This window comes from Rhodovastum atsumiense (assembly GCF_937425535.1).
Lineage (GTDB): Bacteria > Pseudomonadota > Alphaproteobacteria > Acetobacterales > Acetobacteraceae > Rhodovastum > Rhodovastum atsumiense.
This window is the reverse complement of record NZ_OW485602.1, coordinates 1-57,671: the sequence shown is the minus strand read 5'-3', so window position 1 is coordinate 57,671 and position 57,671 is coordinate 1. Positions and strand designations below refer to the sequence as shown.

Sequence of the window (57,671 nt, the reverse complement as noted above, 5' to 3'; positions counted from 1 at the left end):
TCTTCCTCATGCACCTCGAAGCCCGCATCACGCAGCGCCTGCAACAGCAGCAGGCGCACCGTGGTCTTGCGCCGCACCGCCTCGAGACGCACGGCCTGCTGCACATATTCGGGCAGGCGGACGGTGAAATTCGGCTCCTCGCTGCGCAGTCGACGCGGTGGCACAGGGGGGGCGGCGGCCGGGGCCAGGCCCGGATCCGGGCGAACCACCTTGACCAGACCACTGCCGGCGCTGCGGGCGATGAAATCGCGGCTTTCGAGGCTGCTGGCAAAGGCGCGACGGCGTTCGACCTCGGCGGGGTCAGGCTGCGGCAGCGCGGCAGCGGGAAGATCACTCAGGTCGACATCGCCGAGCGCGGGTCGCTCCCGCCCCTTCCCCGTCGTCATGCCACGGCCTCCGCCCCGACAGGCGCCGGCAGCAACGCCATGATCTCCTCGAAGATGGCGATCACGTTGCGTGCAGCATTCCCTGTACGGTCCGCCAGGTTCGGCGCAAGACCGGTGAAAGTCATTTCCTTGAAGGCGGTTCGTTCCATGAACTCGGTGCGCAGTACCGGGATGGCAAGCTTTTCATACTGTCGCCGGGCGTGTTCCTGCGCACGGGTGCGCAAGGCCGGGCTGGTGCGGGTGAACAGGACCGCCTTGGGGATTTCCCGCCGGCCAAGACGTTCAACTTCACGAATCATCTGCCAGGTCTCAATGCCGCAGCGCACGTCCGGCTCGGAGAGTTGGGATGGAATGACGACAGCGTCCGAGAAGCCGATCGCCACCATCATGTCTGGCGTGGCGGCCCCCATCAGATCGATGATCACGACCTCAACGCGCGTGGAGAGGTCGGCGATCAGATCGGAGACGCGGTGTTCGGGGCCAGGCACGGCCACATGGACGCCGCCAAGGTCGGCACTGCGGGCGACGAAGCGGCCAAGCGGACGGTTGGGATCAAGATCAAGGGCCGCGACCGACCGGCCACGATGAGCGAATTCGGCGATCAACACCTCGGCGGTAGTGGTCTTGCCCGAGCCGCCCTTGGTCTGCGCCAGTGTGATGATCGCCATGGTGTCTCCTGCATCATCCGCCTGTCCGGGCCCGGTCCGGAACGACGCGAGCAATGCCATCATGCCTTGCCGATGTCTTTTTGTCATGCTGGCATCATTGGTCGTCAATCCAGCATAAGCATTTGTTTAAAATAGCTTTATACAATGGCAGCATGATTCGCCATCATGCCATCATGAAGGCATGACATCGTGATGAAATGCCGATTGACTCCACCGGGTCGCTGGTGAACCCGGCTCAGGTGCGAGAGTTGGAAGGGGAAGCCGCTTTTCCCGCTGCCGGAAGGGAAGTGGACGGGCAGATCCAATCCACCTTCCTGGGCCAGGATCATATGCCATCATGCCATCATTCTTTCACGACAGAATGACGGCTTATATGAATAAGCGATGCGACGTCGCCCCCTTCCATCCGGCGCAGGATCTGAATCGTAGTACTTTATCTTAAACTGCCACGACCCTCTGGATCGCTTTATTCAAATATGCCTTCATGCTGGAATGATGGCATGCTTGAATGACAGCGTCCCCATGGCTCTATCTTCACCCGCTCGCCGCATGGCATCGATGGCAACAAGTCCGGGTCTTCACCCAACGACATCAAGGTCAGCCAATCGCGCGCCCCGAAGCAGCTTCCCAAAACCAATGGAAAAACAGGTGCAACCGGGGCCCTCACCTCTCCTGTGTCCGATCGAACAGGCCCCCGGCGCGGTCCTTTGCCGCCGCTCCGGGGAAGCCATGCTGCCATCATACCGGCTTGTTGTCATGCCAGCACGACAACATGACGAAATGACAACACTCGCGGCGACTCGTCTGCCCCGGTAGAATTTCTTCATGACAGCCGCAAGGAAGCCCGCCCGGGCACGGCGCGCCGCTTCCCCGGCCGCCACCCCTGACCTGCCATTCTCTCCCGCCCCCGAGGCGCAGGCGCCCTCACCCGTCGCCCCGGCCAGGCCGGCCGCGGATGTCGAGCCCCGCTCACTCGTGGGCCGGCCGCAGGTCGACCTGTTCCTGGAAAGCCTGGTGAACGCGCCCATGCGCGACGACCGGGCGCTGATGGAATTCCCGTTCTTCTCCCTCTCGAAGGGACCGCGCATGGATCCCATCGTCTATGGCGACGGGCGCGTTTCCATCGAGATCAGCCCGGGCAAGCGCGGCATCGCCACGATCTGGGACAAGGACGTGCTGATCTACGTCGCCACCCTGATCAACGCCCGCATCGACCAGGGCCTGCCCGTCGAACGCACCGTCCGCATCGCCGCCTATGATCTCCTGCGCGCCACCCACCGCTCGACCGGCAAGGACCATTACGACCTGCTGTACGACGCGCTGTTCCGGCTGCGCTCGACCACCATCACCACCGACATCCTCTCAGGCGGCGAGCGCGAACGCCGTGGCTTCGGCTGGATCGACAATTTTCGCATCGTCGAGCGCAGCACCCGGGGCGGGCGCAAGGTCATGGCGGCACTTGAGGTCACGCTCAACGACTGGATGTATCGGGCCATCGTGCGCGACCGCCGCGTGCTCAAGATCGACAGTCGCTATTTCGATCTCACGCGCGGGTTGGAACGCCGCCTCTACGAACTCGCCCGCAAGCATTGCGGCCGGCAATCCGAATGGCGCATCAGCCTGCCCAGGCTGGCGTTGAAATGCGGCACATCGACCGACCGCCTGCGCGATTTCCTGCGTGAGCTGCGGACCATCGTCGCCGCCAACCGCCTGCCCGAATACGAGCTGTCCCTGGCCAGCGACGAGAGCGCCCCGCCCAGCCAGACGCCAGGCGAGGGCGGCACTGCGGGCAGAGGTGGAACAGGCCGCAGCAAGGCGGCCCGTGCCATCCTGATCGCGCGCCCCCGTGACCACGAGACGACCGACGTGATCGATGAGGATGTCATCGCCGCTGCGGATAACCCCGACGGCCCCTGTGGATAACTGGTCGGGATCTGTGGATAATCTGTGGATAAAACCCCGAGATCTGTGGATAAACCTGTGTATTGCTGGCGCCGGATTTGGCGGATCACTCGTGCAGACTCGGCAGATCGTTCGCGCTTTGACTCGGCAGATCACTCGCGCTTGACTCGGCAGATCACTCGCGCAAAACGCCAATAAACCATTGAAAAGATTGACGAATTCAGCCCTATAACTTAACTAACTTAAGAATCTAACTTCTTAAGTCTTAAGAAGAGGGGGATCCTGCCCGCGGCAAGGCCGCGGATATCGCTCCGTCCCTTAGAGGACACATCCCGACCCCCAAACCATGGCAGGCTCGGGAAGCGATCCGCCCATACCGGACTCGGCAGATCACTCGCGCCTGATGCTGGGATCACCGGAGATAACCGGACCTTCCGGCGGACTCGACTCGGCAGATCACTCGCGCAACATGGCACGACGCCTATCCATTGCGTCCATTCATGCGTCGTCAAACCGCAACCAGTCGGCAAATGAACGCAATCGAGCCCCCCTCCGCAGACTCGCGGCGAGCCGGGAAGGGCGCGGCAAGGCATAAATCCTGGCTCGGCAGATCACTCGCGCTTTGATCCTGGTCGGGAATAGATCGCGTCCCGGGACTCGGCAGATCACTCGCGCTTCGTACCAGACCCCTCAGATGTGCATCAGCAGGCGCAGACGGATCGGCCGGCGTGCCAGCCGGCGCTGCCGGCAGCGATCCCGCCAGGCATCGAAGGCAAGCCGGTAGCCCGCCACACAGGCCGGCACGGCAAAGGTCACCAGGGCCACCACAGCGGCCGCGAAGGGGCCACTGCCGGTGGGGGTCTGGGTGAGCGCCCAGCCGCTCGCTCCGGCCAGCAGCAACGCAAGCGTGCCGATGCAGCGCAGTCCACGATTGGGATCGGTCATCGCAACCCTCCGTTCACAGGGAGGCCAGATCATCGGCCGAGGACAGCGACACCGTATCGCATACCGCGAACTTGGCACCGGCGTGCAGCAATGCCGCCTGAACCTTTACGATCGTACGCATGGTCACACGGCCATCATCCTCGAAGCGTCGTAACGTGTTCACCGACACCTGCGCGTTGCAGGCGAGCTCGCACAGCGTCAACCCAAGCCCGGCGCGCGCCATGCGGCACTGTCGCGGGGTGATGATCATGACGGCCTCAGCGACGCGCCCGTGGACGCAAATCGATGTCGATCTCCAGCATCTGCAGCCGGTTCGACAAGCCCTGACGGACACACACGCGTCCACCCCGCAGCGTACGGCGGATCACCGCCACGAACTCGGCCTGCAGACGCTCCAGCACGTCCGGACCTGCCACTGCCGCACGGTCATCAGCCACCAGGTCGATCAGCCGACGCCGCGCGACGCCGGCCGAAGACGAGCGGAAGAAGGACATCACCTCGTCTCCTCACCGCCACGCCATCAGGCGGCGCAGGAAGCCGCCATTGCGCCCACGTGCGGCCTGCGTATCCTCCTCACCGAGGAAGTGCGCCACCATCGCCTGATAGGCACGGCCAGCATCCGTGCTGTCGTCAAGGCTCGCGGGAGTGCCGCTGTTGGAGCAGCGCAGCACCGACTGGCTTTCGGGAATGACGCCGAGCAACTCGATGCCGAGGATGTCGCGGACGGACTGCACGTCCAGCATTTCGCCTCGCTGCACGCGCTGCGGATCATAGCGCGTCAGCAGCAGGTGCTCGCGCACCGGTGGCAGATCCAGTTCGGCCCGGCGCGAGCGGGCGGCGATCACGCCGAGAATGCGATCGGAATCGCGCACCGAAGAGATCTCCGGATTGGTCACGATGATCGCGTGGTCCGCGTGATAGAGCGCCATCAACGCGCCGTGCTCGATACCAGCGGGGCTGTCGCACACAATGTAGTCGAAATCCGTACGCAGTTCATCAATCACCGATGTGACCCCCTCGGGGGAAAGGGTGTCTTTGTCACGGTTCTGCGAAGCAGCAAGCAAATACAAGGTATCCAGCCGTCGGTCTTTGATCAGGGCCTGATTGAGTTTCGCATCACCGTTGATGACATGAACGAAATCATAGACCACACGACGTTCACATCCCATGATGAGGTCGAGATTGCGCAGACCGACATCGAAATCGATGGCGACGGTGCGATGGCCACGGGCAGCCAGGCCGGCGGCAAAGGCGGCAGATGTGGTCGTCTTGCCGACGCCTCCCTTGCCAGAAGTTACGACGATGACAGTCGCCTCGCGCTTTTCGGTCACGACGGGGTTCTCCTCGCGTGCGAACAGGAAAGAGGAAATCAGGGCAAAGAGCCGAAACGCAGGCAGCCTTCTTCGAGATAGACCTGCGCACGAACATCGCGAAATTCGGATGGGATATCGTCTGCCGAGAGGTAGAGTCCGGCAATGGAAACCAACTCGGCAGAAAGTTGCGAAGCGAAGATACGCGCCCGCTCGTCACCGCTGACCCCTGCAAGTACACGTCCTCGCAAAGGACCGTGGACATGGATGCTGCCCTCGGCGATCAACTCGGCCGCTCCTGAGACGGGACCAAGCACCACCAGGTCACCGCCCGCGGCAGCATAGATCGACTGACCCGACCGTATGGGGCCTTGCACGATCAGACTGCCGCGTCGGGATGAAACCGAGGAGGAGACAGGTGTGACATCCAGGACCGGGGCTGCTGTGATTTTCGCAAGGCCAGCTTCTGTCGCCTGGGCGTCGATGGTCGCTTCGAAGGCACGAAAACCCACCGGCATCAATCCCAGCGAACGGGCTGCCGCAACCACGGTCGCCGCATCGGTCACGGCTGGGCGGCAGGCCGGACTGAACTCGATCACGACAGGTGTTCCGCGAAAGAACTCCGGAGCGACACGAATTTTGGCTTCAAGCGCGGCAACAAAGGCTTCGGGATCAGGATCATTCACTTGAAGCGTCGCCAGTGCGAAAGTCTCGCCACGCAACTCTATCGGCTGACTTTCCGATTGCAACCGCACGGAAACCGTGGGCGCAAAGGCATGGGACATGGTCTCGTCTCGCTTTCTGCGATCCATCCGGTCCGGACACCCTTGCGGTATGTCACTCCAGCTCCACGTTTTGCGGAGCATGAATCACATAGCCGTGAGGCGTATTTTTCGCAAGAATTTTGATGTTTCGCACCGTCGGTGCATTGGCCACAGCCGGACAGGGGCGATTATATGCGTCTGCCGGAAACGTTTTTCCTGCAGTCAGCCCGTCTGCTGGCTGCGGCTGTGTCCTGGGATTTGCCGGGAGAATGCCTGAACGTAGTGCGCGAAAGACTGGCGCATATGATCCGTAAAGGCGCATTCTCTCTGTCGTGGCTTCAGACTGCGTGTCGTGACTTTCCTCCATCGACCGGGCTGGAGGTTTCACCCCCCATGGGGCGAGGGGCAATCAGTTGCGACGCCGGGCACGTTCCTCGCCGCGGGCGATTGCGGTCGCGGTGGCATGTGGATCCCCCATCACCTCACGCCGCCGCAGCGTAACTTCTGGTTCGTCGAACGGGTCTTCTTCGATCAGTACTACTTCGCAGGAAATATCGGCATGCACTGCCTCGATCAGGCCCTCGCGATAGCCAACGGCGATGCGTGGCAGGCTTGTGAGGCCGAGCGCCATCTCGATCCGTGTCAGCAGCACCGTCAGTTCTTCGCCTGTCACGCCAAGTGGCACCAGATCGAGCAATTCCCTTCCATCGGTCTCGTCGATCAGGGTCACTTCGCCGGTTTCGGCACGAACGATGCGTAGGGTCATGACACCGAACGCCAATGCTGCAGGTGCTGATGGATAGTAATGTTACCTCACAGCATTAGCCCTTGATTTGGTACTTTGATTCATATGACGGCGCGAATGCATCCATCATGATCGGAACACTAGCGAGGCATGACAGGCGTCGCGTTGACGTTGCCGTGAAACGACGTGAGAAGCTGTGCATGCTCCGGTGTGGTTTCCGATGATGGCCGTGCCGGGCCTTCTGGACCTCGGCGATCCCGCTGCCCTGGCGCTGCTGCGGCGGCTTGACCTGTACTGGGGCGGGATGGATGCGCCGACCCAGGCCGCGACCCTTGCTGCGCTGGAAGTGACGGTTCCGCCACCGGCCATGCCAGCCCTCGACGGATCCGAGGACGAGACGACAGGGCCTCCGCTGCGGCAGTACCTGTTACCCGGCGGATCGCTCGCGCTCGGTGATCCCAGGGGCGGATTCATGGTCTGCGACCCGGCCGATGCGCTGGCTTTTGATGGCGCCACGGCACGCCGTCTGCACATCATGCTGTCGCGCCGTCATGCTGGCATTACGGTCCTTCATGGTTCGACCGGCGCTGAAAGCAGGCCCGGTCCACCCCCGGTATCCGGGGCCAGTTCCCCATATCCCCAGGCCGTGACAGTGCTTCCCGCGAAATTGCTGCAGCGTCGTACGGGATGGACCGGCCCCTCTGCTATTCAGTGGCATGTGGGCGGTGCTGTTGCATGGCCGTTTGCGCCAGCCCCGGCCTTGTTGGCATTGGCCACCGTTCTGACCGGGGTACGGCTTGTGCCGGATGCTTCAGCGATCTTTCCCGAGAGATGGGGCGCCGGCGGAGCAGATGAGGCTTTCGCCCTGGTTTCTCCTGCACTGGCGGCGCATCTCGATGACCTGCTGACGCTCGATGTGTCCGATGCGCTGCGGTGGGCGCTGATCAGGACCTGCACCGATGGTCCCGCCAGCCTGGCCAGCCGCATGGCCGAGGCGCTGTTCGCCGTGCCTTCGTTCCTGTTGCCCGATCCCGCGCTGCTTCCGGGGGCACCGGATGGTGCCTGGGAAGAGACATTGGCGGTTCTGCAGCATCCACACCACCCCCAGGTCCTGCTGGGACTGACCCAGCCACACCGTGCAGTATCCGGGCTACGGGCCGCATTGAAGGACCAACAGGCGCATATTCTTGTCGCCGGGACACGGGTGGCGGTGGAGACGGACGCGGCACTGTTCGCGCTGCGGCAAGCACAGGTAAATGGGCGCCTCGCGATATTGCTGTGCCCGCCTGCCGATGGGCCGGTCGCGCTTTATGGAATGGCACGAGATGTGGCCCTGCGAACCGGCGGGACGGTGCTGGCGGCGGCCCCTTGCTGGGGGTTCCGACATCGCATCGAACCGGATGGGCGAGAGGCTGGCAATGCCGCCTGGTTCGGCATGGGGGCGGCGCTCGATGAGATCGACCTGCTCTGCGCAGATGCGTTCTGATGCCGGCAGCCCGAAGGGTTGACCGGCATATGCGCGGGGATGGTGGGGCGGCCGCGTGCGGAAACAAAGACATATCAGCCGGCCGCCCACACCCGAATGGGTCAATACTTCGGCCGGTGGGTATGAGGCCGGAGAGCATCGAACGTGCCGGCAAAAGGCATCTGCTCTGGTCATAAACCCAAATTCCGAAAGAGGTCGGGTCCATGCTTCGCTCTACGCGCGGTGGCCGGAAGCAGGCCTTCCATCGGCAGCGGTCAGGCGACCCGCTTGCTCGTCAGCGCCGGCGGCAAGGAAATTTCATCAGCAAATGCCAGCCGCAAATTGGAGGCCTCGCAGGCAATCACCTTACAGGGGATCCGCAATCCATAGGTGGCCACGATCAGTTCCCCCTTCGTCTCAGTTCGCTCGTTGAAGGCTCCGGTCACTCGCGCGCCACCTGCGGAAATATCTACCAATCGTCCCATCCGTGAGTTGCCATTAAGCAACACTTCGCAGGGAAGATCGACGACCATGCGTTGATGCATGCGACGATTTGCATCGGCGATCGAGTTACGTACCACCCGGACCAATGACGTATGCAATTCGCCCGTGCTGCGAGCGATGCCCTCGGCTTCCTGGCAAAGCCGGGCGGCCTGCTCGCCACTGCCCGATGCAATCCGCACCACTTCGTTCATGAGCCGTGAGACCGTCTGCGCCGCTTCGGCGGTCTGGTTGACAGTGCGGCTGATCTCCTGCGTGGCGGCGCTCTGTTCTTCCACTGCGGCGGCAATCGCAGTCGATACATCGTCGATCTCGGCGACGCGCCCGCCGATCCGTGCCACGGCATCCCCCGTTTCGGTGGTGACGTTCTGGATCTGGGCGATCTGAGTACTGATCTCCTGCGTGGCCCGCGCGGTCTGGCCGGCCAGCTTCTTCACCTCGGCGGCCACCACTGCAAAGCCACGCCCCGCCTCACCTGCGCGTGCTGCTTCGATGGTCGCATTCAAGGCAAGCAGATTGGTCTGTCCGGCAATGTCGGCGATGAGTGCGGCGATCTGGTCGATACGCGCGACTTCGGTGCGCAGGCGCGTCATCGTTTCCTGGGTGTCGTTGCTTTCCCGCACTGCTTCGCGGGTGATGCCGCTGGCATGGCTGACGCGGCTGGCGATCTCACGGATCGAAGCCGCGAGTTCTTCGGTGGCGGCGGCAACCGTCTGGGCATTGGTGAGCGTTTCCGCGGAGGCATGCGCGACTTCATTGGCATGTCCGTTGACCGAGGCTGCTGCCGCGGCCATTGCGTTCGCCTCGTTGGCCATGGCTTCGGTGGTCGCAGCCACGCTGGCCACCGCCTGGTTCGTCTCTATCTCGATGCGGTCGGCCATGTCACGCACCGCATTGACCCGCAAGGTGGTGGCGTCGCGTTCCTGTTGCGCCTGCACCTCTGCAGAGTAGGCCAGTTTGGCACGCAAGCCTCTCAGGAAGCCGCCAAAGCGTTGCAATTCCGGTACGTCAGCATTATCGATCTGGGCCATCAGGTCGCCGCGGGCAAGTGTGGCAACCTGCTTGTCGATCTGTCGCAGCGCCCGGCGTGTGCGCTGGATGGTCATCATGGTGGTGGCTCCCACCCCCAACCCCACACACAAGAGACCGATCCCGCGTGTCCAGGCACTGATACCCAGGTTGCCGGCGATCAGGCTCGTGAGGATTGCCGCATAGACAATTCCCAGGTTCAGTACGGTGCTGCTTGCGATACCCTTCCAGAGACAACCAAGGCGGGCCAAAAGTCCGGTATGAATGACTTCTCCGCCCTGGACGCGCACCCCACGGGCACGACCTTCACGAATGGCCGCGTACAACGCATCGGCGGCGGCCACTTCCGCGCGGCCCGGTTTGGTACGGATCGAGATGTAACCGCAGATCTGTCCGTTCTCGACCACCGGAGTCACGTTGGCGCGCACCCAGTAGAAATTCCCGTTCCTGGCGCGGTTCTTGACCAGCCCTTCCCAGGGCCGGCCCGCCTTCACCGTTGTCCAGAGATCGCGGAACGCCCCTTTCGGCATGTGCGGGTGGCGTACCAGATTGTGGGGGGCCCCAATCAGCTCCTCGCGCGAGTAACCGCTGATTGCAACGAATGTGTCATTGGCGAAAGTGATCCGGCCACCAGTGTCGGTCTGGGAGACCAGCAGTGCGTCGTCAGGCAGCACAATTTCCGTCGTAGTGACGGGGCCGTTGTCGCGCATTTCTGGGAGATCCTGTTCGCTTCTGCGGTCTGGGTATCTTCCGTTTATATTGACGCACAGAGAATGATTTGGCTATTTATTTATGGCGAGGATTTTAATCCGACATAAAAACATATTCTGGTCGTCTGATGCTCTAGACCCGGCGATAGAGACCAGTTATTCCCGGTACGGCGGTGAAGGCAGTGGTCAGCCCCATGGTGGTCTCGGCACCACCCAGGAACAGCCAGCCTCCCGGCCGCACCCGGGCCGCGATCGCCGCCAGTACCCGTGCCTTCACGTCAACTTCAAAATATATCAATACATTGCGGCAGAATACCACGTCGAATGGCCCGAGCCCGGCCGGCAGCTCCAGTAGATTCATAACCCGGAACGAAACGTTGGTGCGCAATTCGGGGCGTATCCGCCAGCCATCGCCATCGGCCAGGAAGTGGCGCGAGAGCATTGCGGGAGAAAGGCCTCGCTGGACTTCAAAGGCGGTATAGGTGCCTGCACGGGCACGCACGAGCGCCGGTTCGCAGATATCCGATCCCAGGATCGAACTGCGGCAGCCACGCAGTCGCGCCTCTTCCTCGCGCAGCGTGATGGCGATCGAATAGACTTCCTGCCCCGTCGAGCATGCGGCAGACCAGATCGAGATCGACCCGTCCTTCGCGACATCCGGCAGCACCACATTGCGGAACGCCTCGAACGGGCGACCGTCGCGGAACCACAGCGTCTCGTTGGTGGTCAGGGCAGCCACCACTTTCTCGGCCAATGCGCCCGATGGCTGCCGGCGCACCGCCTCGGCAAGCGAGTCGAGGCTGTGCAATCCCCAACTGGCGAGTTGTGGTTCCAGTCGGGAGGTAACGAGGTAGTCCTTGTCCGGCCCCATGCTGATGCCGGCGCGGCTGCGCACGAAGCTGCGAAGCGACTCTGCGGCGGCGCTCATGGTGTCCCCTGCGCAATGGCGGCGATGCTGTCCGCCAGTTTGTCGAGTGGTAATACGGCCTGGCACAATCCGGCCATGGCGACCGCCCCGGGCATCCCCCAGACGACGCTGGTCGCTTCATCCTGTGCCAGCACGGCACCACCGGCTTCCACCAGGCCACGACAGCCCAGCAGGCCATCCTGCCCCATCCCGGTCAGGATCACCGCCAATGCCCGCCCGCCATGCACCCGCACCACCGCACGCAGCATCGGATCAACGGCGGGACGACAGAAGTTTTCGGGGGCGCCGTCATCGAGCTTGCACACCACGACGTCGCGTTCACGCGCAAGCAGCAGGTGGCGCCCGCCCGGGGCAAGATGAACACGTCCTGGCTCCAATCGCATGCCGTCGCACGCCTCCACGGTCGGGATGCCAGTCCGCCGGCCGAGGTGTTCGGCAAGCATGGCCGTGAAGGAAGCAGGCATGTGCTGGGTTACCACGATCGGCTGATGAACGCGTCCGCCCAGGCGCCCAAGCACTTCGGGCAAGGCCTGCGGACCACCGGTCGAACTGCCGATGGCAATGATCTCAGGCCGTACCAGCGTCCGTGCGCGCAATGGCGGTATGGCCTGGCGCGCCCGTGCCGCTGCCTGCGGGACAGATGACGGCGGTACGGAGAGAGAGGCCGGGGCCGGAGTGCCGATCGTGGCGGGCGCACCGAGCAGGGCATTGGCAAGCGCCCGGGCGAAGGGTGACCGCGGAGGTTCTTCCTCCATCGCGCCTGGCCGGGGCAATTGCGAGGAACCCGGCATGTCAGCGCATGGGCGCGCACCGGTGAGCACCACGCAGCGCAGGCTGCTTTGCCGCACGGCCGCGAGCGCCTCGGCAACGCCTTCACCATCCCCTGCGGCATCGACCAGCAGCACGCCTGCGGTGGTGCGCGCGGCTGCTTCATCAAGCGAGGTTCCGGGCCGGATATGGCCCGCCACTTCGATCTCGGGGAAATCGGCCAGCAACCGGCGCAGGTTCAGCCGCATGCGCGCATCGGCCCCTGCCAGCAGGACCCGTGCCCGCCGCGTCATGGCGGTCATCCCCGGCCGGCGGCCGGCGTATCGGTGATGCCAGGCAGCAGACGATCAAGCAGCAGGATCAGCACCAGCCGATCCTGCAGCTTCACCACACCATCGCTGACCGCACGCCAGGCGGGTTCGAGCGTGGGCGGCGGCGGCTCGATGGCGGCACCTTCAAGCGGAAGCACGTCACCGACCTGATCGACCAGGAGTGAATACGGCTCCTCGCCCTGTTCGGTTACCACGTTCATGGCCTTCGCGGGATCGGTGGTGCGGCCGAGACCGAGCGCCACGCGCATGTCGAGCACGGTGACGATGCGTCCGCGCAGGTTGAGCGAGCCTGCCACCGCCGCGGGAGCCAGCGGGATACGGGTGATGCTCTGCGGCCCGAGCACGTCGCGGACCTGCTCGACCGGGATGCCGAAGGGCTGGCCTGCCACTTCCATGGTGACGAGTTCGTGTGATGTGCGGCTCACGATACAGCCTCCACGGCGAGGATGTTGCTGATCGTGGCCATGAGCTGGTCACGGTCGAGCTTGGGCAGATGGCGGGTGAAGCCGGCCTGCATGCCACGCTCGACGTCGCGCGGGCTGGCATGGCCCGACAGGCCGATGATGGGAATGTTGGCCAGCCGTGGGTCATTGCGCACGCGACGGGCAAGCTCGTAGCCGGAGAGACCGGGCATGTCGATGTCCGTCACCAGAAGATCGATCGGCGGACCTTCCGAGATCATGGTGAGCGCTTCCTCGGCGTTGCTTGCGGCGATCGCCTCGATCCCATTGGCGCGCAGGGTGGCGACGATCAGGTTGCGGAAGAACCCGCTGTCGTCGACCATCAGCACGCGGCGTGCGACCTTGGTGTTCTCCGGCAGGCTGAACCAGTCTGCACTCGCCCGGGTCAGGTGGTGACCGGTGTCCACCACCTCGGTGGGCTCGCCGCCGACCAGGGCGCTGCCGACGATATCGGGGCGACCGGCGCGGATCTCGACGGTCAGCGTGCTCTCGACGATGTCCTCGATGGCATCGACGATCAGCCCCATCTGCCGTGGGTTGCTCTCGTTGCGACGGGCATCACCCGGGTCGGTTTCGGTGAAGACCAGCACCGGCTTGCGCATGCCCGGCGCCATCGTGACATCGTCGGCGGCAAGCACCAGCGGCATCAGGCGCTCGCGGTAGGGGACCAGCAGGCGCCCATCGGAGCTGCGCACATCATCCACCGCGATTTCTTCGAGCCGTGCCACGAGATCGAGCGGGATCGCCTTGCGCATGCCTCCCCCCGCACGCACCAACAGCAGGCGCATGCGTTCGCCAACGCCTCCCGGGCCCGTGTCGCGGCGCTCGGTCTCGGCCGGTGGCGCCCCCGCGTCGGCGCGGCCGATGCGCGAGAGGATGCCGTTGGGATCGAGGATCATGCAGACCGAACCATCGCCGAGGATAGTGTTGCCAGAGAACACACCGATGCTTTTCAGCAACGGTGCGACCGGCTTCACCACGATTTCCTCGGTGTCGTAGATACGGTCGACGACGATGCCGAAGCGGTGTGGCCCGACCTGGGTCACCACGACCAGTTCCTCGGCTTCCTCGGCGGGCTCGCCAAGCTCGAGCAGGTGGCGCAGGTCCACCAGCGGCAGCAGCCGCTCGCGCAGGCGCAGCACGGCGCTGTCCTTGATGCGCTCGATGCGATGGTCGCCGCCGCCCGCCCGCACCAGCTCGATCACGCTGATCTGCGGGACGGCGAAGCGCTCGATGCCGCAGCCAACGATCAATGCCGAGACGATGGCAAGCGTCAGCGGGATCTTGATGGTGAAGACTGCACCGCGGCCTGGCGTGGAGGCAAGATCGATGGTGCCACCGATCTTCTCGATGTTGGTCTTCACCACATCCATGCCGACGCCGCGGCCGGAGACGGCGGTGATCACTTCGGCCGTCGAGAAGCCGGCGCGGAAGATGAACTGCAGGATCTGCGCATCCGACATCGTCAGCAGCTCGGCCTCGGAGGTGAGGCCGTTCTCCACCGCCTTGCGGCGGATGCGCCCGATGTCCATGCCGCGCCCGTCATCGGCGATGCGGACGATGATGTGCCCACCCTCGTGGAACGCCTGCAGATGGACGCGCCCGGTTTCTTCCTTGCCGGCGGCGACGCGCTGCTGCGGGTTCTCGAGCCCATGGTCGGCGCAGTTGCGCACCATGTGGGTCAGCGGATCCTTGATCAGCTCCAGGATCTGCCGGTCCACCTCGGTGTCGGCGCCGTCCATCACCAGCTCGATCTTCTTGCCGAGCTCGCGGGCAAGATCACGAACGATGCGTGGCAGCTTCGACCAGGCATTACCGATCGGCTGCATGCGCGTCTTCATCACCCCTTCCTGCAGCTCGGAAGTGATGAGCGACAGCCGCTGCAGGGGGGCGGCGAATTCACTGTCCCGGGTGTTGCGCAGCAACTGCAGGAGTTGGTTGCGGGTCAGAACCAGTTCGCTGACCGTGGTCATCAGCGTTTCGAGCAGGTCGATGCTGACGCGGATGCTCTGTGCCGCGAGCGCGGAATCCCGTGTTTCGGTTTCTTCCCCGGGCTTGCGCGCGGCGGGGGAGGCTGCCGGCCGGGAGGCAGCGGGAGCAGGAGGCGGAGCCGGGGGGGGAGGGGGGGCCACGCTGGGTGCCGGGGTTGGGGGTGAGGACGAGGCCACGTCATCCGGGCCGGGCGCGGCATCGAACAGCGCCTGCAACTCGTCCGAATCGCTGGCTGGTGCTTCCGCGGCGGGTTCTGGAGGTGGCGGCGGTGGCGGCGGTGGTGGTGGCGCGGACGTTTCCGGGGCAGCGCCATGCAGGCCGTGCTCGGCGATGGCATCTAGCTCGGCGATCAACGTCTCGTCGTCGCGATCACCTTCGGAGCCAGTGGCTTCCAGGTTGGCGACCAGCGCCTTGATGGCATCCACGCAATGCAAAATGGCGGTGACAATCTCGGGGGTTGGCGCCAGCGTGCCGTCACGCAGGCGGCCGAGCACGTTCTCGCCCGCATGGGCAACCCGGCCAAGGCGCTGCAGGCCCAGAAATCCGCAAGTTCCCTTGATGGTGTGGAGGGTGCGGAAGATTCCCGAGATCAGGGTACCATCGTCAGGCGTGGCCTCGAGCCGGACAAGGTCATTGTCCAGAACGGCGAGCGCCTCAACAGTTTCGACAAGGAAATCTTTAACGAAGTCGTCCATGCGGCGCCCCGGATGCGAAATTCTGTCGCAATGGTCTTATCGTCATATACAACCTGCGCGTCAATCTCTTTGCGAAATCCACGCGTAACGCGTATAGACGGCACCGGCCCCCTCCCGTGGAGAATCCCGCCATGAAGATCCTTGTGGTAGATGACTATCCGACCATGCGTCGTATTTTGCGAAACTTGCTCAGCCAGATCGGTCTTACCGAAGTCGAGGAAGCTGGTGATGGCGGCGAGGCGCTGACCAAGCTGCGCGGCACCCGTTTCGATTTGGTCATTTCCGATTGGAACATGGAACCGATGACCGGACTTGATCTGCTGCGCCAGGTCCGTGCCGATGCCAATCTCGGCAAGATGCCGTTCATCATGGTTACCGCCGAGAGCAAGACCGAGAACGTCATCGAGGCCAAGAAGGCAGGCGTGAACAATTATATCGTCAAGCCGTTCACCGCCGAGACGCTGAAGGCAAAGATCGCAGCAGTTATGGGCTGAGGGCGGGGATGGACACCATGCCGGCCAGGACGGCCAACCACGACGCGGCCGCAGAAATGGCGGCGCGGCTCGAGCAAATTGCGAGCGTTCTGCAACGCGAAGTCACACGCCTGGGTGGCGTGAAGCCAGGCAGCGAAGCCGAGCGCAATCTCGAGATGCTCAAGGAAGAGCTGCGCAGCATGGGCCGGCTGATCGCCGAGACCCGCTCGGAAGTTGCTGGTCTTATCCCGGCCGGCGTCGGCAGCACCCGCCTTGCGAGCGCCTCGGGCGAGCTGGATTCGGTGGTGGGTGCCACCGAACGTGCCGCTGTCGAGATCATGGGAGCTGCCGAACGCTCGCAAGAGGCCGTGCAGCGCCTGCGCCGCGCCTCCGATCTCAAACCGGAGGCGGTGCGAGATCTCGATGTGATCGAGGCCGCGGCAACCGATATTTTCATGGCCTGCTCGTTCCAGGACCTGACCGGGCAGCGTATCCGTAAAGTCGTGCAGGCACTGACCTATATCGAGCAGCGGGTAACATCCCTCGGCGTGCTGTGGCAGGCGAAAGTGGACATGGATGGCGTGGATGCGCCTGCCCACGATAACCGTGTGGATGCGCATCTGCTGAACGGCCCGGTCGATAATGGACTTGGCCAGAACGATATCGATGCTTTGCTTGGCCATGCGGCTGCGGCCCCGGCCGCGGGACCGGCATCACAGGATGATATCGACGCCCTGTTCGGGTGACGGTCGTCATCTGACCGAGTGCTTGCGAAATCCAGAAGGGATGCGCGATGGCTGCCATTAACGCGACGTCGACGGCTTCACCGCCGGTGGCAAACTCTGCCACTGCAGCGACCCGGCAACAGGCAGGGGGAACTGACTTCGCAGCGCTGATTGCGGCCCTTGCCTCTGCTCCGGCGTCCACTGCTGCTGCGGCATCGACCTCGTCTGCAACTGCGGCAACGGTCCCGGGTACCCCCACCGGAGATGCGGACACTGAACCCGCTCTTTCTCCCCAGGCACGTCCAGGCAGTGCGCCGGACGCCGCCGCCCTGGCTGCGCTGATGGCGGCACAACCGTTGCCTGCTCCTTTGCCCGCCGCAGCCTCTGCAACCGCCCCGCTCACCACCGGCGGTACGGCTGTCCCGCAGACGGGAGATTCCTTCTCCGGCGACACGGTGCTGCCCACAATTTCTTCAGAATCCAACATAATTGCCAGCATGCAAAATGCCGGCTCCATTCCGGCATCCGCCATGTCGGCCATCGCGGGCACACCGCAGCCAGGCACCGGAGACGGTCCGGCCCGGCCCGAAGCAATGCTGGAAAACCAGCATGATGGCATGATGGCAAAAACTGAGGCAGCACTCGTTGCCAATGTTCCCCCCGCACCAGTGCTGCCGGAGGATGGCAAGCAGGCGGCCGTTTCACCGGATCCGGCCACGCCGATTCCGGGACCGGTGACATCCTCCACGCCTGGCCTTGCTCAGGTCATTCCGCCATCAACTGCTTCGTCATCGATCCCGATCCCCTCAACACCCCCGGGGTCAACCGATCCGACCGTGGTGGCTTCGGCCAACCCGCCTTCGGACCCTGGTGCCACCACCGACACACCGCCTGTCAGGACTTCGCCGCTTCCGGCGGGGGCCATCCCGACGGACCCTCAGGTGGCAACACCCTCCCCGGTCGTGACCCCATCCACGGCCGGCAGCACTGACACTGCCACCACGGCAGCCGCCAACCCCGCTACCAACGTGGCATCGCCCACGGCCGCACCAGTCACGGCTGCAACGGCCGCCGCACATCTGGTCGCATCCGCCGTTTCGCGGAGCATGTCCCGTCCGACAGGGACGCCTTCCGTCAGCGCACATGGTGGCGATGCGACTGGCAACGACGATCAGGCTTTCCAGCCGTTCTTTCGCCCTGTAGCCGGTGGACCCGTCGAGGCCGCATCACGCGCGCTGCCCCCGACCGCTTCACCCGCCGATCCTGCCTCGGCGGCCGGATCCGCTTCGTCCGGCAACACCGCGCAGTCCACCATCACGACGCCTTCCGGAGGCAGCACGAGCACAGCTCCTGTCGATGGCTGGCCCACCATGTCGTCTGTCACACAGACAGCCGCACAGGTTATGGCGCATTCACCTGCCCAGCCGGCGACCGTCGCCTCCACCGCGTCTTCGACCATTCCTTCGGCGACCGGCCAGACAGATACGCCGGTGCCCCCCCACCTCGTCACCGGGGCAGGTGAAATGGTTGCGGTGCGCGTGGCACGTGCCCTGCAGGACGGCAGCCACACCGTCACGGTGGCGTTGCATCCCGAGGAACTCGGCCGTGTCGAGGTCCGGCTATCCTTCCGGGACAACGGTGTCGGCGTACAGATGATGCTCGACCGCCGCGAGACCTTCGAAGCGTTCAATCGCGATCGCCCTGCCATCGAGCAGCAACTCGCCCAGGCTGGCATCGATCTTGGTTCGGGGGGACTCGATCTGCGGTTTGGCCGCCAACCCGCGGATTCCGGGACGCCGCTTGCCCAGAGTCACCTTCGCTTCTCCGAGGCCGAACCGGAAACGGTGATTGCGCCACCACCGACCCGGCGCCTCAACGACAGCCTGGTCGACATCCTCGCCTGATCCAATGGAGCTCCTATGAGCACGACGCCTTCCGTTACGGCCGCGAGCACGCTAGCCAACCTTGCTTCCACGCCAAGCACGAATAAAGTTGGCGCACAGGCCGGGGATGCGCAGTTCAACCAGTTCCTCACGCTGCTGACGGCGCAGCTGAAGAACCAGGATCCGATGTCGCCAACCGATCCCACGCAGTTCGTGGCCCAGCTTGCACAGTTCAGCAGTGTCGAGCAGTTGGTGAAGAGTAACACCAAGCTCGATGCCATCTCGCAGGCACTCTCTGGCTATTCGCTCGGCCAGTACGCCGGCATGATCGGACACAATGTCTCGGCGACTGCCACATCGGTTGCAGTGCCAGAGTCAGGCATTCCGACGACAACCACCTTCAAGGTGAACAAGCCGGAGCTAAGCAACATCCGCGTTGAGATCACCGATGCATCGGGCAAGGTTGTGCGCAAGGTCGCACTGGCCGGCACAAGCGGACAGGTCGGGTTCGACGGACGCGATGACAAGGGCAACCGCCTGCCCGCCGGCTCCTATGGCGCGACGGTGGTCGGCACCGACAGCAAGGGCGCGACTGCGACCGCGGGTTCGCTTGGCACCTCGGGCAAGATCGTGCAGGTGCTGCAGGGCAGTGGTGGTACATGGCAGCTACTGCTTGATGACGGGCGCACGGTCGATGGAGCTTCGGTCACCGGCCTGTCCTGATTCTTCCAGGCATGCCCCATGAAAGGGGCGCCCTCCGGGGAACGACGTCTCCATTGCGACGGAGGCGTTTCCCGGGGAGGGAACCATCCGTCGCAGTGCAGACAGCATGACCTGAGGCAATGACATAGACCGACGCGGATACCGGCCTGGTCAAGCTCCTTGGCTTCATTCACGACCAGATGTGTCGAGTTGCTGTAGTACCTGCTCGGATTGCTGCTGCATGGTCCGGGCGTGCTGTCGTGCAGTGACGCCATCTCCCGGGGCGACCACCACCCGTATCGCATGCCCCAGCTCGTGCACGGCCCGCTGCGGTACATCGAGAGCACGGAAGCCCGGCAGTGCCAGAATCGCTGGATCGCTGATACTCCGATACCAACGACTGAGGCGACATTCGCGATGGGTCGAAAGAGGTACAATCGATTGCGATGGGCACCCATCGACGACATCAGGTACCTTCCTGACGAAGGCAACGTGGTCGCCTTTGGCCAGCTTCACCACGTGGGCGGCGGTTTCAAGGCCAAGAGCCTATCTCGGTAGGGCGTGACGCCAGGTGATGACGTCGCATGCGAGGTGGAGCAGGGGCTCCATCTTGGCCCACAGTTCATCCGGCAGCCGCCAACCGTCATCACGGGTTGGCTGCCTCTTGGGACGGGATCCGGAATTCCTTGGCATGCCCCGAATCTGGGAACGCCACCTGCAGATTCAGCTTACCGGGACAGGTTCTTAGCTGAACAGGATACGCGTGATCAGCACGTCGATCACGCCTTCCGGCTGCAATCGCGTGATCAGCGCCACCATTGCATCCTTCAACGTCAGTGGATCGGTTTGGCCCGGACGGATTTCACCTCGGCTCGACATGTCCATTAACCGTTGCAACACTGCCTCGCGTACTCGTGGCGCTGCTGCCTTCAGTGCGGCGACGGCGGCAGATCGGGCTTCGACGGTGATGCCGATTACCACATAACCGCTCCGCTTTCCCTGAAGCGGCAGATTAATGGTGAAGTCGCCAATAGCGAGATATTCTTTTTTGTTTGGATCCGCCGTCTCGCTGGATGCATGCGCCACAGGAGCGGCAAGCAACATGGCGGCACCGGCAATCAGCGAACGGCGGTTCATCAGACTTGTTCCTTCATGAGACGTGGTGTGGGAAGCGTGGTCAGAATGGCTGGAAGCGCTGAAGCAGGTCCTGTCCCCATTTCGGACGCTGCAGATCCGAGGAAACTCCGCGGCCGCCATAGGCGATGCGGGCCTCGGCGATCTTCTCCGAAGGGATGGTATTGTCCGAACGGATGTCCTCGGGGCGGACGATTCCACGGATCTGCAGTTCCCGCAGTTCGTTGTTCAGACGGATCTGCTGGCTGCCCGCGATCTCAAGATTGTTGTTGGGCAGGACGCGCAAAACCGTGGCGGCCACCGCGAGGCGGATGTTTTCGCTGCGTTTGATATCACCCTTGCCTTCGGTTTTTTCCTGACCGGTGGTGGCAATGGTGGGGTCGGTGTTTTTCAGGCCGGGAATGACGCGGCCGATGAAGGTGCCAAGTCCAAACAAGTTGGGAACGGTCATGCCATTGGCGGTATCGCGCTGCAGCGCGGTTTGATTCGCGAATTCCGCCTGCTCCTGCATGTTTACCGAAACCGTCAGGAGGTCGCCGACGCCACGTGCGCGTGGATCACGAAAGAAGGTCTTGGCACCGCGCCGCCATAGCGACCCTTGCTGTGTCGGCCCGGCATCAAAGGAATGCGCCGCGGCAAGCGGAGGCGATATTGGCATCGCATCAGGAATGATGTCGGCATTCCCCGGTGCGCTCATTGACGGTGGCTGCTGGACGTGACCGAAGCTGTCGCAGGCAGCCATGGCCAGAGGCAACACAAGGACAAGCAGGAAACGTGGGCCATTGGATTTCATGGCATGCTGCCTCCGGCCATGACACTGCCGTCTTCGCGCACCGTGCCCTGGACGGTGCGCGAGGTAGCGGTGTTGAGCACGCGGATCGTCTCTCCTGTCGATCCTGCTTCCAGCGCACGTCCGGTCATTTCCAGACGCATTCCCGGACCTTGCCAGACCATGCGAACAACTGCGTTGGCCTGCACAGCAAGGCGCGGTCCGATGTCGCGGTCGGTCAGGGGCGTACCCGCGGCGACGCGGCGGCGCATTTCCAGCCCAACCACAGCCACGCTGCCCGGCAGGCCGTTGCGCATCGCTCTCGCAGGCAGGCGTGCTGTCAGGTCGCCTTCCTGCACGACTTCGCCACGCTGGAGCGCGCGCGCGGCATGCCATATCTCGTCCGCCCTGACCTTGGCCGCCGGCAGCAAGGCGGTGGCGAGGACGAGCAAAGCGACCACCTTGCGCATGGGCTTCACCGTACCTGGGTGGTGGTCTGCATCATCTGGTCTGATGCCTCGATCACCTTGCTGTTCATTTCGTAGGCGCGTTGTGCCTGGATCAGCGAGGTGATTTCCTGCACGACGTTGACGTTGGAGGTCTCCAGGTAACCCTGACGCACAACGCCGAAGCCTGGATCGTTGGGGACTCCCTGGGTGGGGGTGCCGGACGCCTCGGTTTCAAGGAAATTGTTGCCGCCAAGAGCATCGAGACCGGCTTCGTTGGCAAACAGGAAAAGCTGCAGGCGTCCCACCGTCTGCTGCTTGCCATTGGCATCCGTTACGATCACCTCACCAGCCTGGTTGACGGTGACGTCACGTGCTTTCGAATCGATGCTGATGTTGGGATTGACCGAAAAGCCCTGGCTGGTCACGATTTCGCCCGTGGGCGAGAGCTTGAAGCTGCCGTCGCGTGTGTAGGCGGTGTCGCCGTTTGGTAACTGGATGCCGAAATAGCCGCGCCCGTCTACCGCGAGATCAAGCTTGTTGTCGGTTTGTGTCAGCGATCCCTGCGTCAGGATGCGTGTCGTGCCCGAGTTGCGCACACCGAGGCCAACCTGCGTGCCGGTCGGCAGGATTGTGCCTGTCTCGGAACTGTTGGTGCCGACGCGGGCCGCGGACTGGTACAAAAGATCCTGGAATTCGGCCCGGCCGCGCTTGAATCCGGTTGTGCTGACGTTTGCAATGTTGTTGGAAATTACTTCAACATTGGTCTGCTGTGCCTGCATGCCGGTCGCGGCGATGCCGAGGGCGCGCATCATGACATTCTGCTCCTGAAGATAGTGTCAGAGGGCGTTGCCGAGCCGGTCGATCATCTTCCGCTCGCGGTCGTTGTCGTCAGAGACCAGCGTCTGCAGCCGGTCATAGGCACGGGAAAGTTCAGTCATGTTGGCAATCTCCACCACCGGCTGGACGGTTGAGCCTTCAAGCGATCCCTGCACCAGTCGTGAGGTGTTATCAGCAGCTTCGATCCGGGTCATGCCGGGGACAGGACCGATCAGAAGCCCGTTGCCGTCTTTGCGCAGCGTCAGAGGATCGGTGGCGCGATAGGAGGCGAGGCGCCCCACCTCCTGCACCGCTCCCTGTACCACGACACGAATCGAACCGTCGCCGCGAATGACGATGTCGCGGAAGTTTTCGGGCAACGTGATCGGTTGACCATCCTCGCCCTGGAGCGGACGCCCTTCTGCATCCACCAGCGTATTGTCGCCACGCAGATGCAGGCGGCCGTCGCGGGTGTAGCGGATGCCCTGCGGCGTGGTGACGGCCAACAGGCCATCACCCTGTATGGCGACATCGAGCGGGTTGCCTGTGGTCTGGATCGGGCCTGCCGTGCGATCGATATAGGTGGCGCGGTCCTGCACGAAGGCGACTTGTCCACCAGGTACGGCAAGCCGGTTGACGTAGGTCTGGAACAACTGCCGGTCTGCTTTGAAGCCGGTACTGTTGGCGTTGGCGACGTTGTTCGCAACCACTTCCAATTGGTGCTGCAACGCAACCTGCGCGGAGAGGGAGACGTAGGTAGGACCTTCCATCGTGTCGGGACCTTCTGGTCTGAAGGGGCGCGGGAGGGATGTCAGGGTGAGAGGAGCGTCTCGATCCGGCGGGCGCGCTCGAGAGCATCGCGGACCGCTTCAACCGGAGCGCCGAGGGCAGCGGGAGGGATGGCGATGGTGCCGAGCGCGCGTGCGGCCGCGGGTGAGGCCCCTGCCAGGTCGCGTGGCAAGGCGGCGGGCGCACGACCAGCCAGGGCCGAGGCGAGGGCTGCGCGGTCGGTGGCGGTGCGGCGGATCTCGGGTGTCAGAGTGGGGTCGGCCAGCAGCCCGGCATAGGTCGTAGCGGCGCCGGCCCAGTCATTCGCCCGCATCAGCAATTCGGCACGGGTGAGGCGGTCGGCGACTTGGTTCATCCCTTCGAGTTGGGCTGCCGCATCGGCGGCACGCCCGAGCCGGCCGAGGGCAGTGGCGGCAGCGCGGCGCGTGTCATCGGAGGGAGGGGTGTTGGCGAGCAGGGCGAGGGCGCCCTGTGGATTGCCGTTGGCGGCCCGTGCCTCGGCAAGTGCGCGCAGAGTGACCGCTGGCGGGGTCGCGGCAGTGCCGGGGGAAAGCTGGCGCAGCACGTCCAACGCTGATTCAGGCATGCGCTGGTCCAGCATCAGCCGGGCGGCCCCGAGGCGGATGTCATCGCCACGTTCGCCGGGAGTGGCGTAGCCTTCGTAGCGCCAGAACAACGCCATGCGTTCAGCGGGAGGCGGCAAGGCGGCGGCACCGGGATCGACCAGCAGGGTGCGCAGGATGCGCGCGGTCAGTGCCGCGCCGCGGCTTTCACCGCCGCGCAGGCCAAGCGTGCCGTCATCGGCGGCAGAGAGCGCACCGGCATAATCGCCGCGCCGGAGACGGGTTTCAGCCAGTGCTTCCGAGGCATCCTGGCCGATCTGCTCATAGCGATAGGTACGGGCAATGTCGGTCAGCGCTGTCTCGACCCCTGCCGAGACGGGACCTTCGCGGCTGGCGTTGATCGCGACCAGGCGTGCGCGTGCCTGCAACGCCGGTACCGCCCCGCCGGTGATGGCGCCGGCGCGTTCGAGGAAGGTGATTTCGTCACCCGTGCTTCCCTCGGCGCGGGCAAGGCGGGCCTGCACCAGCAGCCGCGCGGCGTCATCTTCCGGGGTGGGAGCGTCGGCGGTGCGCAGTACCGCAGCCATGGCGCGTTGGGTTTCGACGTCGTTAGGGGCGCCGGAGGCGATCAGCAAGGCGATTTGGCCGCGCAGCGGGTCAGGCACGTCACGAAGCAGGGCGCGGGCACGACCAGCATATTTGCGTACCTGTGTGGTATCGCCCGCGACTGCGGCGGCGGCGGCACGCCACATCGGCAGGTCCTCACGCTCGCAGCCCTGGCCCTCTGCGAACAGGGGGGAGGCGGGGTCGGGCGGCTCGTGGCGCAGCAGGTGGGCGAGTGCCGTGACACGGTCGAGGCGGGCACGCTCGGCCGGCAACGGGTCTTCGGCATGCCAGGCGGCAAGAGTGTCGAGTGCTTCGGCGGTGAGGCCATACGCCGTGTAGAATTCAGCCAGCGCTGCCATTTCGGACGCGCCTTCGGTGCCGAGGGCTGCCGCGTTCCGCAGATCACGTAGACGGTCCGGGAAAGAGGCGTTGCCCTTCCAGGCCGCGAGGTCGAAGGCGGGGCGGCAGACCGGCATGGGTGGCGGAGCTACGGGCTGCGCGGGCTCGGCGGTGGGGGCAGCCGGCTGAGTGCCGGCGGGCGCACCGGGGGGAGGCGGGAGAGGGGTGCCGTTGAGAATCGCGAGTTTCGCAGCCAGATCGGCGCGCAGCCGGTCTGCCTCATCCATCGCGAGGGGACCCGTTGCCTTCCCAGGTGCCGCGCTGGTCGGGGGGGGCGGAGCTGCAGCGGTCGGGACCGAGGGCGTGGCGGCGGCCGGAGGGGCCGGATTTACAGTCGTGGCAGGGGCCTGGGGGGCCGGTGTGCGGGGGGGCTGGGCGGCGGCGTGCACCGTCGCGCCCCGTGCCGTGCGGTCGGCTGGTTTTGCCGGCTTTGCACGTGGCGTTCTTGTGGGATGTGTCTCGCGAAAGTCGACAAAAAAGATACCGGCATGGTTGCCTGTCGAAATTTCGCAGGAGCAGGCCGTGCGCAGCAGCGCGACCGTTTCGTTGCCTTCCGTACGCGTCTCGATGGCGGTGAACTGCGGCTTCTGGCGTAGGGTGGAGAGATCGAGTTCGGGGCGGCCGGGAAAGCGCAGTTCCATCCCTTCCGGCTTCCGATGGATGACCGGGGTCACGCTGTCATTGCCCTGGAAAGTGAGCCGGCCGAAATCACCCTCCTGGCCCCCCCGCACCTGCACCGCCGTTTCCGTGGATGGGGTGGCAGGGACCAAAAGGGGCGTTGGTCGCGCGGGGGCGGTTGCAGAGGCAGATTGGGCGAAGACCGCGGGCGACGGCAGGGCAAGGCCACCCAGCAATGTGGCGGCGAGCAGGGCGCGGCGCATCGCGCTACTCCGCTTTCGCCGTTCGGACGCTCTTGGCGGTCTCGTTCATCATCCGGTCCAGCTCGTCAAAGCTTGGTTGATGGCGGCTTGGGACCAGTTTGCGGGCGACCTCGACGGAAAGCTGCGGCGCGAGCCCTTCCAGATGCGACAGGATCACCTGGCGGATCACCGGCAGCATGGTGCCCTCTTCCTCGATCACGCCCTTCATCCGTGCCGCGATCGGGCCGACCAGCGCATAGGCGAGGAACACGCCGAGGAAGGTGCCGACCAGCGCCGAACCGATCATGTGCCCGAGGATCTCGGGTGATTCACTGATCGCACCCATTGCCTTGATGACGCCCAGCACGGCGGCGACGATGCCCAGCGCCGGGAAAGCGTCGGCCACCGTGTTCAGCGCCTTGGCCGCGCGCAGTTCCTCGGTATGGCGCTTGCGGATCTCGCTTTCCATCATCTCGCCCACTGTGTGCGGGTCGGTGACGTTCAGGGTGACGCTGCGCAGCACGTCGGCGATAAACGAGACCAGAGTGGGATCGGCGAGCAGACGGGGATAGCGGCTGAAGATCGGCGAGGCCGAGGGGTTCTCGATGTGCCGCTCCAACGCCACGTTGCCTTCCTGGCGCAACACCCGCACCAGCAGGAACATCAGGCACAGCGCGTCGGCATAGTCGCTGCGACGCCACTGTGGACCGGTGAAGGCCCGCTTCAGGACCTTCATGACATTTCGCACAACGACGATTTCGTTGGCGATCAGCAGCGTCATGATACCCGAGCCGCCAATGATCAGCAGTTCCGGTCCAGCCGCATTGAGGATGACGCCGAATTTGCCGCCGGCAATTGTGTAACCGACGCCAATCGCGGCGAAAACGCCAGCGATCCCGATGATCTGCCACATGGCGAGTTCTTCGCACCTGTCTTAACGGTTGACGCGCGGCGTTTCGCTACGCACTATCTGGATAGCATTTCGCAAAGCGGGTGGCCACGAGGAAATTTCGCTCAACGGGCCACTGCAGGAGAAACCTGTGACATTTCGCGTTCCCGTCACCGAGACCGCGACCCGGGTCGGTCGCTTCACCGCAGGCTCCGACGTGGTCGCGGCCATGCGCACCGCCTCGGCGGAGACCGGGGCGCGTTTTGACGTCCTGCTCGCATCCGCCGCCATCGAGAGCGGGTTGCGTCCCGACGCCAAGGCCGGCACATCCAGCGCGAGCGGCATGTACCAGTTCATCGAGCAGACCTGGCTGGACGCGATCCGCCAGTACGGTCCCTCGCACGGGCTCGGTGCCGAAGCTGCCGCCGTGGTACGGCGCGGTGACCGCCTGACCGTCGAAGACCCCGAACTGCGCCAGCGTATCCTGGACATGCGCCACGATCCGCGCATTTCCTCGTTGCTGGCCGGGGACAGTCTGCGTGCCATCTCTGACAGCCTGGCGACCACACTTGGCCGCGCGCCGGATGTGGCGGAAACCTATCTCGGCCATTTCCTCGGCATTGGTGGAGCCTCGCAGATGCTGCAGGCGGCGAAGGCCACCCCCAATCGCCCGGCCGCGGAACTGCTTCCCGCGGCGGCGCGGGCAAACCACTCGATGTTCTACGCTTCCGACGGACAGCCGCTCACGGTCACGCAGTTCATCGACAAGGTGCGTGGGCGGGTGGAACGTGCCTATGCCGATCTGGGTACGACCATGCCCTCGGGCGGAATCAACCTGCCGGGCCGGACCAGCACCGCGAAGGCTGACGCACCGGAGGCCGGGGCGAGCGGCTGGGGCAGCACGCATCCTGCGCGCGTCGTTTCCGCGCCTGAACGGCTGATGTTGTCCACGCTAGCCGAGATCTTCACCCGGGTCGATCGCAGTGTCGCCCCGGCCGAGGGGCGGCGCGGTCGCCGCCAGGGCCTGCCAGGTAACGTCGTCAGCGGCCTGCGCACCAGTGCAGGTATCTGATCCGACAGAGCTTTGCCCTGCGATGCGCCCACCTCCATACTGGCCGACCGAGGTATTGGCCCATGCCAGATTGAACCGCCCCGGGATTGCCGGAGGCTCCAATCCTTGAGAGGATGGAGCGATGGAGAAGCGCAAGACATCGACGCGGTATTCGGCGGAGGTTCGTGCCCGCGCGGTGCGGATGGTGCTGGAGCATACCGACGAGCACGGCTCACAGTGGAAGGCGATAGCCTCGATTGCGGCCAAGATCGGCTGTACGGGGGAAACGCTGCGAGGCTGGGTACGGCAGGCGGAGCGGGACCAAGGGCTGAAGCCAGGTGCAACCACGGAGGAGCGCGAGCGGATCAAGGCTCTGGAGCGCGAAGTTCGTGAACTGCGGCAGGCGAACGAGATTCTGCGTAAAGCATCTGCATATTTTGCCCTGGCGGAGCTCGACCGCCGGTCCAGGACATGATCGCGTTTATCGACGATCACCGTGACGCCTATGGGGTCGAGCCGATCTGCAGGGTTCTGCCGATCGCCCCATCGACGTATCATGAGCATGCTGCGCGACGCGCCGATCCCGGCCGCGCACCAGTTCGTGTTCGCCAGGACGTGTTTCTGCGTGTGCAGATCCGCCGTGTGTTTGACGAGAACTTCAAAATCTACGGGGTGCGCAAGGTCTGGCGGCAGCTGCAACGAGAAGGGATCGATGTCGCCCGCTGTGCGGTGGCGCGCCTGATGCGTGAGATGGGCCTGCAGGGCGCGGTGCGAGGAAAAACGATCAAGACCACGACACGTGATGCAGCGACGCCATGCCCAGCCGATCGGGTGAACCGGCAGTTCGGGGCACCACGACCAAATGCCCTGTGGCTCTCCGACTTTACCTATGTGGCAACTTGGCAAGGCTTCATCTACGTTGCCTTTGTGATCGATGCGTTTGCCCGTCGTATCGTCGGTTGGCGAGTTTCCCGCACCGCGCGTGCGGATTTCGTTCTCGATGCACTCGAGCAGGCTCTGCACGATCGTCGTCCGGTCCCGAACGGCGGCCTGATCCACCACAGCGACCGTGGCGTCCAGCTTGGGTTCAAGTGGTCGTCGCAACACCCGTGTGCGCCGATCTCAGCAGTTCGTCAAATGCCTCGGCAGGCGTTCTCCATCCAAGTGTCTTGCGCGGCCGGCTGTTGAGCGTCGCGGCCACTGCGGCGAGAGCTGCCGCGCTGTGAGTGCTCAGGTCCGTGCCCTTCGGGAAGTACTGCCTCAGCAGCCCATTGGTGTTCTCGTTCGTTCCGCGCTGCCAGGGGCTGTGCGGATCGCAGAAATAAACCTGCACGCCAGTGTCGATCCGCAGCTGCGCATGCTGGCTCAGCTCGGTACCCTGATCCCAGGTCAAGGATCGCCGCAATTGCTGAGGCAAGCTCGCGATCGTGCGTGTAATGGCGCTGCGTACCGCCTCGGCTCCATGACCGGCGAGCGCAGGCCCGTTCTTCACGCGATCGCCGTCTCCGTGGCCCGGCATGCGAGGCAGGTGAAGCAAGATGGTGAACCGTGTCGTGCGCTCGACCAGCGTACCAATCGCCGAGCTGCCCAGTCCCAGGATAAGGTCCCCCTCCCAGTGTCCCGGCACCGCCCGGTCGGCCACCTCTGCCGGACGTTTGCTGATCATGATCTCGGGGGTGACGTGCGACTGGCCCCGTCCGCGGCTGCGCGCCCGTGGCACGCGGAGCGCCCGCCCCGTTCGCAGGCAAGCGGTCAGCTCGCGCCGCAACGCGCCGCGGCCTTGCACGTAGAGCGCCTGGTAGATGGCCTCGTGGCTGATGCGCATTGTCTCGTCACCAGGAAAGTCGAGCCGCAGCCGTTGGGAAATCTGCTCGGGGCTCCACGCTCTTGCCCAACGGCGGTGCTGCCTGGGCCCGTGCCGACGCCCCTTCCAGGGTACGACCGGCCCGCAAAACGCGGCCCCGACCGGGCCAGCAACTTCGCCTGCCAATCGGTCCTGAACATATTTCCGCAGGACCGGGTTCGCCACCAGCTTCGCACGCTTCGGACGGCGCGCAGCCCGCTCGGCATGCCACTGCGCCGTCGTGGCCCGATACTCCAGACCACCGCCGCGCGTCGCGGCATTGCGGCGCAGTTCACGCGAGATCGTCGATGCATTTCGCCCCAGTCGCCGGGCAGTCTCCCGCACCCCACAGCCCTGAGTCCGCAACAGCGCAATCTCCTCGCGTTCCGCAAATGACAGGTACCGCTCCGACAGCGGCTTCGATGATGGTGCAAGTATTTTCGGTGCCATGCCACCCGCCTCTCGGAACCAGCGGGCACCCACCGCCTGCGACACGCCGACCTCTATCGCCGCTGCCTCACTCGGCCGCCCCAATGCGATCGCCGCCCAGAACCGCCTCCGGTTCTCGCGCTGCGCCACACCCGGCCGGCCAGGTGACCGCTTCAATACGGCACGTAGTGCCCGATCCGAGCGTCGGCGCCTACTCCTCATCGCACCCCCCCCTCAACCATGGTGTTGCAACGACCGCTTGAATTCACCCTGTATGTATCCATCCGCTACACCGAACGGTTGGTCGAGGCGGGGATCGAGCCGTCTGTCGGTAGCGTGGGCGACAGCTTCGACAACGCCTTGGCAGAGACGATCAACGGCCTTTACAAAACCGAGGTGATCCGACGCCGCGGGCCCTGGCGTAGCCTTGAGGCAGTCGAGTTCGCGACCCTCGAGTGGGTCGACTGGTTCAACCACCGCCGCCTGCTTGAGCCGATCGGAAATGTGCCTCCCGCCGAGGCAGAAGCACGTTACTATGCCCAGACGGAGGCACTCGCCCGGGCGGCCTGACTCAAACCCAACAGCCTCCGGCAATCCCGGGGCGGTTCACATTTCAATGCTGCGCGAGGATATTCCTGCAGGCGCTTCCCTTCGGCGTGTCGGCTGCGGATCGGGTGGGGGCGACTTTCCGGTCAGTCCGCTTCCCGGCGCTGACGGACTGCCCGCTTGGCCAGTTCCAGCCGCTTCTGCAGCGCTTCGCCTTTGCGCAGCGCCACGGCTACCGTCAGGATGTCGCCCAGCACCAGATGGGTGATGCGCGAAGCCATCGGCGAATAGACGTCGGCATCCTCCGGCGCATCGGCGAACAGGCAGGCCGAGGCAAGGCGGGCGAGGGGAGAGTCGGCACGGGTCAGCGCCAGCACCGAGGCTCCGACCGAGAGCACGTTCCTGGCGCTTTCCAGAATGTCGCGCGTGCGACCGGAATTGGAGATGACGACTGCCACATCGCCCGGCCCGAGCGTCAGCGCCGACATGTTGAACACATGCGGATCGTTGTAGGCCACCGTCGGAATGCCGAGGCGGAAGAATTTGTGCTGGATGTCCTGGGCGACGATGCCCGAATTGCCTGATCCATAGAATTCGATCCGCCGCGCTGTGGCGAGCAGGTCGGTGGCGCGTTCGATGGCGCTGGGGGAGGTGCCGTTGCGGGCCTGCACCAGCGTCGCGATGGTGCGGTCGAACAGCTTGCCGGCCACATCGGCCGGGGTGTCGCCCGGGTTCACGTCCTGATGGATGAAAGGCACCCCGCCGGCGAGGTTCTGCGCCAGCTTGATCTTGAACTCGCGGAAACCGCTGCAGCCGAGGGCGGTACAGAAGCGTGCGACCGTCGGTTCGCTGACGCCGGCGCGCGCCGCCATCTCGGCCATCGAGAGGGTGATGACCTCGTGTGGTCGGGCAAGCACGTAGTCCCCGAGCCGCGCCTCCGAGGGCCGGATGCGATCACGAATGGCCTCGATCCTGGCGAGCATTCCGTCCCTGCGCATTCATTTCGCCAGCACGAGCATATGTAGCCGAGCTACAAGGGTGGCCAGGGTTCTTTCCGATGTCGATCCCGTGAATTTCGCATGGCTAATATCCTTGAACACGGGTTCGTGATTGATAGTGTAGCAAAACTACACGGCTCAGAGGGGCTCATGGCCGATCTGCATCCTCGCCTTGCCGCGGTGACCGAACGTATCCGGGACCGCAGCCGCGTCAGCCGCGCCGCCTATCTCGATCGCATGCGCCGCGCCGCCGAGGCCTGTCCCCCGCGTGCGGGACTCTCCTGCGCCAACCTCGCCCATGCCTTCGCGGCCGCCCCTGCTGCCGACAAGCTGCGTCTGCGCGGCAACGGCACCGCCAATATCGGCATCGTCACTTCCTACAACGATATGCTCTCGGCACATCAGCCGTTCGAGCGCTTCCCGGCCATCATCAAGGAGGCCGCACGTGCGGCCGGTGCGGTGGCGCAGGTGGCGGGCGGCGTGCCGGCCATGTGCGACGGTGTGACCCAGGGCAACCCGGGCATGGAGCTGTCGCTGTTCAGTCGCGACGCGATCGCCATGGGTACCGCCGTCGCACTTTCCCACAACATGTTCGACGCCGCCTTGCTGCTCGGCGTCTGCGACAAGATCGTGCCGGGCCTGGTCATCGGGGCGCTCGGCTTTGGCCATCTGCCCGTCATCCTGGTGCCCGCCGGCCCGATGCCGAGCGGCATTGCCAACGCCGAGAAATCGCGCATCCGCCAGGACTTCGCCGCTGGTCGCGTCGGGCGGGACGCGCTGCTGGAAGTGGAAACGAAGTCCTATCACGGTGCGGGCACCTGTACCTTCTACGGCACCGCCAATTCCAACCAACTGCTGATGGAGGTGATGGGCCTGCATCTGCCGGGTGCCGCCTTCGTCCCGCCCGGCACGGCCCTGCGCGATGCCCTGACCGCCGAGGCCGCGCGCCGCGCGCTGCAGATCACCTCGGGTGGGCATTCCTACACGCCGGTCGGTGAACTGGTCGACGAGTGCGCCGTGGTCAACGGCATCGTCGGATTGATGGCGACCGGCGGCTCGACCAATCACACGATGCACCTCGTCGCCATCGCGCGTGCCGCCGGGATTGCGGTCACCTGGGACGATTTCGACGACATCTCGGCAATCACGCCGCTGCTGGCTCGTATCTATCCAAACGGCCCGGCAGATGTGAACCATTTCCATGCCGCCGGCGGCATGGCCTTCCTGATCGGCGAATTGCTCGATGCCGGCTTGCTGCATCCGGACGTGACGACCGTGGCCGGGCCGGGCCTCGCGCGCTATCGGCAGGAGCCGGTGCTGCAGGACGGAGGACTGCTCTGGCGCGACGGGCCAGGCAGCAGCGGCGATCCGGCTGTGTTGACCGGCCTCGCCGCGCCCTTCGCGCCGGATGGCGGCCTGCGCCTGATCCGCGGCAATCTCGGGCGCGGGGTGATGAAGATCTCGGCAGTGCGCCCCGAGCACCGGTTGGTGGAAGCGCCTGCCCTGGTGTTCGACAGCCAGGACGCGGTGGTCGCGGCACACAAGGCCGGTGCGCTGCGGCGCGATTTCGTCGCCGTGCTGCGCTTCCAGGGACCACGCGCCAACGGCATGCCGGAGTTGCACCGCCTCACCCCGATCCTGGGCGCGCTGATGGACGAGGGCCACAAGGTGGCGCTGCTGACCGACGGGCGCATGTCCGGCGCCTCGGGCAAAGTGCCGGCGGTGATCCATCTTTCGCCGGAGGCGCTGGGCGGCGGGCCGCTCGGCCTGGTGCGTGACGGCGACATCATCCGGCTCGATGCCGGGCAGGGGCATCTCGAGGCGCTGGTGCCTGAGGCGGAGTGGCAGGCTCGTGCGGTCGCGACGCTTTCGCCCGATCCACTCTCGGGCAGTCTCGGCCGTTCGCTGTTCACCCGCTTCCGCGCCGCCGCCCTGACGGCGGAGGAGGGAGCCGGCATCTTCGATTGACCGCAGGGCCGGCCCGGCGGTCACCGCTGTCCGGGCGGGCCAATCTTGTTCCCAATCAATAACTAACGGCATCCGGGACCGGACGCCAGAAAACAAGAAGGGCAACCTCCATGACACCCGCAGCGGTACCGGCCAACGGCCAGGTACTTCTTCTCTACGCATTGATTGCGATCATCACGCTCATCGTGCTGATCGCGCGCGCCAAGCTCAACCCGTTCATTGCCCTGGCTGTCGTTTCGCTCGGCATGGGTGTCGCGGCGGGAATGCCGTTGACCGGCATCGTCAATTCGTTCCAGGCCGGCGTGGGCGGTGTGCTCGGCTTCATCGCCGTGGTGGTGGCGCTGGGCACCATGCTCGGCAAGCTGCTGGCCGAATCAGGCGGTGCCGAACGAATCGCCCGCACGCTGATCGGCATATTCGGCGAGAAAAATGTCCATTGGGCCATCATGTTCGTGGCCTTCATCGTGGGCATGCCGGTGTTCTTCCAGGTTGGCTTCGTGCTGCTGGTGCCGCTGGTCTTCACCATCGCCCGGCGCACCGGCACCTCGCTCGTGCTGGTGGGCGTGCCGCTGGTAGCGGGCCTGTCGATCGTGCACGGGCTGGTACCGCCGCATCCGGCGGCCATGCTGGCGGTCGGCACCTTCAAGGCCGATGTCGGCCTGACCATCATCTATTCCGTGATCGTCGGCCTGCCGGCGGCGGCTCTCGCCGGTCCGATCTACGCCAAGTGGATCGCTCCGAAAATCCAGCTCCCGGAGCACAATCCGCTGGCCGAGCAGTTGGGCGAGACCAGCCGTGGTGAAGACCTGCCGGGTTTCGGCATCTCCGTCTTCACCATCCTGCTGCCGGTGCTGCTGATGGTGGGATCGAGCATCGCCGACCTGACCCTCGCCAGCGGCACGCCGCTGCGCAACACGCTGAACTTCATCGGCAACCCGGTGATCTCGCTGCTGATCGCCTTGCTGGTGGCGTTCTGGACCTTCGGCGCGCAGCGCGGCTTCACGCGCGAGGATCTGCAGAAATTCACCAATGACTGCCTCGGCCCGACCGCTACGATCCTGTTGGTCATTGGTGCGGGTGGCGGCTTCAACCGTGTATTGCTGGACAGCGGCGTGGGCCGTGCCATCGCCGACATGGCCACCTCGCTGCACGTGCCCCTGTTGACGCTGGCCTTCGTCGTCGCCGCGGTGATCCGGGTCGCGACCGGCTCGGCGACGGTCGCGCTGACCACGGCGGCCGGCATCGTCGCACCGATCGCGGCGGCCTCTCCCGGGGCGGCGCGGCCGGAGCTGCTGGTCTTGGCAACCGGCGCAGGTTCGATCATCCTCTCGCATGTCAACGACAGCGGCTTCTGGTTGATCAAGGAATACTTCAACATGACCGTGGCGCAGACGCTGAAGACCTGGACCGCGCTGGAGACGATCCTGGCCGTCTCGGCCTTTGCCTTCACCCTGCTCCTCGCCCAGTTCGTCTGAGCGGGAGGCAGCCATGGTCATCGTGCTGATGGGCGTGTCCGGCAGCGGCAAGACCACGGTCGGGCAGATGCTGGCCGAACGCCTGGGCTGCGGCTTCTCCGACGCCGATTCCTTTCACCCGCCAGCAAATGTCGCAAAGATGCGCGCCGGCTCGCCGCTGACGGACGAGGATCGTTGGCCGTGGCTGCAGGCGTTGCGTGCGGCCATCGAGGAATGGCAGGCGGAGGGGCGCGATCACGTGCTGGCTTGCTCGGCCCTCAAGCAGGTCTACCGTGACGTGCTTTCGCCGGAGGGGGATGTGATCTTCGTCTACATGAAGGGGACGGCGGAGGTCATTGCGCCGCGGCTGAACGCCAGGTCCGGCCACTACTTCAACCCGAGCCTGCTCGCCAGTCAGTTCGCGGCACTGGAAGAGCCGGCCGATGCCTTCGTGGTGGATATCGGCGAGCCTCCCGAAGCGATTGTCAGCACGATTGTCACCCGGTTGCGTTCGGGGACTCCGGATCCCGTGAAGCCGCTTCCGTGACAGACAGCGGGACGATGCGCCGGCGTGTCGTCCCGCCTGATCCCGCCCGACGAAAATTCTGACTTTTGCCGGTCGGAATCGCGCGTCGGGTTGGTCAGGGGCGACGCCCCTGACAAAGATCATGCCAACCTAAGAAATTCAAAACTTTCGCAGATTGGCATGATTGCGCCATAGGCCGCATTCACTCTCGTTACTGGCTCCCCGGACGCGTACCCTGACCGCGGCGCGCCCAGATCATGCCGACGATTTTTGCCACTGCCTCGAAATGTAACTGTGGGATCGGCTCTCCAATTTCGACGGCGGCGTGCAATGCACGCGCCAACGGAGGATCCTGTACCACGGGCACATTGTGCGCACGGGCGACATCACGAATGCGTAGCGCTACCAGATCCTGGCCCTTGGCAACGACGACCGGGACCGCATCCTCGCCGCGTTGGTAACGCAGTGCCACGGCATAATGTGTCGGGTTGGTGATCACCACGCTTGCTTTCGGCACGTCCTGCATCATCCGCCGCCGTGCCCGCTGGCGACGCAGGGCGCGCAGCCGCGCCTTCACGTGCGGGTCACCTTCCGTCGAGCGCAACTCTTCCTTCAACTCCTGGAAGCTCATGCGCTGCCGCCGCAGCCATAGCCAACGCTGCGCCGGTACGTCGATGCCGGCCACCGTCACCGCAATCAGTGTGACCGTCAGGAGCAGTGCGATCAGCATCTGGCCGATCAACTCGGGAAGTGCGGCCATGTCCACCGCCACCAGTCGTACGGAGTTATCGTAGAACCCGTATCCGACCACGCCGCAGGCGATGCCGACAGTGATGATCTTTATCAACGCCTTGGCAAACTCGAACAGGGCCCGGCCGCCCATGATCCGCTTCAGGCCACGTGCCGGTGAGAGATTCGACAGCTTCGGCACAATGCGTGTCCCGGAAATCACGATGCTGTTCTGCAGCACGTGCGGCAGCAATGCGCCCGCAATCAGGAATCCCGTGAATGGCAGCAGCGCCAGTAACAGGTTTTGCGCCACCGTGATCCCCGCCTGCCGCCATCCCTCTGGGGTGGTGCCAATAAAGCTCTCCGGCTGCTCGATCATCGGCAGGATGATATCGCCGATCCGCCGCACGGTGGTCCCGCCCACCAGCAGCATGCCGGTCAGGGTGGCGATCATGAGACCAGCCGCAGACCCCTCGCGTGAGACCGGCACATCACCTTTCTGCCGTGCCTGCTCGAGCTTGCGCGGTGTCGGATCAAGCGTCCGGTCCTGGCCGTCATGATTTTCGGCCATGTCAGTACAACAACTTCAGCATTTCGTCCCAGGCGAGCGTGCCCTGGTCGATCAGGCCGGGAGCAGTGGCGGCAAGCAGATAAAGTCCGGCCGCTACGATCGCCGGGCTGGCGAGCATGAACACCGGCAGCGCCGGAAGGGCACGGTTCATCATTGCGAGCGAGACGTTGAAAGCCAGCGCCAGCAGCAGAAAGGGCATGGCAAGCTGTCCGGCAAGGCGGAACGACTGCACGCCTGCAAGCGTCACTGCACGCGCCCCGGCCGCAATGTCCAGGAAATGCCCGGCGGGCACTACAGCGTAGCTGTCCACGATGGCGTGCAACACTGCATGGTGTCCGCTAAGCGCAAAGAGCGCGGCAGCAAGTCCGATATAGATGGCAGCTCCGATCGCAGCCGATTGGTCCGGTCCAAGTCCAAGCGCGAAGACGTTAGCCAGGCCGATGTTCAATCCTATGACCGAACCTGCCATCAACGATGCTGCAACGATCGTGCGTGCGATGGTGCCGATCAGCCCGCCCGCAACCATCTCGGCGGCAATTGCAAACACCATCCCCCAGGCACCCGGCACTTCGACTGGCATGTTCGGCGTCGCCTGTGCGCAGGAAAAGGCGACGGCAAGCGCGGTCAGCAGGCGCACACGCACCGGTACCGCAGGTTCGCCGAAGCCGGGCAGCAGCATGAATGTCGTGCCGATGCGCAGGAACACCAGCGCGGTGCGCCAGATCTCGATCGTCATCCAGGTTGAGAGCGGCAGTTCCATGTCTGGCCTCTTCAGTGCCGAGACTGCAAGAGAACAGAGCACCGTCCCGCATCATCGGCTTCTGCCATGGTGCCCCGCTTCATGCCGGATCAGGATGCTCGTGAGAACGAAGAGCCGGAGCTTTTCCGCAAGGCCGTGCAGACGGAACAAGCTCTATGACATCAGATCTGGTCGATCGTGCGCAGCCGTGCGCGCGAATGCACTTCAGCATGCGAGATCACGGCAATGGTCGGATTGATGCGCTCGGCGAGCGCGCGTACGAAGGGTCGTGCCTCGGCTCCGGTCAGGATCGCAGGCCATGCACCGCGGGCAGCGGCGGCGGCCAGACGCGTGCGGATTGCCTGCACCAGTTCCTGTGTGCGCGAAGGCGCCAGCGCGAAGCTGCGCGAGTCACCATCGACCACGATTGCTTCGGCGACCTCGCGCTCCCATTGCGGCGAAAGCGGCATCACTGCAATGAAGCCGTCCTCACCTTGCAGTGACTTGCAGATTTGCAGTGCAAGCCGTGCCCGCACATGCTCGGTGATCAGGTTGCTGTTGCGGGTGAAGCCGGCGGCTTCGTGGATGCCTTCCAGGATCAACGGCAGGTGGCGGATCGAGACACGCTCGGCGAGCAGCGCGGCCAGCACCTTCTGCACGGTTGCCAGGGGCACGATGCTAGGCACGAGATCGGCGACCAGCTTCTGGTGATCGGGCCCAAGCCCATCGAGCAGCTTCTGAGTGGCGGCATAGGTCATGAGCTGGCTCATGTGCGCCTTTACCGTCTCGGCCAGATGCGTGGTCAGCACGGTCTCGATATCGACCACGGTCAGGTTCTGTCGCACTGCCTCACCGCGCTGCGTGGATTCGATCCAGCGTGCGGGGATGCGGAAGGATGGCTCGATGGTATCGCGTCCCTCGATGAGGAGCTTCTCACCCGTGGGTGAGAAGGCGAGCAGTCGACCAAGCATCAGTGTCTCGCGCGCGACTTCCACGCCCTGCACCTGCAGCGAATACTCGCCACTGGTCAGGTCCATGTTGTCCTTGATGCGCACCGCCGGCAGCAGGAAGCCATAGTCGAGCGCAATCGATCGGCGCAGCTTGCGGATCTTCTCGGTCAACCCGCCGGTCGTTCCTGCGGTCAGCGACACCAGGCCCATCCCGAGTTCGAGGCGAACCTCGTCGACACGCATCAGCTCGTTGATCGGTTCGTCGCGGGTGGCGGCGGGATTGTCCTCGGTGCGGGCGAGTTCGGCCGCCTCGCGCTGGCGGCGATGGTCGGCAGCCCGTACGATCGCGGCACCTGCGCCCGCGACCACGGAGAGTGCGGCGAAGGGCAGGAACGGCAGGCCGGGCAGGATGGCGAACAGCGCGGCCAGACCCGAAGCGAGCATCAGTGGCTTGGCCTGCCCGCCGAGCTGGGCAATGAAGGCACGGTCTGTCGAGCCACGCACAGAGCCCTTGGAGACGAGCATGCCTGCGCCGAGGCTGACGATCAGGGCTGGGATCTGGCTGACGATGCCGTCGCCGATGGTCAGCGTGGTATAGAAGGTCGCCGCCTGGCTCACACCGAGGCCATGGCGCAGCGTGCCGATGATGATGCCGCCGATGATGTTAACCAGCGTCACGATTATCGCCGCGATGGCATCGCCGCGTACGAACTTCGAGGCGCCGTCCATGGCGCCGAAGAAGCCGTTCTCGTCCTCCAGTTCCTTGCGGCGTTCCCGTGCCTGCTCCTCGGAGATCATGCCGGCCGAGAGGTCGGCGTCGATCGCCATCTGCTTGCCCGGCATGGCGTCGAGGCTGAAGCGCGCGGCAACTTCGGCGATACGGCCTGCGCCCTTGGTGATCACCATGAAGTTGATGATGATCAGGATGGCGAAGACGACGGTGCCAATGACGAAATCGCCACCAACCACAAAGGAGGCAAAGCCGTTGATCACCGAGCCTGCAGCACCGAGGCCCTTGTGACCGCCGGAGAGAATCAACCGTGTGGTGGCGAGGTTGAGCGCAAGCCTTAGCAGCGTGGCAACCAGCAGAACGGTGGGGAAGGAGGAGAAGTCGAGTGGTCGGTCGATCCAGATGGCAACCATCAGGATCAGCACCGACAAGGTGATCGAGGTGGCCAGCCCGATGTCCACCAGCCACGTGGGCATGGGTAGCACCAGCACTGCCAGCAGCAGCACCATTCCCGCGGCGAACAGCAGGTCCTGGTGGCCGAGCACGCGGCGCAGCCGTTCCCAAAGCGGCAGCGGAGCGATGGCATTGGCAGTGGCGCGGGACAACGGTCAGATGCCTACAATGAGCTGCACGATCTGTTCCATGAAGCCGCGCAGCGTGGCAAAGGACAGCGGCAGGAACAGCATGATCGCGATCATGGTTGCGGCGATCTTGGGAATGTTGGCAAGCGTCATCTCCTGCACCTGCGTCAGTGCCTGCAGCAGGCCGACACCGACGCCGGTTACCAGGGCGGCGAGCAACGCCGGACCACTGACCATCAGCACGGCATAGAAGCCACCACGCAGCACCTCGACGACGTCGCCTTCGTTCATCGCTGATATCCCTGCGCGCTGCGGCCGACGCCCGGTTGGGCAGCAGAAAGTTCCGGAGAGAGGACTCAGACGGACATGCGCAGAATATCGGAGTAGGCGCCGACAATCTTGTCGCGCACCGCCACCACGGCTTGCATCGTCACCTCGGCGTTGCTGAGCGCCTGCACCACTTCCTGCACGTCGGCGCGGCCGGCGACGCCGCGGGCTGTCATGCGCTCGGCATGGCGCATCGTGTTGAGGGCGGCGGAGGTCGCATCACCGACCATGCCGGCGAAGTCTGACGAATTGCGGGCAGGTCGGAGCTGGGAAGTGGCATAGGCCGATGCCACCTGGTTGAGCGGGGCAATCTGCGCGATCTGGGACATGGTCATCAGGCCTTCAGAATGTCGATGGTCTTGGTGAGCATGGCGCGCGCCTGCGTGAGCGCAGTGAGATTGGCCTCGTAGGTGCGCTGGGCTTCACGCATATCCGCCACTTCCACGAGCGCCGAGACATTGGGCATCTTCACATATCCCTGTGCATTGGCGGCGGGATGGGAAGGTTCATAGACAGTGCGAAACGGCGCCTCGTCTGTGGTGATCCGTCCGATGCCAACCAGGGCGGCGCCACTCTGGCGGTCAACGCGCTGGTCGAAGCTCATCACCTTGCGACGGAACGGGTCGCCCCCGGGGGTCGCGGCGGTTGATGTCACGTTGGCAAGATTTTCGGCGACCACCCGCAGCCGTGTTGCCTGCACGCGCATGCCCGAGGCAGATGTGGCCATGGCCTGATTGAGCGGACCGCGACCGGTGATAGGAGAGGCCTCGTACATTATCGCCCTCCGCCGATGCCGGTCTTGAGGAGTGTCATGCTCTTTGCGTAGGCCGCCGTGGCGAGATGGAAAGCGTTGGCCACGTCGTTGGACTTCACCATCTGTTCTTCAAGGGATACGGTATTGCCGTCGGGTTTTTCACCGTAGCTTGCACCGTGTGAATCGATGCGTGCGAGCCGGGCGCCGCGGGCATCAGGCACATGCGCAGCATTAGTACGTGCCAGCCGCAGCGGTGCTGCCGCACCGGCCTGCAATTGCCCGGGCCCTCCCTGCAGCAAGTGGCTGTTGAAGCTGAATGGCACCAGGTCCTGGGCACGATAATGGGGGGTATCGGCGTTGGCGATGTTGCGCGCCAACGTGGTCTGGCGCTCGGTGAGATACCGCATGCGCGCGCCAGTCAGCCTGAACAGGTCGATTTCTTCGAGCATGCAACACACTTTTGCGTGTTAGATCCGGCCGCTATCTAGCGTCTTGGTTGTCCTTCGTCGAGTGTTTTCGCAATTATAGGACACATTTTCGCGAGAAGCGTGCTAGGCAGGTCATGCCGCAACTGGTGCGGTATTTCGCAAAGCCGACAGAATGTCGTACGCTCACAGTTTTCCCCTCTCCCGGTATCTTGCTGATGCTCCTGCATTGCTCGCCCGTCTGCCCCGCGAGAGCCGTTGGGGCACGCTGGAAGCCGTGCGCGACGCCGCCCTGACAGTTACCGGTTTCGGGCGTGCCGTCGCCGTCGGTGATCGCGTGCATGTCGCCTGTGGCACTGGGGAGGTGCCAGGGGAGATCGTCGCCTTCAATGGTTCCCTTGCCACGGTCATGATGGAAGGCCGTGCCGATGGCCTGCGGCCAGGGGCGCGGGTGCGCCTCGGCGAGCCGCCTTGCATCGCCCCCACCGGGAGCTGGCTTGGCCGGGTGGTGGACGGCCTGGGCAACCCGTTGGATGGGCGTGGGGAATTGCCGCGGGGGGCGCGCGCATTGCCGCTGCGCCGTCCCGCTCCCCCGGCCTTCGGTCGGCGCATCATGGGGGCCCGCCTCGAGACCGGCATCCGGGCGCTCGATGTATTCATTCCCCTCTGCCGTGGGCAACGGCTTGGTGTGTTTGCGGCCTCGGGCGTGGGCAAGTCGACGTTGATGGGCATGCTTGCGCGCTTCGTTACCGCCGATGTCATCGTGGTCGGGTTGATCGGCGAGCGTGGCCGGGAGGTGCGCGAGTTCCTCGATGTCATCCTGGGCAAGGAAGGATTGCGCCGCGCAGTGGTGGTCGTGGCGACGTCCGACCAGCCGGCGCTGGCCCGCCGCCGCGCAGCCCAGGCGACGCTGACCATTGCCGAGTTCTTCCGGGCCGAGGGCAAGCAGGTTCTGTGCCTGCTCGATTCTGTCACGCGGCTGGCGCATGCGCAGCGCGAGATCGGGTTGGCCGCCGGCGAGCCGGCAACCGCGCGCAGCTACACGCCTTCGGTGTTCAGCGAACTCCCCGCGCTGCTGGAGCGGGCCGGGCCGGGACCGGAGGGCGAGGGCGACATCACTGCCGTGTTCACGGTGCTGGTGGACGGTGATGACCATGACGAGCCGGTGGCAGACGCGGTGCGTGGCATCCTGGACGGGCATCTGGTGCTCGACCGGCGCATCGGAGAGCGGGGACGGTGGCCGGCGATCGACGTGCTGCGCTCGGTCAGCCGCGCCTTGCCACGCTGCCATGGCGCTGAGGAAAATGTTTTGTTGACGCGCGCGCGGCGATTGCTCGGTGCTTATGAGGGAATGGCCGAGATGATCCGCCTCGGGGCTTATCGTGCGGGGTCAGACCCGTTGGTGGATGAAGCGATCACGAAATTCCCCGAATTCGAAGGATTTCTTGAGCAAGGCGTGGGTGAGCGGACCGGAGCAGCGGAAGCATTCGTGCGGCTGGAGGGGATAGTAGGTTAGCAGGTTATGCTCTTGGTGGTTTCCGGATGGGGGCTGTGCAGCGCTCTCGAGTATACGAGGCACTTCCAGGACCTTGTTGAGGCCGCCAGATGCACCGTTCCGCACTTTCGACGCTGCTGGCGAAGTCAGTGGATGGTTTGACCTGGATCAAGTTTGTGACATGCGAATGCCTCATCGGAGCCGGAGCGTCATCATTGATCGGATGGACAAGGTGCATGAGGTTCATGACAACGCGGATGGCGAGATGCTGAAGGTGTGTCTTGGCATGTCCGAAGTGGCAGGACTGCCGTAGGCCGAAGCCACGTACGGCCTGCGATATGGTGGACTCGGTCCCCGCCCGGATAATGCAGGTGTCGAGAAACTCAGGTGTCTTCTGGCGTTGTCCGACCGCTTGCAGGGAAGTGTCATCCTCACAGATCACTGCAAGTGATGACGCATCGCGTTGCATTCGGTTCAGCGCAGTCGGCGCGGTGAACACGAACCCAGGAATCTTTCCTGGAGAACTGAACTTTGATAACCGGCGTACCGCAGCCTTGAATGCCCGTCGGACAGGTGACCTGCGGCGCATCCCAATGAATCACGAAAATTTCCAAGACAAAGCCTTTGCCAGCTTGCGCCGGTCAGCGGTAGTCGGCGCAGGCATGCCTCCATGAGCAGGCTGGCGCTGACGTAACCCGTATCGACGATGTTATGCCGGGCATCAGTGCAAGCCTGGAACATGTCCTCATGAGTGAGGAACACACAATGCGAGAAAATCGTTCTCACAGATAGAGCCACACACGCTTGGCCGGGTTCAGTTCGGGCCCGCATGGAAGCAATATCCACCAGTCTGCCCCGGTCAGGACCACAAGATCGCCGGGAGCATGCCGGCCTGCACCACCGAACCCAGCACGGCCTGCGTGTCGGCGGCCAGGCGTGCCACGAACTCATCCAGGAAGATCTGCATGGCCTTGGTCGAAGCCATGGGAAGGATCAGGGCAATACCGTCGCCGGTGGCAGGGCGGACAGCGTCAAGAATATAGGTCGATTCGCAGCGCCGGTCGCCCAGCCCCCCACGGTGCTCGGTGCGGCCCTTTTGGCCAACCCTGTGGACCGCCTTCGCGATCAATCATCCATGAAGCACGCCTTGATCTGTCAGCCTGGATGAGCTTGCGCGGCCACGGTCAGGGCATCGCGCCTTCCCTTTTTTGAACGTGACCTGCGCTGTCTCGTCTGTTTTCGGAGGCCGTGGCCACGTCTTTTGCCACAACAGGTCGAGTCGCCGCACCACGCGCGAGAAGCTGTCCGGATGCAAGGCCTTACCGAAATGGCTTTCCTTCCGGCGGCCGGCACGGCGTCGACAGTGTCCAGTTGCCGCCGCCATGGCAGACAGGATCACGGCGCACAAAGGCGCTTCACTGATCACTTCGAACAGATCGCGGATCGTCTGCCGGACGTTGGGCTGTACCATATTACCGTTTGATCAAGCCCTTCGCTTCATTGGCGCCAATGATATCTTCTGTGCGCTGTTGTGAATCGCAAGAAATGATCAACAATAAAATTAATACGATGACTAATATGATAAATATGTTGCGGGAAATTCTTAGTAAGAACCCATACCAACGTCAAATGTAATAGGCCCTTATCGTCCGCTGGTCGTGGTGAGAAGATCAACTTATGGAGATTGAGTGGCGCTGATGCATAATCAATATCCTATGAGATGATTTTTCCAATCATTTCTCACCCTATTCGATGCTCATTGCGCGGATGCCGCGCGCAGAAATCCCGTTGCACGGTCAATGGGCCAATTTTCGTATGCAGTTTATCGAGGTGTCCGGCTTGCGTGAGTTATCTCGTCTGGCCATGCAAATTCTCAACCAAAGGTACAGTCATGCACACCTAATATTAAGCGCAGTGCGCGCATTACATTATTATGTTTAAATAATTCAATTGAACATATTGAGGCATTTTTTCGAATTAAAAACATGAGCTAGATTAAATTCGCTTGTTGTGTGACTGTATTCATGGCATGAGAGCTACAGTCAAAGTGTATTGTGTACAGAAATGCACTTGAATCTAATTTGCCGAGTCGTTGATAATATCGATATGTTCAAATATATAGGAATCTATCCAGAGATATTATAGACAAGAAATCATTTTTTAAAATTTTACTCGCTAAAATCCCGCGTCAGGCAAGTCAATCCTCAGGCGCGATCGCCAAGGTTCAGAAGGAACAGGATCCGTGCCCATCTCTTCCACGACCGACGTTTCTACCCTGACAACGGCACAAATCCAGGCGTTAACAACGGCGGAAGTGGCCGGCCTGACGACGGCCCAGGTGGCAGCACTCTCCACCGCCCAGGTGGTGGCGCTCACGACCACGCAGGTAAAGGCGCTGACCACCGCCGGGGTGAAGGCGTTAACCTCTGATCTGGTGACCGCGCTGGAGACAGCTGACCTGGCGGCGCTCACCACCCTTCAAATTCAGGCGCTTGACGCCGCGGACGTGACCGCGCTGACCACGGTGCAGGTACCGGCGCTGACCACCGCGCAGATCGCGGCGCTGACCACGGCACAGGTAGCGGCGTTCGACACCGCCGACGTGGTGGTGCTGACCACGGCCCAGGTCAGGGCGCTGACCACCGCCCAGGTGCAGGCGTTGACCACAGCGCAGGTGGCGGCGCTGGAGACGGTCGACCTGGCCTCGCTGACCACCGCCCAGGTGCAGGCGCTCAGTACTGATAACGTGGCGGCGCTGGGTACGGCGCAGGTGCCGGGCCTGACCACCGCGCAGGTGGCGGCGCTCACCACCGCGCAGGTGGCGGCGCTGACCACCGCTCAGGTGACGAAGCTGGGCACCGCCCAGGTGGCCGCGCTGACCACGGCCGGGGTGAAGGCGCTCTCCGGCGACCAGGTCGGGAAGCTGACCACTGATCAGGTGGCGGCGCTGACCACCGCGCAGATCACGGCGCTCGACACCGCCGATGTGGCGGTGCTGTCCACCGCCCAGGTGGTGGCGCTGACCACGGCTCAGGCGAAGGCACTCACCACCGGGCAGGTGGCGGCGTTCACCACCGGGCAGGCGGCAGCGCTGGAGACGGTCGATCTGGCGTCGCTGACCACCGCCCAGGTGCCGGCTCTTGCGACAGCATCCATCACGGCCCTGAGCACGATGCAGGTGCCGGCGCTGACCACCGCGCAGATTGCGGCGCTGACCACCGCTCAGGTAGCGGCGTTCGACACTGCCGATGTGGTGTCGCTCACCACGGCGCAGGTAAAGGCGCTGACCACTAATCAGGTGAAGGCGCTGACCACCGCCCAGACGGTGGCGCTGGAGACAGTTGATCTGGCCGCTCTGACCACCGCGCAGGTGGCGGTGCTGACCACTGATCAGGTGAAGGCGCTGACCACCGACCAGGTGCAGGCGTTGACCACGGCGCAGGTGGCGGCGCTGACCACCGCGCAGGCGAAATCTCTGACCACCGCTCAGGTGGCGAAAATGGAGACCGCCGACGTAGCGGCGCTGACCACGGCCCAGGTGCAGGCGCTGACCGCCGACCAGGTGCAGGCGGTCACCACGGATCAGGTGACGGCGCTGACCACGGCGCAGATTGCGGCGCTGACCACCGCGCAGGTCGCCGCCCTGACTACCGGCCAGGTGTCGAAGCTGACCACCGCGCAGGTGAAGTCGCTCACCACCGCCGGAGTGAAGGCCCTCGATGCCGATCAGGTCGGCACGTTGACGACCGACCAGATAGTGGCGTTGACGACCGCGCAGGTCGCGGCGCTCGACGCGGCGGATGTGGCGGAGTTCTCCACCGCCCAGGTGGTGGCGCTGACCACCGCGCAGGTGAAGGCCTTGACCACCGGTCAGGTGGCAGCCCTGACCACCGAGCAGGCAGCGGCGCTGGAGACAGCCGATCTGGCGGCACTGACCACCGATCAGGTGAAAGCGCTCAACACTGACAACGTGGCGGCCCTGACCACCGATCAAGTGCCGAGGCTGACCACCGCGCAGATTGCGGCCCTGACCACCGCCCAGGTGGCGGCCCTGACCACCGCTCAGGTGACGAAGCTGGGCACCGCCCAGGTGGCCGCGCTGACCACGGCCGGGGTGAAGGCGCTCTCCGGCGATCAGGTCGAGAAACTGACAACCGCCCAGGTCGCGGCGCTGAGCACGGCTCAGGTGGTGGCGCTCGACGCCGCCGATGTGGCGGTGCTGTCCACCGCTCAGGTGGTGGCGCTGACCACGGCCCAGGCAAAGGCACTGACCACGGCCCAGGTGGTGGCGCTGACCAGCGATCAGGTGGCAGCCCTGGAAACGGCGGATCTGGCGGCACTCACCACCGATCAGGTGAGGGCGCTCGATGCCGATGATGTGACGGCGCTGACCACGACACAGGTACCGGCGTTGACCACCGCGCAGGTGGCGGCGCTGACCACCGCGCAGGTGGCGGCGTTCGACACCGCCGATGTGGTGGCCTTCACCACCGCGCAGGCGAAGGCGCTGACCACCGCGCAGGTGAAGGCGCTGACCACGGATCAGGTGACGGTGCTGGAGACGGTCGACCTGGCCTCGCTGACCACCGCCCAGGTGCAGGTGCTGACCACCGATCAGGTGCAGGCGCTGAGCACGACGCAGGTGCCGGGCCTGACCACCGCGCAGGTGGCGGCGCTGAGCACGGCGCAGGTGGCGGCCCTGACCACCGACCAGGTGCCGAAGCTGAGCACCGCCCAGGTGGCCGCGCTGACCACGGCCGGGGTGAAGGCGCTCTCCGGCGATCAGGTCGGGAAACTGACCACCGCGCAGGTGGCGGCGCTGACCACCGCGCAGATCACGGCGCTCGACACCGCCGATGTGGCGGTGCTGTCCACCGCCCAGGTGGTGGCGCTGACCACGGCCCAGGCCGCGGCGCTGACCACCGCGCAGGCGAAGGCGCTGACCACCGACCAGGTGGCGAAGATACAGACCGCCGATGTGGCGGCGCTGACCACCGCCCAGGTGCAGGTGCTGACCACGGATCAGGTGCAGGCGCTGACCACGACGCAGGTGCCAAGCCTGACCACCGCGCAGGTGGCGGCGCTGACCACGGCACAGGTCAAGGCGCTGACCAGCGATCAGGTACCGAAGCTGACCACGGCACAGGTGAAGGCGCTGACCACCAATCAGGTGAAGGCGCTCGACACCGAGGATGTGACCGCACTGACCACGGTCCAGGTGCCGGCGCTGACCACAGCGCAAATCGCGGCACTGAGCACGGCGCAGGTGGCGGCATTCGACACCGCCGACGTGGTCGCCTTCACCACCGCCCAGGCGAATGCGCTCACCACCGCCCAGGTGAAGGTGCTGACCACCGATCAGGTGGCGGCACTGGAGACGGCCGATCTGGCGGCGCTCACCACCGCCCAGGTGCAGGTGCTGACCACCGATCAGGTGCAGGCGCTGGGCACGGCGCAGGTACCGGGCCTGACCACGGCGCAGGTAGCGGCGCTGACCACCGCGCAAGTGGCGGCGCTCACCACCGACCAGGTGCCGAAACTGAGCACCGCCCAGGTGGCCGCGCTGACCACGGCCGGGGTGAAGGCGCTCTCTGGCGATCAGGTCGGGAAACTGACCACCGCGCAGGTCGCGGCGCTGACCACCGCGCAGATCACGGCGCTCGACACCGCCGATGTGGCGGTGCTGTCCACCGCCCAGGTGGTGGCGCTGACCACGGCCCAGGCAAAGGCACTCACCACCGCTCAGGTGGCGGCGCTGACCAGCGATCAGGTGGCAGCCCTGGAAACGGCGGATCTGGCGGCACTCACCACCGATCAGGTGAAGGCGCTCGATGCCGATGATGTGACGGCGCTGACCACGGTGCAGGTACCGGCGTTGACCACCGCGCAGATCGCGGCGCTGAGTACGGCGCAGGTGGCGGCGTTCGACACCGCCGATGTGGTGGCCTTCACCACCGCGCAGGCGAAGGCGCTGACCACCGCGCAGGTCAAGGCGCTGACGGCCGCTCAGGTGACGGCGCTGGAGACGGTCGATCTGGCGGCGCTCACCACCGCCCAGGTGCAGGTGCTGACCACCGATCAGGTGCAGGCGCTGAGCACGACGCAGGTGCCGGGCCTGACCACCGCGCAGGTGGCGGCGCTGAGCACGGCGCAGGTGGCGGCCCTGACCACCGACCAGGTGCCGAAGCTGAGCACCGCCCAGGTGGCCGCGCTGACCACGGCCGGAGTGAAGGCGCTCTCCGGCGACCAGGTCGGGGAACTGACCACCGCGCAGGTGACAGCGCTGACCACCGCGCAGATCACGGCGCTCGACACCGCCGATGTGGCGGTGCTGTCCACCGCCCAGGTGGTGGCGCTGACCACGGCCCAGGCGAAGGCACTCACCACCGCGCAGGTGGCGGCGTTCACCACCGACCAGGCGGCGGCGCTGGAGACGGTCGATCTGGCGGCACTCACCACCGCCCAGGTGCAGGCGCTCAGTACTGACAACGTGGCGGCGCTGGGCACGGCGCAGGTGCCGGGCCTGACCACCGCGCAGGTGGCGGCGCTCACCACCGCGCAAGTGGCGGCGCTCACCACCGACCAGGTGCCGAAACTGAGCACCGCCCAGGTGGTCGCCCTGACCACTGCCGGAGTGAAGGCGCTTTCCGGCGACCAGGTCGGGGAACTGACCACCGCGCAGGTGGCAGCGCTGACCACCGCGCAGATCACGGCGCTCGACACCGCCGATGTGGCGGTGCTGTCCACCGCCCAGGTGGTGGCGCTGACCACGGCCCAGGCGAAGGCACTCACCACCGCGCAGGTGGCGGCGTTCACCACCGACCAGGCGGCGGCGCTGGAGACGGTCGATCTGGCGGCACTTACTACCGCCCAGGTGCAGGCGCTCAGTACTGACAACGTGGCGGCGCTGGGCACGGCGCAGGTGCCGGGCCTGACCACCGCGCAGGTGGCGGCGCTCACCACCGCGCAAGTGGCGGCGCTCACCACCGACCAGGTGCCGAAGCTGAGCACCGCCCAGGTGGCGGCGCTCACCACCGCCGGGGTGAAGGCGCTTTCCGGCGATCAGGTCGGGAAACTCACCACCGTCCAGGTGCCGGCGCTGACCACCGCGCAGATCACGGCGCTCGACACCGCCGATGTGGCAGTGCTGTCCACCGCCCAGGTGGTGGCGCTGACCACGGCTCAGGCGAGGGCACTCACCACCGGGCAGGTGGCGGCGTTCACCACCGGGCAGGCGGTAGCGCTGGAGACGGTCGATCTGGCGGCACTCACCACCGATCAAGTGAAGGCGCTCAGCACTGACAACGTAGCGGCACTGACCACGACACAGGTGCCGGCGCTGACCACCGCGCAAGTGGCGGCGCTGACCACCGCGCAGGCGGCTGGTTTCGACACCGCCGACGTGGTGGCGCTGACCACGGCCCAGGTGAAGGCGCTGACCACTGCGCAAGTGGCGGCGCTGACCACCGCGCAGGCGGCGGCGCTGGAGACGGTCGATCTGGCGGCGCTGACCACGGCCCAGGTCGCGGTTCTGACGACCGACCAGGTGCAGGCGCTGAGCACCGCTCAGGTGCCGGGCCTGACCACCGCGCAGGTGGCGGTCCTGACGACTGCGCAGGCAGCGGCGTTGACCACCGATCAGGTGCCGGTGCTGACCTCGGCGCAGGTGAAGGCGCTCACCACGGCCGACGTGAAGGCCCTCACCGGCGACCAGGTCGGGAAGCTGACCACCGATCAAGTGCAGGCCCTGACCACCGCACAGGTGCCGGCGTTCACCACAGCCAATGTGGCAGTGCTCACCACCGCGCAGGTGGTGGCGCTCACCACCGCGCAGATGGCGGCGCTGACCACCGCGCAGGTGGCGGCGCTGACCACCGCGCAGGCGGCGGCGCTGGAGACGGTCGATCTGGCCTCCCTGACCACCGTCCAGGTGCCGGCGCTGACCACCGATCAGGTGCAGGCGCTCACCACGACGCAAGTGCCGGGCCTGACCACGGCCCAGGTGGCGGCGCTGACCACCGCGCAGGTGGCGGCCCTGACCACCGACCAGGTGCCGGTGCTGAGTTCGGCGCAGGTGAAGGCGCTCACCACGGCCGACGTGAAGGCTCTCACCGGCGATCAGGTCGGGAAGCTGACCACTGATCAGGTACAGGCCCTGACCACCGCGCAGGTGCCGGCACTCACCACAGCCAATGTGGCAGTGCTCACCACCGCGCAGGTGGTGGCGCTCACCACTGCGCAGGCGAAGGCCCTGACCACCGCCCAAGTGGCGGCGCTGACCACCGCGCAGGTGGCGGCCCTGGAGACGGTCGATCTGGCCTCACTGACCACGATCCAGGTGCCGGCGCTGACCACCGATCAGGTGCCGGCGCTCACCTCGACGCAGGTGCCGGGCCTGACCACGGCCCAGGTGGCGATCCTGACGACTGCGCAGGTGGCGGCCCTGACCACCGACCAGGTGCCTGTGCTGAGTTCGGCGCAGGTGAAGGCGCTCACCACGGCCGACGTGAAGGCTCTCACCGGCGATCAGGTCGGGAAGCTGACCACTGATCAGGTGCAGGCCCTGACCACCGCGCAGGTGCCGGCGCTCACCACAGCCAATGTGGCAGTGCTCACCACCGCGCAGGTGGTGGCGTTGACCACGGTCCAGGTGCCAGCGTTGACCACCGCCCAGGTGCAAGCGCTGACCACCGATCAGGCGGCGGCTTTGGAGACGGTCGATCTGGCCAGACTGACGACCGCGCAAGTGCCGGCGCTGACCACCGATCAGGTGCAGGCGCTCACCTCGGCGCAGGTGCCGGGCCTGACCACGGCCCAGGTGGCGGGTCTCACCACCGCGCAGGTAGCGGCGCTGACCACCGCGCAGGTGGCGGTGCTGAACTCGGCACAGCTGAGGGCGCTCACCACGACCGAGGTGAAGGCCCTCACCACCGACCAGGTCGGGCAACTGACCACTGATCAGGTGCCGGTGCTCACCACCGCGCAGGTGGTGGCGCTGACCACCGATCAGGTGGCGGGTCTGACCACGGCGCAGGTGGCGGGCCTGACCACCGCACAGGTGGCGGCACTGACCACGGCACAGGTGCCGGCGGTCGAAATCGAGGATCTGCAGGCACTGACCATCACGCAGGTGCCGGCGCTCACCACCGCGCAACTGCGGGTGCTGACCACCGCGCAGGTGGCGGCATTCACCACGACGCAAGTGCCGGTGCTGACCACCGCGCAGATCCCAGCGCTCAGCACCGACCAGGTGGCGGCGCTGAGCGTGGACCAGGTGCCGGTGCTGACCGCGGCCCAGGTGAAGGCCCTGACCACCGCGCAGGTGCCCTCGATCGAGATCGGGGACCTGGAGGTGCTCACGACCGATCAGGTGCCGGCGTTGACCACCGCGCAAGTGCGGGTGTTGACCACCGATCAGGTGGCGGGTCTGACCACGTCGCAAGTGCCGGTGCTCACCACCGCGCAAGTGGCGGCGCTGACCACCGATCAGGTGCAGGCAGTCGAGATCGGGGACCTGCAGACGCTGACCATCACGCAGGTGCCGGCGCTGACCACTGCGCAGGTGCGAGTGTTGACCACGGCGCAGGTGGCGGGTCTGACCACGACGCAAGTGCCGGTGCTCACCACCGCGCAGATCCCGGCGTTCACCACCGATCAGGTGGCGGCGCTGAGCGTGGACCAGGTGCCGGTGCTGACTGCGGCCCAGGTGAAGGCGCTGACCACCGCCCAGGTGCCGACGTTGACCACCACGCAGGTGCCGGTGCTCACCACTGATCAGGTGCCGGCGCTGACCACGGCCCAGGTGCGGGTATTGACCACCGCGCAGGTGGTGGGGTTGACCACGGCGCAGGTGTCGGTGCTGACCACCGCGCAGGTGGCGGCATTCACCACCGATCAGGTGCAGGCAATCGAGAGCGAAGACCTGCAGGCGTTCACCGTGGATCAGGTGAAAGCGCTGACCACGGCGGAGGTGAAGTCGCTGACCACCGATCAGGTGCAGGCGCTGACCACCACGCAGGTGCCGGCGCTGACCACTGCGCAGATCCCGGTGTTCACCACCGACCAGGTGGCGGCACTGACCGTGGATCAGGTGCCGGTGCTGACCGCGGCCCAGGTGAAGGCGCTGACCACCGCGCAGGTGCCCTCGATCGAGACCGGGGACCTGCAGGTGCTCACCACCGATCAGGTGGCGGCGCTGACCACCACGCAGGTGCGGGTGCTGACCACCGATCAGGTGGTGGCACTCACCACCGGACAGGTGACGGCCCTGACTACCGCGCAGGTGGCGGCATTCACTACCGGCCAGGTGCAGGCGATCGAGACCGGTGACCTGGAGGCGCTGACCACCACGCAGGTGCCGACGCTGACCACTGCGCAGGTGCGGGTGCTGACCACCGATCAGGTGCAGGCACTGACCACCGATCAGGTGCCGGTGCTCACCACCGCCCAGGTCGCGGCGCTGACCACCGACCAGGTCCAGGCAATCACCGAGGCTCAGGTGCCGCTGTTGACCACGAACCAAGTGAAGGCACTGACCACGGCTCAGGTCTCGGCGCTGGAAACTGCGGATGTGGCCGTCCTCAGCACCGATCAGGTGCAGGCTCTGACCACGGCGCAGGTCTCGGCCCTGACCACGGCGCAGGTCTCGGCCCTGAGCACCAACGACGTGGCGGCGCTGACCACGCTACAGGTGAGGGCAATGAGCACCGTCCAGTTCGCGGCGCTCACCACTGATCAGGTCGCGGCACTGACCACTACCCAGGTGCAGGCGCTGACCACCGCCAACGTCGTGGCGCTGACCACCGCTCAGGCGGGGGCGCTGACAACGCTGGAGATCGGCGCCTTCACCACTGCCCAGGTCGTCGCCCTGGAAACCGCGGACATCGCCGCGATCCCGACGAACCTCCCGACCAATGGCTTCACCGCTGCCCAACTGGCGGTGATGTCGCCCGATCAGCTTGCCGCCCTCTTCCAGATTTCCTGAGGGAGGCGCCCGGGTCGTCTCGATCCTGACTGCCATGGCCGGCTCCGGCCGGCCATGGCGACGTCGGTGAAGCGCCATCACACCGACGACCGCCATCGCCTGCCGTCCGCCGCCGGCATGCCTTCCACCCCCGCCCGGGGAAGAGGGATGTGCCGGCGGCGTGACGCGATCCAGGCCACCAGAAGAACAGGGAGATGATGCCTTGGCCAACCAGTCTGCTCCCCCGATTTCCGTCGCCCCCCTGCCGGCCGACGATCTCGCCTGGCTGTCCATGCTGCTCGCCGCTCACCCCACGGCGGAGATGCCGGAAGACATGCGGCCTGCGATTCACGATCGCCTTGCCCGGATACCGTTCCAGACCATCATCCAGGCCGCGGAGACGGCCGGGGAGACGCGGCGGCCTGCGGTTGCACAGCTCTATCGCTGGTGGATCGCCACGGTCGATCCGCGCGCGGCTCACCTGTTCGCCGCCTGGTTCAACGCGGGCGTAGAGATGGCGCGCCTCGGGCACCAGGCCGAGGCAATCCTGGCCTACCGCAACAGCCTCGTGCTTCGCCCGGATTTCCACGCTGCCGCGCTCAACCTTGGGACGCTGCTTGAGCAGATCGGCCAGCCGGAAGCGGCCCTGGCAGCATGGAACGGCGCACTGCAGCCGGAGACGGTGCGGACCAAGCTGCTCAACCAGCAAGGGCGGCTGCTCGAGACCATGGGGCGGCTCGACGAGGCCGAGAAGATCCTGCGTCGCAGCCTCGCCGCCGACCCGTCGCAGCCGGACGTGATCCAGCACTGGGTCCATCTGCGCCAGCAGATGTGCGATTGGCCGTTGCTGCGCGAGGACATCCCCGGGCTGCCCCCGGCCCGGATGCGCCGCGAGTGCGGCCCGCTCGCCATCCTCGCGCTGACCGACCGTGTGGCCGAGCAGTGCGAGGCGACCGGCGCCTGGATCACCCAGCATACCACCGCCCCTGGCATCCGTCTGGCCCCCGCCGGCGGCTACCGGCATGCGCGGATCCGGATCGGCTATCTTTCATCGGATTTCTGCCGTCACGCCATGAGCTACCTGGTCGCCGAGTTATTCGAGCGCCACGACCGCACACGCTTCGAGGTTTACGGCTACTGCGCGAGCCGTGACGACGGCAGCGATCTGCGTGCCCGCGTGCTCGGCGCCTTCGACCATGTCCGCCTGGTACGTGACCTCTCCGACGAGCAGGCGGCGCGGCGGATCCGGGAAGACGAGATCGACATCCTGGTCGACCTTAATGGATTGACGGCCGGCTCGCGCATCCAGGTGCTGCGCTACCGCCCGGCGCCGGTGCAGGCGACCTATCTCGGCTTCATTGGCCCGGTGCCGCTGCCCGAACTCGATTACGTGTTCTGCGACGCGCACGTGGTGCCGAAGGACGTGGCCAGGCTCTACCATCCGCGGCCGCTCTACATCGCGCACAACTACCAGGCCAACGACAACCGGCGGGTGATCGGGCGCGTCCCCACCCGCGCCGAGATCGGCCTGCCTGAGAACCGCTTCCTGTTCTGTTGCGCGGCCCGGCACTACAAGATCACCGAGGAAATGTTCGGCGCCTGGATGGAGATCCTGCGGCGAACCGGGAATACGGTGCTGTGGCTGATCGACGACAACGTGTGGTCGCGCGCCAATCTGCTCGCCCATGCGGCCCGGCTCGGCGTTGATCCGGCGCGCCTCGTCTTCACCGGGCGGGCGGACCCGGCCGAGTACATCGCCCGGCTGACACTGGCCGATCTGTTCCTTGATACTTTCCCCTATAACACCGGCACGGTGGCAAGTGACGCGTTGCGTATGGGCGTGCCGATGCTGACACGCTCGGGGGAATCCTTCGCTTCGCGCATGGCCGGGCGGCTGTTGCTCGACATCGGCGCGGCTGAGGGGGTGGTGGAGAGCCGCGATGCCTATGTCGAGACGGCAGTGGCTTTCGCGAATGAACCGCGCCGGCTGGCGGCCTACCGCAGTCGTCTCGGCGGGGGAGCGTGGGCGGCAAGTATCGGCAACGTCGCACGCTTCACGATCGAATACGAAAGCACATTGATTTCGGTTATTTCTTCGATTTCGGAAAATGCGGAAACCAAATTTGATAACGCTAGCGAAATGAAAAGCCTTGACGCCTCCGGATAGTACGCATCCGTTTATCGCAAAAATGGTGATTTACATGAATACTTGGATATAAACCTCACATATGATGTAACAAATTCAAATATATGCCCATATTGGTATAGATACACGACACTACGTATGGCCATATGACATCGATGTGTTTAATTTAATAAGATGATGCGGTGCCAATATCAGGAAAATGACAAAATAAACACAAATGAATTGTTATTCAAAGTGTTTATATATGCAGAATAACAACAATTTGTGCAACGCCATAAAATTCGTATTCCCTTGCAACCGAGAGCGCAATGCGATCCGGATGACCAGATCGTTCTGCATTAATACTTATTATAGCTGATCAAATAATTTCATCTTTCATGTCGCGTGTATATATTTCTACCCGGAAGTGAAGCCTTCAAGAGTCAGTGGGACGGCCTGTCATAGGTAAAAAACGATCCGAAAATCTACGGTGGATCAAAAATACGCAGCATCAGCCGCCCCATAAGCCTTCGCAAAAGAACGCAGTGCTTCAAACAGACACCACGGACCTCGAACTCAGGTCGAACAACCTATTTCAATCACGCGGGAGGAGGCCTGATGAAACCAACCCCTGCATATGACATCGTCAACACTGAACTGCTTTCCCTGGTGCCGCGGCAGGCGCGGCGGGTGGTCGATGTCGGCTGCATGCTCGGCTCGTTGGGGCGAGAGGTGCGCAGGCGCTCGCCCGGGGTCGAGTTCATCGGCATCGACATAGATCCCGAATATGCGGCGGTTGCGGCGCAGCATTGCACCCGAGCTTTCGCCTGCGACATCGAGGCAATCGAGCCGGGGCAGTGGGGGTCACTGTTCCCCAGTGATTGCTGGATCTTCGGCGACTGCCTGGAGCACCTGTACGATCCATGGCGCCTGCTGCGCGAGGTGCGCCGGCGCATTGATCCGGATGGCTGCCTGCTGGTGTGCCTGCCCAATGCCCAGCACTGGAGCGTGCAGTGGCGCCTCGCGTCCGGCCTGTTCCGCTACGAGAACTCGGGCCTGATGGACCGCACGCATATCCGCTGGTTCACGCGCACCACCGGCTTCGAAATGTTCCACGCGACGGGCTGGCAGGTGGAAACCGGGCTCAGCCGCAACATGCCGGCGATTGAACAACAGGAGGGTATCCTGGCGGCGCTGCGCGGCCTGATTGCTGCCGGGGGCGGCGATCCGGAAACGGCAGTGCAGGACGCCGTGCCGTTCCAATATATATTCCGGTGCGTGCCGGGCCCGCTGGCCGACGACACCCCCGAGGCGGCACGGTCCCGACCGAAGGCCGCGCGGTTGATGACCCCGTCGTCAGCCGGAGAGGTGGAACAGGCGGCAACGGCAGTGCATCTGTACCATATTGCCTATTCGGCCGCGACGCTGGCGGCGGAACCGGGCTATGACATCCTCAACAACTTTGAAAATCCCCGACCGGACTGGCGTGAATATTGGCCGATCCGCAAGTTCCTGCTCAACGAGACGCTTGACGAGCATGCCTTCTACGGGTTCTTCAGCCCGAGGTTCCACGCCAAAACGGGGCTTTCGCACGCACAGGTGAGGACCTTCGTGCAGGCGCATGCCAACCGGGCAGACGTGATGCTGTTCTCGCCGCAACCGGACATGGGGGCTTTCTTCCTCAATGTCTTCGAGCAGGCGGAGTTATTCGATCCCGGATTGATCGACGCGTTCAGCGCCTTTCTCGCGGAAATCAATCGGCCGGTGCAACTCCGTCAGTTGCTGATGGACTCTCGGCATGTCGTATTT

Annotated in this window: 47 protein-coding genes, 2 pseudogenes and 1 other annotated feature (1 of these 50 running past the window's edge); of the genes and pseudogenes, 16 read left to right on the top strand and 33 right to left on the bottom strand. The window is 64.8% G+C overall.

Features of this window, described 5'->3' with window-relative positions:
- Together NBY65_RS29360 and NBY65_RS29355 are read right to left on the bottom strand one after the other, a co-directional pair.
- Positions 1-386, bottom strand: partial view of a hypothetical protein gene (locus tag NBY65_RS29360; protein ID WP_250265814.1) — the 5' portion only. 67 nt of this gene lie to the left of the window's left edge; only the first 386 of its 453 coding nucleotides appear in the window; its start codon is at positions 384-386; the stop codon falls past the left edge of the window.
- Positions 383-1,054 carry a ParA family protein gene (locus tag NBY65_RS29355; RefSeq protein ID WP_250265813.1) on the bottom strand — a complete coding sequence of 224 codons (672 nt, stop codon included), beginning with the start codon at positions 1,052-1,054 and terminating at the stop codon, positions 383-385. Before NBY65_RS29355 ends, NBY65_RS29360 begins: the two co-directional genes overlap by 4 nt.
- Before the next feature lie 825 nt (positions 1,055-1,879).
- Between NBY65_RS29355 and NBY65_RS29350 the strand changes: the two genes are divergently transcribed.
- On the top strand, positions 1,880-2,977 hold the full coding sequence (locus NBY65_RS29350; protein WP_250265812.1) for a replication initiator protein A: 1,098 nt from the start codon (positions 1,880-1,882) through the stop codon (positions 2,975-2,977).
- A gap of 669 nt (positions 2,978-3,646) precedes the next feature.
- On the opposite strand, the gene NBY65_RS29345 is transcribed toward NBY65_RS29350, so the two are convergent.
- From NBY65_RS29345 to NBY65_RS29320, 6 genes are all read right to left on the bottom strand, one after another.
- On the bottom strand, positions 3,647-3,901 hold the full coding sequence (locus tag NBY65_RS29345) for a hypothetical protein (protein WP_250265811.1): 255 nt from the start codon (positions 3,899-3,901) through the stop codon (positions 3,647-3,649).
- Positions 3,902-3,914: 13 nt separating this feature from the next.
- A complete protein-coding gene (locus tag NBY65_RS29340; RefSeq protein WP_250265810.1) occupies positions 3,915-4,151 on the bottom strand; it encodes an XRE family transcriptional regulator in 237 nt (78 codons plus the stop codon).
- A gap of 7 nt (positions 4,152-4,158) precedes the next feature.
- Positions 4,159-4,395: a cell division topological specificity factor MinE gene (locus NBY65_RS29335; RefSeq protein WP_250265809.1), complete on the bottom strand. Its 237-nt coding sequence runs from the start codon at positions 4,393-4,395 to the stop codon at positions 4,159-4,161.
- A gap of 12 nt (positions 4,396-4,407) precedes the next feature.
- Positions 4,408-5,232 (bottom strand): septum site-determining protein MinD, encoded by an 825-nt coding sequence (gene minD / locus NBY65_RS29330; RefSeq protein ID WP_250265808.1) that lies wholly within the window; start codon positions 5,230-5,232, stop codon positions 4,408-4,410.
- Between the two features lie 38 nt (positions 5,233-5,270).
- Positions 5,271-5,996 (bottom strand): septum site-determining protein MinC, encoded by a 726-nt coding sequence (gene minC, locus NBY65_RS29325; protein ID WP_250265807.1) that lies wholly within the window; start codon positions 5,994-5,996, stop codon positions 5,271-5,273.
- Between the two features lie 388 nt (positions 5,997-6,384).
- Positions 6,385-6,741, bottom strand: a complete 357-nt coding sequence (locus NBY65_RS29320; protein WP_250265806.1) for a hypothetical protein — start codon at positions 6,739-6,741, stop codon at positions 6,385-6,387.
- 199 nt (positions 6,742-6,940) lie between these two features.
- On the opposite strand from NBY65_RS29320, the gene NBY65_RS29315 reads away from it, so the two are divergent.
- Positions 6,941-8,206: a hypothetical protein gene (locus NBY65_RS29315; protein WP_250265805.1), complete on the top strand. Its 1,266-nt coding sequence runs from the start codon at positions 6,941-6,943 to the stop codon at positions 8,204-8,206.
- A 254-nt stretch (positions 8,207-8,460) separates the two neighbouring features.
- On the opposite strand, the gene NBY65_RS29310 is transcribed toward NBY65_RS29315, so the two are convergent.
- From NBY65_RS29310 to NBY65_RS29290, 5 genes are all read right to left on the bottom strand, one after another.
- Positions 8,461-10,425, bottom strand: coding sequence for a methyl-accepting chemotaxis protein (locus NBY65_RS29310; protein WP_250265804.1), 1,965 nt, complete (start codon positions 10,423-10,425; stop codon positions 8,461-8,463).
- 133 nt (positions 10,426-10,558) lie between these two features.
- On the bottom strand, positions 10,559-11,353 hold the full coding sequence (locus NBY65_RS29305; RefSeq protein ID WP_250265803.1) for a CheR family methyltransferase: 795 nt from the start codon (positions 11,351-11,353) through the stop codon (positions 10,559-10,561).
- Positions 11,350-12,414, bottom strand: coding sequence for a chemotaxis protein CheB (locus NBY65_RS29300; RefSeq protein ID WP_250265802.1), 1,065 nt, complete (start codon positions 12,412-12,414; stop codon positions 11,350-11,352). The genes NBY65_RS29305 and NBY65_RS29300 overlap by 4 nt, the downstream gene beginning before the upstream one ends.
- 5 nt (positions 12,415-12,419) lie before the next feature.
- Positions 12,420-12,878 (bottom strand): chemotaxis protein CheW, encoded by a 459-nt coding sequence (locus NBY65_RS29295; protein ID WP_250265801.1) that lies wholly within the window; start codon positions 12,876-12,878, stop codon positions 12,420-12,422.
- Positions 12,875-15,601 carry a hybrid sensor histidine kinase/response regulator gene (locus tag NBY65_RS29290; protein ID WP_250265800.1) on the bottom strand — a complete coding sequence of 909 codons (2,727 nt, stop codon included), beginning with the start codon at positions 15,599-15,601 and terminating at the stop codon, positions 12,875-12,877. The genes NBY65_RS29295 and NBY65_RS29290 overlap by 4 nt, the downstream gene beginning before the upstream one ends.
- Before the next feature lie 131 nt (positions 15,602-15,732).
- On the opposite strand from NBY65_RS29290, the gene NBY65_RS29285 reads away from it, so the two are divergent.
- The 4 genes from NBY65_RS29285 to NBY65_RS29270 all read left to right on the top strand — a co-directional run bounded on the left by NBY65_RS29285 (position 15,733) and on the right by NBY65_RS29270 (position 19,405).
- Positions 15,733-16,095, top strand: coding sequence for a response regulator (locus NBY65_RS29285; RefSeq protein ID WP_250265799.1), 363 nt, complete (start codon positions 15,733-15,735; stop codon positions 16,093-16,095).
- 8 nt (positions 16,096-16,103) lie between these two features.
- Positions 16,104-16,820, top strand: a complete 717-nt coding sequence (locus tag NBY65_RS29280; protein WP_250265798.1) for a protein phosphatase CheZ — start codon at positions 16,104-16,106, stop codon at positions 16,818-16,820.
- A gap of 434 nt (positions 16,821-17,254) precedes the next feature.
- Positions 17,255-18,703 carry a flagellar hook-length control protein FliK gene (locus tag NBY65_RS29275; RefSeq protein WP_250265797.1) on the top strand — a complete coding sequence of 483 codons (1,449 nt, stop codon included), beginning with the start codon at positions 17,255-17,257 and terminating at the stop codon, positions 18,701-18,703.
- Positions 18,704-18,718: 15 nt separating this feature from the next.
- On the top strand, positions 18,719-19,405 hold the full coding sequence (locus NBY65_RS29270; protein WP_250265796.1) for a flagellar hook assembly protein FlgD: 687 nt from the start codon (positions 18,719-18,721) through the stop codon (positions 19,403-19,405).
- Between the two features lie 165 nt (positions 19,406-19,570).
- Here the strand turns inward: NBY65_RS29270 and NBY65_RS29265 are convergent, their stop codons facing one another.
- From NBY65_RS29265 to motA, 8 genes are all read right to left on the bottom strand, one after another.
- Positions 19,571-19,903, bottom strand: a complete 333-nt coding sequence (locus NBY65_RS29265; RefSeq protein WP_250265795.1) for a CZB domain-containing protein — start codon at positions 19,901-19,903, stop codon at positions 19,571-19,573.
- Between the two features lie 225 nt (positions 19,904-20,128).
- The gene (locus tag NBY65_RS29260) at positions 20,129-20,521 is read right to left on the bottom strand and encodes a flagellar basal body-associated FliL family protein (protein WP_250265794.1); all 393 of its coding nucleotides are present in this window, start codon (positions 20,519-20,521) and stop codon (positions 20,129-20,131) included.
- Between the two features lie 40 nt (positions 20,522-20,561).
- Complete coding sequence (locus tag NBY65_RS29255; protein WP_250265793.1) at positions 20,562-21,311, bottom strand: flagellar basal body L-ring protein FlgH; 750 nt, start codon at positions 21,309-21,311, stop codon at positions 20,562-20,564.
- Positions 21,308-21,757, bottom strand: a complete 450-nt coding sequence (flgA, locus tag NBY65_RS29250) for a flagellar basal body P-ring formation chaperone FlgA (protein ID WP_250265792.1) — start codon at positions 21,755-21,757, stop codon at positions 21,308-21,310. The genes NBY65_RS29255 and flgA overlap by 4 nt, the downstream gene beginning before the upstream one ends.
- A 5-nt stretch (positions 21,758-21,762) precedes the next feature.
- A complete protein-coding gene (flgG, locus tag NBY65_RS29245; protein WP_250265954.1) occupies positions 21,763-22,545 on the bottom strand; it encodes a flagellar basal-body rod protein FlgG in 783 nt (260 codons plus the stop codon).
- Positions 22,546-22,572: 27 nt separating this feature from the next.
- Positions 22,573-23,322 carry a flagellar basal-body rod protein FlgF gene (gene flgF / locus NBY65_RS29240; RefSeq protein ID WP_250265791.1) on the bottom strand — a complete coding sequence of 250 codons (750 nt, stop codon included), beginning with the start codon at positions 23,320-23,322 and terminating at the stop codon, positions 22,573-22,575.
- A 41-nt stretch (positions 23,323-23,363) separates the two neighbouring features.
- A complete protein-coding gene (locus NBY65_RS29235; protein ID WP_250265790.1) occupies positions 23,364-25,136 on the bottom strand; it encodes a hypothetical protein in 1,773 nt (590 codons plus the stop codon).
- Positions 25,137-25,794: 658 nt separating this feature from the next.
- Complete coding sequence (motA, locus tag NBY65_RS29230; protein ID WP_250265789.1) at positions 25,795-26,682, bottom strand: flagellar motor stator protein MotA; 888 nt, start codon at positions 26,680-26,682, stop codon at positions 25,795-25,797.
- A 127-nt stretch (positions 26,683-26,809) separates the two neighbouring features.
- Between motA and NBY65_RS29225 the strand changes: the two genes are divergently transcribed.
- A complete protein-coding gene (locus NBY65_RS29225; protein WP_250265788.1) occupies positions 26,810-27,730 on the top strand; it encodes a lysozyme family protein in 921 nt (306 codons plus the stop codon).
- 121 nt (positions 27,731-27,851) lie between these two features.
- Positions 27,852-28,789, top strand: a pseudogene (locus NBY65_RS29220) (IS3 family transposase); the annotation flags it as partial.
- Positions 28,139-28,255: a sequence feature (AL1L pseudoknot), on the top strand. It overlaps the preceding pseudogene by 117 nt.
- A gap of 7 nt (positions 28,790-28,796) precedes the next feature.
- Here the strand turns inward: NBY65_RS29220 and NBY65_RS29215 are convergent.
- Positions 28,797-30,203, bottom strand: a complete 1,407-nt coding sequence (locus NBY65_RS29215) for an IS30 family transposase (protein WP_203330722.1) — start codon at positions 30,201-30,203, stop codon at positions 28,797-28,799.
- 51 nt (positions 30,204-30,254) lie between these two features.
- On the opposite strand from NBY65_RS29215, the pseudogene NBY65_RS29210 reads away from it, so the two are divergent.
- Positions 30,255-30,551 (top strand): annotated as a pseudogene (locus NBY65_RS29210) (integrase core domain-containing protein); the annotation flags it as partial.
- A 122-nt stretch (positions 30,552-30,673) separates the two neighbouring features.
- Here NBY65_RS29210 and NBY65_RS29205 read toward each other — a convergent pair.
- On the bottom strand, positions 30,674-31,510 hold the full coding sequence (locus tag NBY65_RS29205; RefSeq protein WP_250265953.1) for a MurR/RpiR family transcriptional regulator: 837 nt from the start codon (positions 31,508-31,510) through the stop codon (positions 30,674-30,676).
- A gap of 165 nt (positions 31,511-31,675) precedes the next feature.
- Between NBY65_RS29205 and edd the strand changes: the two genes are divergently transcribed.
- The 3 genes from edd to NBY65_RS29190 all read left to right on the top strand — a co-directional run bounded on the left by edd (position 31,676) and on the right by NBY65_RS29190 (position 35,494).
- Positions 31,676-33,493: a phosphogluconate dehydratase gene (gene edd, locus NBY65_RS29200; protein ID WP_250265787.1), complete on the top strand. Its 1,818-nt coding sequence runs from the start codon at positions 31,676-31,678 to the stop codon at positions 33,491-33,493.
- Positions 33,494-33,603: 110 nt separating this feature from the next.
- The gene (locus tag NBY65_RS29195) at positions 33,604-34,968 is read left to right on the top strand and encodes a GntP family permease (protein ID WP_250265786.1); all 1,365 of its coding nucleotides are present in this window, start codon (positions 33,604-33,606) and stop codon (positions 34,966-34,968) included.
- A gap of 13 nt (positions 34,969-34,981) precedes the next feature.
- Complete coding sequence (locus NBY65_RS29190; RefSeq protein WP_250265785.1) at positions 34,982-35,494, top strand: gluconokinase; 513 nt, start codon at positions 34,982-34,984, stop codon at positions 35,492-35,494.
- Positions 35,495-35,684: 190 nt separating this feature from the next.
- On the opposite strand, the gene NBY65_RS29185 is transcribed toward NBY65_RS29190, so the two are convergent.
- The 7 genes from NBY65_RS29185 to NBY65_RS29155 all read right to left on the bottom strand — a co-directional run bounded on the left by NBY65_RS29185 (position 35,685) and on the right by NBY65_RS29155 (position 41,303).
- Entirely contained in the window at positions 35,685-36,773 is a 1,089-nt protein-coding gene (locus tag NBY65_RS29185; protein WP_250265784.1) for an EscU/YscU/HrcU family type III secretion system export apparatus switch protein, read from the bottom strand.
- 1 nt (position 36,774) lies between these two features.
- Positions 36,775-37,533 carry a flagellar biosynthetic protein FliR gene (locus NBY65_RS29180; protein ID WP_250265783.1) on the bottom strand — a complete coding sequence of 253 codons (759 nt, stop codon included), beginning with the start codon at positions 37,531-37,533 and terminating at the stop codon, positions 36,775-36,777.
- A gap of 161 nt (positions 37,534-37,694) precedes the next feature.
- Positions 37,695-39,737: a flagellar biosynthesis protein FlhA gene (flhA, locus tag NBY65_RS29175; protein ID WP_348539836.1), complete on the bottom strand. Its 2,043-nt coding sequence runs from the start codon at positions 39,735-39,737 to the stop codon at positions 37,695-37,697.
- A 63-nt stretch (positions 39,738-39,800) separates the two neighbouring features.
- A complete protein-coding gene (locus NBY65_RS29170; RefSeq protein ID WP_250265781.1) occupies positions 39,801-40,064 on the bottom strand; it encodes a flagellar biosynthetic protein FliQ in 264 nt (87 codons plus the stop codon).
- A gap of 65 nt (positions 40,065-40,129) precedes the next feature.
- A complete protein-coding gene (locus NBY65_RS29165; protein ID WP_250265780.1) occupies positions 40,130-40,435 on the bottom strand; it encodes a flagellar hook-basal body complex protein FliE in 306 nt (101 codons plus the stop codon).
- Positions 40,435-40,875: a flagellar basal body rod protein FlgC gene (gene flgC / locus NBY65_RS29160; protein WP_250265779.1), complete on the bottom strand. Its 441-nt coding sequence runs from the start codon at positions 40,873-40,875 to the stop codon at positions 40,435-40,437. Before flgC ends, NBY65_RS29165 begins: the two co-directional genes overlap by 1 nt.
- Positions 40,875-41,303, bottom strand: coding sequence for a flagellar biosynthesis protein FlgG (locus NBY65_RS29155; protein WP_250265778.1), 429 nt, complete (start codon positions 41,301-41,303; stop codon positions 40,875-40,877). The genes flgC and NBY65_RS29155 overlap by 1 nt, the downstream gene beginning before the upstream one ends.
- Before the next feature lie 151 nt (positions 41,304-41,454).
- Between NBY65_RS29155 and NBY65_RS29150 the strand changes: the two genes are divergently transcribed.
- Complete coding sequence (locus tag NBY65_RS29150; protein WP_408904187.1) at positions 41,455-42,795, top strand: FliI/YscN family ATPase; 1,341 nt, start codon at positions 41,455-41,457, stop codon at positions 42,793-42,795.
- Between the two features lie 4 nt (positions 42,796-42,799).
- Here the strand turns inward: NBY65_RS29150 and NBY65_RS34160 are convergent, their stop codons facing one another.
- From NBY65_RS34160 to NBY65_RS29140, 3 genes are all read right to left on the bottom strand, one after another.
- A complete protein-coding gene (locus NBY65_RS34160; RefSeq protein ID WP_408904192.1) occupies positions 42,800-43,243 on the bottom strand; it encodes a transposase in 444 nt (147 codons plus the stop codon).
- 390 nt (positions 43,244-43,633) lie between these two features.
- Positions 43,634-43,903: a hypothetical protein gene (locus tag NBY65_RS29145; protein WP_250265776.1), complete on the bottom strand. Its 270-nt coding sequence runs from the start codon at positions 43,901-43,903 to the stop codon at positions 43,634-43,636.
- Positions 43,904-44,245: a winged helix-turn-helix domain-containing protein gene (locus NBY65_RS29140; RefSeq protein WP_250265775.1), complete on the bottom strand. Its 342-nt coding sequence runs from the start codon at positions 44,243-44,245 to the stop codon at positions 43,904-43,906.
- Between the two features lie 771 nt (positions 44,246-45,016).
- On the opposite strand from NBY65_RS29140, the gene NBY65_RS33950 reads away from it, so the two are divergent.
- The 3 genes from NBY65_RS33950 to NBY65_RS29110 form a co-directional block, all read left to right on the top strand.
- Positions 45,017-53,758: a beta strand repeat-containing protein gene (locus NBY65_RS33950; protein ID WP_284347525.1), complete on the top strand. Its 8,742-nt coding sequence runs from the start codon at positions 45,017-45,019 to the stop codon at positions 53,756-53,758.
- A 202-nt stretch (positions 53,759-53,960) separates the two neighbouring features.
- Complete coding sequence (locus NBY65_RS29115) at positions 53,961-55,904, top strand: O-linked N-acetylglucosamine transferase, SPINDLY family protein (RefSeq protein ID WP_250265774.1); 1,944 nt, start codon at positions 53,961-53,963, stop codon at positions 55,902-55,904.
- A gap of 576 nt (positions 55,905-56,480) precedes the next feature.
- Positions 56,481-57,671, top strand: a 1,191-nt coding sequence (locus tag NBY65_RS29110; RefSeq protein ID WP_284347524.1) for a class I SAM-dependent methyltransferase, incomplete at its 3' end; no start/stop codon positions are given.

Coding starts and splice junctions, on each gene's coding strand:
- NBY65_RS29355 (WP_250265813.1), bottom strand. CDS start 1,054: ATGGCGATCATCACACTGGCGCAGACCAAGGGCGGCTCGGGCAAGACC.
- NBY65_RS29350 (WP_250265812.1), top strand. CDS start 1,880: ATGACAGCCGCAAGGAAGCCCGCCCGGGCACGGCGCGCCGCTTCCCCG.
- NBY65_RS29345 (WP_250265811.1), bottom strand. CDS start 3,901: ATGACCGATCCCAATCGTGGACTGCGCTGCATCGGCACGCTTGCGTTG.
- NBY65_RS29340 (WP_250265810.1), bottom strand. CDS start 4,151: ATGATCATCACCCCGCGACAGTGCCGCATGGCGCGCGCCGGGCTTGGG.
- NBY65_RS29335 (WP_250265809.1), bottom strand. CDS start 4,395: ATGTCCTTCTTCCGCTCGTCTTCGGCCGGCGTCGCGCGGCGTCGGCTG.
- minC (WP_250265807.1), bottom strand. CDS start 5,996: ATGTCCCATGCCTTTGCGCCCACGGTTTCCGTGCGGTTGCAATCGGAA.
- NBY65_RS29320 (WP_250265806.1), bottom strand. CDS start 6,741: ATGACCCTACGCATCGTTCGTGCCGAAACCGGCGAAGTGACCCTGATC.
- NBY65_RS29315 (WP_250265805.1), top strand. CDS start 6,941: ATGATGGCCGTGCCGGGCCTTCTGGACCTCGGCGATCCCGCTGCCCTG.
- NBY65_RS29310 (WP_250265804.1), bottom strand. CDS start 10,425: ATGCGCGACAACGGCCCCGTCACTACGACGGAAATTGTGCTGCCTGAC.
- NBY65_RS29305 (WP_250265803.1), bottom strand. CDS start 11,353: ATGAGCGCCGCCGCAGAGTCGCTTCGCAGCTTCGTGCGCAGCCGCGCC.
- NBY65_RS29300 (WP_250265802.1), bottom strand. CDS start 12,414: ATGACGCGGCGGGCACGGGTCCTGCTGGCAGGGGCCGATGCGCGCATG.
- NBY65_RS29290 (WP_250265800.1), bottom strand. CDS start 15,601: ATGGACGACTTCGTTAAAGATTTCCTTGTCGAAACTGTTGAGGCGCTC.
- NBY65_RS29285 (WP_250265799.1), top strand. CDS start 15,733: ATGAAGATCCTTGTGGTAGATGACTATCCGACCATGCGTCGTATTTTG.
- NBY65_RS29280 (WP_250265798.1), top strand. CDS start 16,104: ATGGACACCATGCCGGCCAGGACGGCCAACCACGACGCGGCCGCAGAA.
- NBY65_RS29270 (WP_250265796.1), top strand. CDS start 18,719: ATGAGCACGACGCCTTCCGTTACGGCCGCGAGCACGCTAGCCAACCTT.
- NBY65_RS29260 (WP_250265794.1), bottom strand. CDS start 20,521: ATGAACCGCCGTTCGCTGATTGCCGGTGCCGCCATGTTGCTTGCCGCT.
- NBY65_RS29255 (WP_250265793.1), bottom strand. CDS start 21,311: ATGAAATCCAATGGCCCACGTTTCCTGCTTGTCCTTGTGTTGCCTCTG.
- flgA (WP_250265792.1), bottom strand. CDS start 21,757: ATGCGCAAGGTGGTCGCTTTGCTCGTCCTCGCCACCGCCTTGCTGCCG.
- flgG (WP_250265954.1), bottom strand. CDS start 22,545: ATGCGCGCCCTCGGCATCGCCGCGACCGGCATGCAGGCACAGCAGACC.
- flgF (WP_250265791.1), bottom strand. CDS start 23,322: ATGGAAGGTCCTACCTACGTCTCCCTCTCCGCGCAGGTTGCGTTGCAG.
- NBY65_RS29235 (WP_250265790.1), bottom strand. CDS start 25,136: ATGGATGAGGCAGACCGGCTGCGCGCCGATCTGGCTGCGAAACTCGCG.
- motA (WP_250265789.1), bottom strand. CDS start 26,682: ATGTGGCAGATCATCGGGATCGCTGGCGTTTTCGCCGCGATTGGCGTC.
- NBY65_RS29215 (WP_203330722.1), bottom strand. CDS start 30,203: ATGAGGAGTAGGCGCCGACGCTCGGATCGGGCACTACGTGCCGTATTG.
- NBY65_RS29205 (WP_250265953.1), bottom strand. CDS start 31,510: ATGCTCGCCAGGATCGAGGCCATTCGTGATCGCATCCGGCCCTCGGAG.
- edd (WP_250265787.1), top strand. CDS start 31,676: ATGGCCGATCTGCATCCTCGCCTTGCCGCGGTGACCGAACGTATCCGG.
- NBY65_RS29195 (WP_250265786.1), top strand. CDS start 33,604: ATGACACCCGCAGCGGTACCGGCCAACGGCCAGGTACTTCTTCTCTAC.
- NBY65_RS29190 (WP_250265785.1), top strand. CDS start 34,982: ATGGTCATCGTGCTGATGGGCGTGTCCGGCAGCGGCAAGACCACGGTC.
- NBY65_RS29185 (WP_250265784.1), bottom strand. CDS start 36,773: ATGGCCGAAAATCATGACGGCCAGGACCGGACGCTTGATCCGACACCG.
- NBY65_RS29180 (WP_250265783.1), bottom strand. CDS start 37,533: ATGGAACTGCCGCTCTCAACCTGGATGACGATCGAGATCTGGCGCACC.
- NBY65_RS29170 (WP_250265781.1), bottom strand. CDS start 40,064: ATGAACGAAGGCGACGTCGTCGAGGTGCTGCGTGGTGGCTTCTATGCC.
- NBY65_RS29165 (WP_250265780.1), bottom strand. CDS start 40,435: ATGACCATGTCCCAGATCGCGCAGATTGCCCCGCTCAACCAGGTGGCA.
- flgC (WP_250265779.1), bottom strand. CDS start 40,875: ATGTACGAGGCCTCTCCTATCACCGGTCGCGGTCCGCTCAATCAGGCC.
- NBY65_RS29155 (WP_250265778.1), bottom strand. CDS start 41,303: ATGCTCGAAGAAATCGACCTGTTCAGGCTGACTGGCGCGCGCATGCGG.
- NBY65_RS29150 (WP_408904187.1), top strand. CDS start 41,455: ATGTCGTACGCTCACAGTTTTCCCCTCTCCCGGTATCTTGCTGATGCT.
- NBY65_RS34160 (WP_408904192.1), bottom strand. CDS start 43,243: ATGCAACGCGATGCGTCATCACTTGCAGTGATCTGTGAGGATGACACT.
- NBY65_RS29140 (WP_250265775.1), bottom strand. CDS start 44,245: ATGGTACAGCCCAACGTCCGGCAGACGATCCGCGATCTGTTCGAAGTG.